Origin of the sequence: Modestobacter excelsi, assembly GCF_005930495.1 — a bacterium.
GTDB lineage: Bacteria > Actinomycetota > Actinomycetes > Mycobacteriales > Geodermatophilaceae > Modestobacter > Modestobacter excelsi.
This window is the reverse complement of sequence record NZ_SJEX01000011.1, coordinates 1-56284: the sequence shown is the minus strand read 5'-3', so window position 1 is coordinate 56284 and position 56284 is coordinate 1. Positions and strand designations below refer to the sequence as shown.

Annotated in this window: 59 protein-coding genes and 1 pseudogene (1 of these 60 cut by a window edge); 35 read left to right on the top strand and 25 right to left on the bottom strand. The window is 72.2% G+C overall.

What is annotated here, in order from left to right:
• The 4 genes from FHL80_RS06300 to FHL80_RS06285 form a co-directional block, all read left to right on the top strand.
• Positions 1–683, top strand: the end of a protein-coding gene (locus tag FHL80_RS06300) for a C40 family peptidase (protein WP_246078497.1). It extends 790 nt beyond the left edge of the window; only the last 683 of its 1473 coding nucleotides appear in the window; the start codon falls outside the window, past its left edge; the stop codon is at positions 681–683.
• A 201-nt stretch (positions 684–884) separates the two neighbouring features.
• Entirely contained in the window at positions 885–2156 is a 1272-nt protein-coding gene (locus FHL80_RS06295; RefSeq protein WP_138732599.1) for an AAA family ATPase, read from the top strand.
• Entirely contained in the window at positions 2153–3130 is a 978-nt protein-coding gene (locus FHL80_RS06290; RefSeq protein WP_138732598.1) for a DUF58 domain-containing protein, read from the top strand. Before FHL80_RS06295 ends, FHL80_RS06290 begins: the two co-directional genes overlap by 4 nt.
• Positions 3127–4083 carry a VWA domain-containing protein gene (locus tag FHL80_RS06285; RefSeq protein ID WP_138732597.1) on the top strand — a complete coding sequence of 319 codons (957 nt, stop codon included), beginning with the start codon at positions 3127–3129 and terminating at the stop codon, positions 4081–4083. Before FHL80_RS06290 ends, FHL80_RS06285 begins: the two co-directional genes overlap by 4 nt.
• 49 nt (positions 4084–4132) lie before the next feature.
• Here the strand turns inward: FHL80_RS06285 and FHL80_RS06280 are convergent, their stop codons facing one another.
• The 4 genes from FHL80_RS06280 to FHL80_RS06265 all read right to left on the bottom strand — a co-directional run bounded on the left by FHL80_RS06280 (position 4133) and on the right by FHL80_RS06265 (position 8123).
• Positions 4133–4876, bottom strand: a complete 744-nt coding sequence (locus FHL80_RS06280) for an SDR family oxidoreductase (protein WP_138732596.1) — start codon at positions 4874–4876, stop codon at positions 4133–4135.
• 30 nt (positions 4877–4906) lie between these two features.
• Complete coding sequence (locus FHL80_RS06275) at positions 4907–5674, bottom strand: SDR family NAD(P)-dependent oxidoreductase (protein ID WP_216870484.1); 768 nt, start codon at positions 5672–5674, stop codon at positions 4907–4909.
• Positions 5675–5769: 95 nt separating this feature from the next.
• A complete protein-coding gene (locus tag FHL80_RS06270; RefSeq protein WP_138732595.1) occupies positions 5770–7158 on the bottom strand; it encodes an FGGY-family carbohydrate kinase in 1389 nt (462 codons plus the stop codon).
• The gene (locus tag FHL80_RS06265) at positions 7155–8123 is read right to left on the bottom strand and encodes a 1-phosphofructokinase family hexose kinase (RefSeq protein ID WP_138732594.1); all 969 of its coding nucleotides are present in this window, start codon (positions 8121–8123) and stop codon (positions 7155–7157) included. Before FHL80_RS06265 ends, FHL80_RS06270 begins: the two co-directional genes overlap by 4 nt.
• A gap of 130 nt (positions 8124–8253) precedes the next feature.
• Between FHL80_RS06265 and FHL80_RS06260 the strand changes: the two genes are divergently transcribed.
• Entirely contained in the window at positions 8254–9087 is an 834-nt protein-coding gene (locus FHL80_RS06260; RefSeq protein WP_138732593.1) for a class II fructose-bisphosphate aldolase, read from the top strand.
• A gap of 4 nt (positions 9088–9091) precedes the next feature.
• Here FHL80_RS06260 and FHL80_RS06255 read toward each other — a convergent pair whose 3' ends face one another.
• Positions 9092–10348, bottom strand: a complete 1257-nt coding sequence (locus FHL80_RS06255; protein ID WP_138732592.1) for an AGE family epimerase/isomerase — start codon at positions 10346–10348, stop codon at positions 9092–9094.
• 275 nt (positions 10349–10623) lie between these two features.
• On the opposite strand from FHL80_RS06255, the gene FHL80_RS06250 reads away from it, so the two are divergent.
• The 7 genes from FHL80_RS06250 (at position 10624) to FHL80_RS06220 (ending at position 18095) form a co-directional block, all read left to right on the top strand.
• Entirely contained in the window at positions 10624–11703 is a 1080-nt protein-coding gene (locus FHL80_RS06250) for a LacI family DNA-binding transcriptional regulator (RefSeq protein ID WP_216870483.1), read from the top strand.
• 28 nt (positions 11704–11731) lie between these two features.
• Positions 11732–12490, top strand: coding sequence for an ATP-binding cassette domain-containing protein (locus tag FHL80_RS06245; RefSeq protein ID WP_138732590.1), 759 nt, complete (start codon positions 11732–11734; stop codon positions 12488–12490).
• Positions 12487–13593: an ABC transporter permease gene (locus tag FHL80_RS06240; protein WP_138732589.1), complete on the top strand. Its 1107-nt coding sequence runs from the start codon at positions 12487–12489 to the stop codon at positions 13591–13593. Before FHL80_RS06245 ends, FHL80_RS06240 begins: the two co-directional genes overlap by 4 nt.
• A gap of 20 nt (positions 13594–13613) precedes the next feature.
• Positions 13614–14573, top strand: coding sequence for an ABC transporter substrate-binding protein (locus FHL80_RS06235; protein WP_246078496.1), 960 nt, complete (start codon positions 13614–13616; stop codon positions 14571–14573).
• Positions 14574–14746: 173 nt separating this feature from the next.
• Entirely contained in the window at positions 14747–15475 is a 729-nt protein-coding gene (locus FHL80_RS06230) for an SDR family oxidoreductase (RefSeq protein WP_138732587.1), read from the top strand.
• A gap of 20 nt (positions 15476–15495) precedes the next feature.
• Entirely contained in the window at positions 15496–16593 is a 1098-nt protein-coding gene (locus tag FHL80_RS06225) for a LacI family DNA-binding transcriptional regulator (protein ID WP_138732619.1), read from the top strand.
• Positions 16590–18095, top strand: a complete 1506-nt coding sequence (locus FHL80_RS06220) for a mannitol dehydrogenase family protein (RefSeq protein ID WP_138732586.1) — start codon at positions 16590–16592, stop codon at positions 18093–18095. Before FHL80_RS06225 ends, FHL80_RS06220 begins: the two co-directional genes overlap by 4 nt.
• Here the strand turns inward: FHL80_RS06220 and FHL80_RS06215 are convergent.
• On the bottom strand, positions 18073–19047 hold the full coding sequence (locus FHL80_RS06215; protein WP_138732585.1) for a quinone oxidoreductase family protein: 975 nt from the start codon (positions 19045–19047) through the stop codon (positions 18073–18075). The genes FHL80_RS06220 and FHL80_RS06215 overlap by 23 nt on opposite strands.
• Positions 19048–19339: 292 nt before the next feature.
• Positions 19340–20101, bottom strand: a complete 762-nt coding sequence (locus FHL80_RS06210) for a TetR/AcrR family transcriptional regulator (RefSeq protein WP_138732584.1) — start codon at positions 20099–20101, stop codon at positions 19340–19342.
• Positions 20102–20386: 285 nt separating this feature from the next.
• Here FHL80_RS06210 and FHL80_RS06205 point away from each other — a divergent pair.
• The 8 genes and pseudogenes from FHL80_RS06205 to FHL80_RS06170 form a co-directional block, all read left to right on the top strand.
• Positions 20387–20821 (top strand): annotated as a pseudogene (locus FHL80_RS06205) (nuclear transport factor 2 family protein); the annotation flags it as partial.
• A 132-nt stretch (positions 20822–20953) separates the two neighbouring features.
• A complete protein-coding gene (locus FHL80_RS06200; RefSeq protein WP_138732582.1) occupies positions 20954–21826 on the top strand; it encodes an aldo/keto reductase in 873 nt (290 codons plus the stop codon).
• A gap of 240 nt (positions 21827–22066) precedes the next feature.
• The gene (locus FHL80_RS06195; protein ID WP_138732581.1) at positions 22067–23233 is read left to right on the top strand and encodes an MFS transporter; all 1167 of its coding nucleotides are present in this window, start codon (positions 22067–22069) and stop codon (positions 23231–23233) included.
• Between the two features lie 29 nt (positions 23234–23262).
• On the top strand, positions 23263–24003 hold the full coding sequence (locus tag FHL80_RS06190) for an SDR family NAD(P)-dependent oxidoreductase (RefSeq protein ID WP_138732580.1): 741 nt from the start codon (positions 23263–23265) through the stop codon (positions 24001–24003).
• Positions 24004–24152: 149 nt separating this feature from the next.
• Entirely contained in the window at positions 24153–24995 is an 843-nt protein-coding gene (locus FHL80_RS06185; protein WP_138732579.1) for an SDR family oxidoreductase, read from the top strand.
• Positions 24996–25118: 123 nt separating this feature from the next.
• Positions 25119–25445 (top strand): carboxymuconolactone decarboxylase family protein, encoded by a 327-nt coding sequence (locus tag FHL80_RS06180; RefSeq protein ID WP_138732578.1) that lies wholly within the window; start codon positions 25119–25121, stop codon positions 25443–25445.
• A 452-nt stretch (positions 25446–25897) separates the two neighbouring features.
• A complete protein-coding gene (locus FHL80_RS06175; RefSeq protein WP_216870481.1) occupies positions 25898–26827 on the top strand; it encodes an FAD-dependent monooxygenase in 930 nt (309 codons plus the stop codon).
• 49 nt (positions 26828–26876) lie between these two features.
• The gene (locus FHL80_RS06170; protein ID WP_138732576.1) at positions 26877–27893 is read left to right on the top strand and encodes an aldo/keto reductase; all 1017 of its coding nucleotides are present in this window, start codon (positions 26877–26879) and stop codon (positions 27891–27893) included.
• 101 nt (positions 27894–27994) lie between these two features.
• Here FHL80_RS06170 and FHL80_RS06165 read toward each other — a convergent pair whose 3' ends face one another.
• The 6 genes from FHL80_RS06165 to FHL80_RS06140 all read right to left on the bottom strand — a co-directional run bounded on the left by FHL80_RS06165 (position 27995) and on the right by FHL80_RS06140 (position 33081).
• On the bottom strand, positions 27995–28141 hold the full coding sequence (locus tag FHL80_RS06165) for a Zn-dependent oxidoreductase (RefSeq protein ID WP_138732575.1): 147 nt from the start codon (positions 28139–28141) through the stop codon (positions 27995–27997).
• Positions 28142–28305: 164 nt separating this feature from the next.
• Entirely contained in the window at positions 28306–28572 is a 267-nt protein-coding gene (locus FHL80_RS06160; protein WP_138732574.1) for a twin-arginine translocase TatA/TatE family subunit, read from the bottom strand.
• Positions 28573–28636: 64 nt separating this feature from the next.
• The gene (locus FHL80_RS06155; RefSeq protein WP_246078495.1) at positions 28637–29689 is read right to left on the bottom strand and encodes an intradiol ring-cleavage dioxygenase; all 1053 of its coding nucleotides are present in this window, start codon (positions 29687–29689) and stop codon (positions 28637–28639) included.
• A 204-nt stretch (positions 29690–29893) separates the two neighbouring features.
• On the bottom strand, positions 29894–31024 hold the full coding sequence (locus FHL80_RS06150; protein WP_138732572.1) for a glycerate kinase: 1131 nt from the start codon (positions 31022–31024) through the stop codon (positions 29894–29896).
• 15 nt (positions 31025–31039) lie between these two features.
• Positions 31040–32116: a tartrate dehydrogenase gene (locus FHL80_RS06145; RefSeq protein WP_138732571.1), complete on the bottom strand. Its 1077-nt coding sequence runs from the start codon at positions 32114–32116 to the stop codon at positions 31040–31042.
• Between the two features lie 71 nt (positions 32117–32187).
• Entirely contained in the window at positions 32188–33081 is an 894-nt protein-coding gene (locus FHL80_RS06140) for a LysR family transcriptional regulator (RefSeq protein WP_138732570.1), read from the bottom strand.
• Between the two features lie 146 nt (positions 33082–33227).
• On the opposite strand from FHL80_RS06140, the gene FHL80_RS06135 reads away from it, so the two are divergent.
• Positions 33228–34685 (top strand): GntP family permease, encoded by a 1458-nt coding sequence (locus tag FHL80_RS06135; protein ID WP_138732569.1) that lies wholly within the window; start codon positions 33228–33230, stop codon positions 34683–34685.
• Positions 34686–34829: 144 nt separating this feature from the next.
• Here FHL80_RS06135 and FHL80_RS06130 read toward each other — a convergent pair whose 3' ends face one another.
• Positions 34830–34985 (bottom strand): Zn-dependent oxidoreductase, encoded by a 156-nt coding sequence (locus FHL80_RS06130; protein WP_138732568.1) that lies wholly within the window; start codon positions 34983–34985, stop codon positions 34830–34832.
• Between the two features lie 195 nt (positions 34986–35180).
• Here FHL80_RS06130 and FHL80_RS06125 point away from each other — a divergent pair, with 195 nt between their 5' ends.
• From FHL80_RS06125 to FHL80_RS06105, 5 genes are all read left to right on the top strand, one after another.
• A complete protein-coding gene (locus tag FHL80_RS06125; protein WP_138732618.1) occupies positions 35181–35564 on the top strand; it encodes an ArsR/SmtB family transcription factor in 384 nt (127 codons plus the stop codon).
• On the top strand, positions 35561–36334 hold the full coding sequence (locus tag FHL80_RS06120; RefSeq protein ID WP_138732567.1) for a cation efflux transmembrane domain-containing protein: 774 nt from the start codon (positions 35561–35563) through the stop codon (positions 36332–36334). The genes FHL80_RS06125 and FHL80_RS06120 overlap by 4 nt, the downstream gene beginning before the upstream one ends.
• 217 nt (positions 36335–36551) lie before the next feature.
• Positions 36552–37166, top strand: a complete 615-nt coding sequence (locus tag FHL80_RS06115) for a TetR/AcrR family transcriptional regulator (RefSeq protein WP_138732566.1) — start codon at positions 36552–36554, stop codon at positions 37164–37166.
• A gap of 396 nt (positions 37167–37562) precedes the next feature.
• Positions 37563–39131 carry a DHA2 family efflux MFS transporter permease subunit gene (locus FHL80_RS06110; RefSeq protein ID WP_216870480.1) on the top strand — a complete coding sequence of 523 codons (1569 nt, stop codon included), beginning with the start codon at positions 37563–37565 and terminating at the stop codon, positions 39129–39131.
• A gap of 2 nt (positions 39132–39133) precedes the next feature.
• Complete coding sequence (locus FHL80_RS06105) at positions 39134–40471, top strand: NtaA/DmoA family FMN-dependent monooxygenase (RefSeq protein ID WP_138732564.1); 1338 nt, start codon at positions 39134–39136, stop codon at positions 40469–40471.
• Positions 40472–40723: 252 nt separating this feature from the next.
• On the opposite strand, the gene FHL80_RS06100 is transcribed toward FHL80_RS06105, so the two are convergent.
• Positions 40724–40879, bottom strand: coding sequence for a Zn-dependent oxidoreductase (locus FHL80_RS06100; protein ID WP_138732563.1), 156 nt, complete (start codon positions 40877–40879; stop codon positions 40724–40726).
• A gap of 460 nt (positions 40880–41339) precedes the next feature.
• Between FHL80_RS06100 and FHL80_RS06095 the strand changes: the two genes are divergently transcribed.
• From FHL80_RS06095 to FHL80_RS06075, 5 genes are all read left to right on the top strand, one after another.
• On the top strand, positions 41340–41681 hold the full coding sequence (locus FHL80_RS06095; RefSeq protein ID WP_138732562.1) for an ArsR/SmtB family transcription factor: 342 nt from the start codon (positions 41340–41342) through the stop codon (positions 41679–41681).
• A gap of 3 nt (positions 41682–41684) precedes the next feature.
• Positions 41685–42191: an SRPBCC family protein gene (locus FHL80_RS06090; protein WP_138732561.1), complete on the top strand. Its 507-nt coding sequence runs from the start codon at positions 41685–41687 to the stop codon at positions 42189–42191.
• On the top strand, positions 42191–42811 hold the full coding sequence (locus FHL80_RS06085; protein ID WP_138732560.1) for a dihydrofolate reductase family protein: 621 nt from the start codon (positions 42191–42193) through the stop codon (positions 42809–42811). Before FHL80_RS06090 ends, FHL80_RS06085 begins: the two co-directional genes overlap by 1 nt.
• A 625-nt stretch (positions 42812–43436) precedes the next feature.
• Positions 43437–44165, top strand: coding sequence for a hypothetical protein (locus tag FHL80_RS06080; RefSeq protein WP_138732559.1), 729 nt, complete (start codon positions 43437–43439; stop codon positions 44163–44165).
• Positions 44162–45304, top strand: a complete 1143-nt coding sequence (locus FHL80_RS06075) for a helix-turn-helix domain-containing protein (protein WP_138732558.1) — start codon at positions 44162–44164, stop codon at positions 45302–45304. The genes FHL80_RS06080 and FHL80_RS06075 overlap by 4 nt, the downstream gene beginning before the upstream one ends.
• A 166-nt stretch (positions 45305–45470) precedes the next feature.
• On the opposite strand, the gene FHL80_RS06065 is transcribed toward FHL80_RS06075, so the two are convergent.
• The 6 genes from FHL80_RS06065 to FHL80_RS06040 form a co-directional block, all read right to left on the bottom strand.
• Positions 45471–46448 (bottom strand): helix-turn-helix domain-containing protein, encoded by a 978-nt coding sequence (locus FHL80_RS06065; protein WP_138732557.1) that lies wholly within the window; start codon positions 46446–46448, stop codon positions 45471–45473.
• Between the two features lie 40 nt (positions 46449–46488).
• On the bottom strand, positions 46489–47493 hold the full coding sequence (locus FHL80_RS06060; protein ID WP_246078494.1) for an alpha/beta hydrolase: 1005 nt from the start codon (positions 47491–47493) through the stop codon (positions 46489–46491).
• Positions 47494–48047: 554 nt separating this feature from the next.
• On the bottom strand, positions 48048–48401 hold the full coding sequence (locus tag FHL80_RS06055) for an SDR family NAD(P)-dependent oxidoreductase (RefSeq protein ID WP_216870479.1): 354 nt from the start codon (positions 48399–48401) through the stop codon (positions 48048–48050).
• Between the two features lie 79 nt (positions 48402–48480).
• Complete coding sequence (locus tag FHL80_RS06050; protein ID WP_216870478.1) at positions 48481–48987, bottom strand: GNAT family N-acetyltransferase; 507 nt, start codon at positions 48985–48987, stop codon at positions 48481–48483.
• A gap of 58 nt (positions 48988–49045) precedes the next feature.
• Entirely contained in the window at positions 49046–50167 is a 1122-nt protein-coding gene (locus tag FHL80_RS06045; RefSeq protein WP_138732553.1) for a serine hydrolase domain-containing protein, read from the bottom strand.
• 83 nt (positions 50168–50250) lie between these two features.
• Positions 50251–50508 carry a hypothetical protein gene (locus FHL80_RS06040; RefSeq protein WP_216870477.1) on the bottom strand — a complete coding sequence of 86 codons (258 nt, stop codon included), beginning with the start codon at positions 50506–50508 and terminating at the stop codon, positions 50251–50253.
• Between the two features lie 51 nt (positions 50509–50559).
• Between FHL80_RS06040 and FHL80_RS26145 the strand changes: the two genes are divergently transcribed.
• The 4 genes from FHL80_RS26145 to FHL80_RS06030 all read left to right on the top strand — a co-directional run bounded on the left by FHL80_RS26145 (position 50560) and on the right by FHL80_RS06030 (position 52098).
• Positions 50560–50799 (top strand): DeoR family transcriptional regulator, encoded by a 240-nt coding sequence (locus FHL80_RS26145; protein ID WP_246078493.1) that lies wholly within the window; start codon positions 50560–50562, stop codon positions 50797–50799.
• The gene (locus FHL80_RS26910; protein WP_342777322.1) at positions 50723–50968 is read left to right on the top strand and encodes a sugar phosphate isomerase family; all 246 of its coding nucleotides are present in this window, start codon (positions 50723–50725) and stop codon (positions 50966–50968) included. The genes FHL80_RS26145 and FHL80_RS26910 overlap by 77 nt, the downstream gene beginning before the upstream one ends.
• A gap of 35 nt (positions 50969–51003) precedes the next feature.
• Positions 51004–51168 (top strand): hypothetical protein, encoded by a 165-nt coding sequence (locus tag FHL80_RS25255; protein ID WP_216870475.1) that lies wholly within the window; start codon positions 51004–51006, stop codon positions 51166–51168.
• Between the two features lie 162 nt (positions 51169–51330).
• Positions 51331–52098 carry an aspartate/glutamate racemase family protein gene (locus FHL80_RS06030; RefSeq protein ID WP_138732552.1) on the top strand — a complete coding sequence of 256 codons (768 nt, stop codon included), beginning with the start codon at positions 51331–51333 and terminating at the stop codon, positions 52096–52098.
• A gap of 4 nt (positions 52099–52102) precedes the next feature.
• Here the strand turns inward: FHL80_RS06030 and FHL80_RS06025 are convergent, their stop codons facing one another.
• From FHL80_RS06025 to FHL80_RS06010, 4 genes are all read right to left on the bottom strand, one after another.
• On the bottom strand, positions 52103–53317 hold the full coding sequence (locus FHL80_RS06025) for an allantoate amidohydrolase (RefSeq protein ID WP_216870474.1): 1215 nt from the start codon (positions 53315–53317) through the stop codon (positions 52103–52105).
• Positions 53310–54449: an FAD-dependent oxidoreductase gene (locus FHL80_RS06020; protein ID WP_138732550.1), complete on the bottom strand. Its 1140-nt coding sequence runs from the start codon at positions 54447–54449 to the stop codon at positions 53310–53312. Before FHL80_RS06020 ends, FHL80_RS06025 begins: the two co-directional genes overlap by 8 nt.
• Positions 54446–54976 (bottom strand): HutD/Ves family protein, encoded by a 531-nt coding sequence (locus FHL80_RS06015; protein WP_216870473.1) that lies wholly within the window; start codon positions 54974–54976, stop codon positions 54446–54448. Before FHL80_RS06015 ends, FHL80_RS06020 begins: the two co-directional genes overlap by 4 nt.
• On the bottom strand, positions 54952–56284 hold a 1333-nt coding region (locus FHL80_RS06010), incomplete at its 5' end, for an FMN-binding glutamate synthase family protein (RefSeq protein WP_216870472.1). The genes FHL80_RS06015 and FHL80_RS06010, both read right to left, overlap by 25 nt.

Sequence of the window (56284 nt, the reverse complement as noted above, 5' to 3'; positions counted from 1 at the left end):
CCTACGCCCAGCAGCAGGCGGCCGCAGCCGCGGCAGCGGCGGCGGCCACGGCGAGCCGCCCGAGCGCGTCGGCGAGCGCCTCTACCCCGGCGTCCCGCCCGTCCAGCGCGTCGGCGGCTTCGTCGTCCGCGGGTTCGTCGTCCGGCTCGTCCGCGGGTTCGTCCTCGGGTTCGTCCGCGGGCTCGTCCTCGGGCTCCGGGTCGTCCGGCTCCAGCAGCTCGTCGAAGCCGACGCCGGTGCAGGACACGACGGCCGGCGCCCCCTCGGGCTCGGTGGTGCAGACCGCGATCGCAGCGGCCAAGACCCAGCTGGGCCTGCCCTACTCGTGGGGTGGCGGCGGCAGCAGCGGTCCCAGCTACGGCATCCCGCCGGACACCGCGATCTGGGGCTTCGACTGCTCGGGCCTGACCCAGTACGCCTATGCCCGGGCCGGCGTCCAGATCGGCGGCACCAGCCGGGACCAGTGGTACCGCTTCCGCAGCAACACGGTCGCCCGGGCCGACCTGCAGGCCGGTGACCTGGTGTTCTGGGGGACCGGCAGCTCCTACACCTCGATCTACCACGTGGCCCTCTACCTGGGCGGCGGCAAGGTCGTGCAGGCTCCGCAGAGCGGCGACGTCGTCAAGATCAGCAACATGTGGTACGGCAACGACTACTTCGGTGCCGTGCGCCCCACCGGCTGACAGTGGGCTGGGATCCCGGTGAGCGTCACCGGGAGGAGTAGGCGTCGGGCAGCCACGGGGGGAGCTGCCCGACGCGGGATGAGGCTAGCAGCCACGGGATGCCGTGGGCAGGTTCCCACGCACCGCTGGGGACGGAGGTCGACATTTCTCCTTCGCCGCACGTCGGCCGCCGGCACAGCCGGGTGTAGGACACTGGTCGGTGTGACCGCTGCCAGCAGCCCGCCCGTCCCCGATCAGCCCACCCCGCCGTCGGTCGACGCCGCCCGCCTGGAGCGCGCGTTGTTCGAGATCAAGCGGGTGATCGTCGGTCAGGACCGGCTCGTGGAGCGGATGCTGGTCGGCCTGCTCGCCCGCGGGCACGTGCTCCTGGAGGGTGTGCCCGGCGTCGCGAAGACCCTCGCGGTCGGGACGCTGGCCAAGGTCGTCGGCGGTGACTTCGCCCGGCTGCAGTTCACCCCGGACCTGGTGCCCGCCGACATCATCGGCACCCGGATCTACAAGGCCGGGCAGGACGCCTTCGACACCGAGCTCGGCCCGGTGTTCGCCAACTTCGTGCTCGCCGACGAGATCAACCGGGCCCCGGCGAAGGTGCAGTCCGCCCTGCTGGAGGTCATGGCCGAGCGCCAGGTCTCCATCGGCGGGGTCACCCACCCGCTGCCCGACCCGTTCCTCGTGCTGGCCACCCAGAACCCGATCGAGAACGAGGGCGTCTACCCGCTGCCCGAGGCCCAGCGCGACCGCTTCCTGCTCAAGATCCTGGTGGACTACCCCTCACCCGAGGAGGAGCGGGAGATCATCTACCGGATGGGCTCCACGCCCCCGGAGGCGCAGACGGTGCTCGGCCCGGACGACGTCCGCCGGTTGCAGCGCACGGCCTCGGAGGTCTTCGTCCACCACGCGCTCGTCGACTACGTCGTCCGGTTGGTGGTGGCCACCCGGACCCCGCGCGAGCACGGCATGACCGACGTCGCCGGCTGGGTCGCCTACGGCGCGAGCCCGCGTGCCTCGCTCGGCCTGATCGCGGCCGGCCGCGCGCTGGCCCTCATCCGCGGCCGTGACTACGTGCTGCCGCAGGACGTCCTGGACATCACCGCCGACGTGCTGCGGCACCGGCTGGTGCTCAGCTACGACGCGCTGGCCGACGGGGTGCCGGCCGACCACATCGTGCGCCGGGTCGTGGAGAGCGTCCCGCTGCCGCAGGTCACCCCGCGCCAGCGGTCCGGTGGCTTCGGCCCCGGCAGCCCGGGCGGTCCGGTGGTCCCCGGCTTCGGCGGCGGGCCGTTCGGCGCACCCACCGGTCAGCCGCAGGGTCACTACGGGCCCTTCGGTCCGCAGCCCGGCCAGCCGCAGGGCCAGCCCCCGTTCGGCCAGCCGAACCCGTACGGTCCGCCCGCCGGGCAGCCGGGCACCGGGTCGACCGTGGCCTCGCACGCGGAGCGCCCGGACGGCGGCTCCGGGCCGCACCCGGTGTGACCGGACCCGAGGAGCAGCCGGACGGGTGGACGCCGGACCGCCCGGCCGAGGACGGCGCGCCCCCGCACTTCGGCGCGGGCAGCTCGGCGGAGGTGCTGCTGCGCCGGCTGGAGCTCACCGTCCGTCGGCGGCTGGACGGGCTGCTGCAGGGCGACCACCTGGGGCTGGTGCCGGGCTCGGGCAGCGAGGCCGGCGACGCCCGCAGCTACCACCCGGGCGACGACGTCCGGCGGATGGACTGGCCGGTGACCGCACGCACCCAGGTGCCGCACGTGCGGGAGACCATCGCCGACCGGGAGCTGGAGACCTGGGCGGTGCTGGACCTGTCGGCGAGCCTGGACTTCGGCACCGCGAACTGCGAGAAGCGTGACCTGGCGATCGCCGGGCTCGCCGCCGTCAGCCACCTCACCGTGCGGGGCGGCAACCGGCTGGGCGCCGTCGTCACCACCGGCGAGCGGGTGGACCGCTACCCGGCGACGGCGGGGCGGCTGGCCGCCGACCGGTTGCTGCGCGAGGTCGTCGCCACCCCCCGGGCCGCGGGCGGCCGCCGCGGCGACCTGGCCGCCGCCCTGGAGTCGTTGCGCCGGCCGCCGCGGCGCCGCGGACTGGTCGTGGTGATCTCCGACTTCCTCGGCGACGCGGACTGGGAGCGCCCGCTGCGCGGCCTGTCCACCCGGCAGGACCTGCTGGCGATCGAGGTGGTCGACCCGCGGGAGCTGGAGCTGGCCGACGTCGGGCTGCTGACCGTCGTGGACCCGGAGTCCGGGCAGACGCTGGAGGTGCCCACCGGGAACGCCGACGTCCGTCGCCGGTTCGCCGAGGGCGCGGCCGCACAGCGTCAGGAGATCGCCGCGTCGCTGCGCCGGGCCGGCGCCGGGCACCTGCGGCTGCAGACCGACCGTGACTGGCTGGCCGACGTGGTCCGTTTCGTCGCCGACCGCCGGCGTGCCGGCAGCGGGGGAGCGTCCCGATGACCTTCCAGTCGCCCTGGTGGCTGCTGGCCCTGATCGCCGTCGTCGCGCTCGCCGGGTTGTACGTCCTGCTGCAGCTGCGCCGGGCCCGGTACGCGGCGCGGTTCACCAACGTGGCGCTGCTCGGCTCGCTGGTGCCGAAGCGGGCCGGCTGGCGGCGGCACGTGGCGTTCGGGCTGGTCTGCCTCGGGCTGGGCGTGCTGGTGGTGTCGCTGGCCGCCCCGAGCACCGAGATCCGGGTGCCCCGGGAGCGGGCGACGGTGATCATGGCCGTCGACGTCTCGCTGTCCATGCAGGCCACCGACATCGAGCCGGACCGGTTCTCGGCGATGCAGGTCGCGGCCAAGGAGTTCGTCGAGGTGCTGCCCGCCCGGATCAACCTCGGGCTGGTGTCCTTCGCCGGGACGGCGAGCACGCTGGTCACCCCGACCACCGACCGGGACGAGGTGCGCACCGCCATCGACAACCTGCAGCTGGCCGAGGCGACCGCCATCGGGGACGCCGTCTTCACCTCGCTGACCGCGATCACGAACTTCCAGTCGACGCTGGACTCGGCGGGGGAGGAGCTGCCCCCGGCCCGGATCGTGCTGCTGTCCGACGGGTACAGCACCGTCGGCCGGGAGGCGACCCAGGCGGTCGACGCGGCCAACGCCGCGCAGGTGCCGGTGTCGACCATCGCGTTCGGCACCGACTACGGCACCCTCGACCTCAACGGCGAGACCGTCCCGGTGCCGGTGGACCGTTCCACGCTCGAGCAGATCGCCGACGACACCGGCGGCAGCTACAGCGAGGCGGCCACCGCCAAGGAGCTGGAGCAGGTGTACGAGGACCTGGGCAGCCAGATCGGGTACACCAGCGAGCCGCACGACATCAGCCCGTGGTTCGTCCGCGGCGGGCTGCTGTTCGCCTTCCTCGGCATCGTGGCCTCGCTGCTCTGGACCAACCGGCTGCTCTGAGGTTGCGCCGTCCCGCCGAAGGCGTGCCTTCGGCGGAACGGCGGTGCGGTCAGATCGGCTGGTTGGTCGGCAGGAGCACCAGGTCGCGCACCGTGACGTGCCGGGGCCGGCTGAGCATGAACTCGACGGCGTCCGCGACGTCCTCGGAGCGCATGCCGGTGCCGGCGGTGACACCGTCGGCGACCTGGTCCTCGTCGGCCACCGCCCACAGGTCGTTGAGCACGACCCCGGGGGCGACCGACATGATCCGCACGCCGGTGCCGACCAGCTGCTGCCGGACGCCGTGCACGAACGCCTGCAGCGCGTGCTTCGACGCCGAGTAGACCGGCTCCCACGGGATCGCCTGGTGGCCGGAGACCGAACTGGTCACCACGACGTCACCGGCCCCCTGCGCGATCATCCCCGGCAGCGCCGCGTGCACCGCGCCCAGCACCCCGGTGACGTTCGTGCTGATCAACCGCTCGAGCTGGCCGGCCTCGTTCTCCCAGACGTCACCCTGCAGGTAGACCCCGGCGTTCGCGACGAGGACGTCGAGCCGGCCGTGCCGGGCCAGGGTGGCCTCGACGATCCGAGCACCCGCACCGGGCTCGCTCACGTCGGCCGGGAGGACGGCGCTCGGGCCCGGCAGTCCGGCAGCGGCCGCCTCCAGGCGGTCCGCCGACCGGGCGGTCAGGACGACGTGCGCGCCCGCCTGCGAGAGCGAGCGGGCGATGGCCAGGCCGATGCCGGAGCTGGCCCCGGTCACCAGGGCCACGCGCGGACCGGTCGGCTCCTCGGCTGGTGCGGTGGTCATGACGCTCCTCGGGGGTCAGCAGGGCGCGGGTCAGACCGCCGTGTAGGCGCCGTCGATGACGATGCTCTGGCCCACCAGGTACGACGACCGGTCGGAGCACAGCAGGACGACGAGCGCCTCGAGGTCGGCGGGCTCGCCCATCCGCCCGGCGGGGATCATGTCGGTCCACCGGCGGGCCAGGTCGGGGTTGGCGTCGGTGAACTGCCGGGTCATGTCCGAGAGCATGTAACCGGGGGCGATCGCGTTGACCCGGATGCCCAGCGGGGCCCACTCCACGGCCAGCGTCCTCGTCAGCATGTCGACCCCGGCCTTGGACGTGTTGTACGACGCCTGGTGCTGGGGGACGTTGACGACGGAGCCGGACATCGACGAGACGTTCACGATCGCGGCTCGCTGACCGGCGTTGCGGGCGGCCCGGGCGAGCGCCTGGCAGCACAGGAACGTGCCGGTGAGGTTGATGTCGATGACCCGCCGCCAGGACGCCAGCGGCGCGTCGATGCTGTCCTCCCAGACGGTGACGCCGGCTGCGTTGACCCCGATGGTCGGGCTGCCGAGCGCCCGCTCCACCTCGGCGAAGGCGTCGGCGACGCTCCGCTCGTCGGTGACGTCGGCGGTGATGCCGACCGACGGGCTGCCGGTCTCCGCCTGCAGAGCCGCCGCGCTCTCCCCGACCTCCGGCAGGACGTCGAGCAACGCCGGGCGCACCCCGCAACGGGCCAGCGCGCGGGCCATGGTGAGACCGAGGCCCCGAGCACCCCCGGTGACCACCGCGACCCGGCCGTCGAGGTCCTCGAACACGGCTGCTCCCTCCTCGGCGGCACCCCGGCGTGCCGCCCGTCCCGGCGAACCTAACGACGGAGCCCGACGTGCGCAGCCCCGGTCGGGCGCGGGCGTCAGCCGAACACCCGCCGGTACTCGTCCCGGCGGTCCGGCGGCAGCTCGGGGTCGGGACGGCGGCGGGGGACCGGTGGCGGCAGGGTGCCGGTCACCGCGCGCACGGCCAGGTGGGCCGCCCCGAGCGCGGTGGCCTCCTCCGCGTCGACGAACGCCGCGGCACCGTCGCCGACCGCCGTCCGGATCTCCCGCCAGGTGACCGACTCGGTGGGCCGGCCGGCCACGAGGCGCTGGGTGACCTCCCGGCCGGCGGTGCTGCTCAGCGCGCGGGTGAGGTCCCGGGACGCCACGGCGGTGGCCTCCATGAGCGCGCGCAGCAGGGTGGCCGGGGCGACGTCGAGGGGCAGGCCGGCGAGGTCGAGCCGGCGGTCGTCCCTGATCGTCCCGCGGACGCCGCGGCTGCCCACCGGCTCCCCGTCGAGCAGGGTGTCCAGCGGCGCGGCGGGGTCCAGCCCCAGCAGCCGCGTCCAGGTCAGGTAGAGCCCGCCGGAGGGCACCGCGGCGTGCAGGTAGAACAGCCCGTCGGTGACGAAGCAGCCGACCTCGCTGTCCGCCGTCGCCACGGGGTCCAGGGAGTCGGTCACCAGCAGGTGCGCCTCGGAGGTGCCCGCCGAGATGAACAGGTCGCCGGGGGAGCGGGCGCCGGCGGCGAGCGCACCGCAGAAGTGGTCGTGACCGCCGCTGACCAGCGGGACCCCGGCCGCGACGCCCAGTTGCGCGGCCGCCTCCGCCCCCAGCTGCCCGATCACGGTCCCCGAGGGCACCAGCCGGGGCAGGGCCAGGTGGCCGGTGCCGACGACGGCCAGCCCCTCGGCCCGCCAGGACCGGGTCGGCGCGTCGAACAGGCCGGTCCGGGACGCGTGCGAGTGGTCCATCACGAGGTCGCCGGGGCCGAGGGACGACAGCAACCAGCTGCCGAGGTCGGTGAGCGTGACGGCGGCCCGCGCCTGGGCGGGGCGGTGGTGCGCCCACCAGGCGAGCGTGTGGACCGTGTACTCGGGGTGCCGGAGGCCGGTGACCGGTGCCCGGCGGTCCAGCTCGGCGGCGTGCTCCCGGGCCGGGGCGTGCCCGACGCCGGAGAACCAGGTGGGCACGTCGCCGACCGGCCGGCCCGCGGCGTCGAGCAGCACGGCCTCCTCGCCCACTGACGTCACGCCGATGCCGCCGAGCGCGGCCCGCGCCTCCGGGTCGGCGTCGGCCAGGGCGCGGCGGGCGGCGTAGACGGCCACGTCGCGGACCGCCCCGGGGGAGTGGACCGCAATCCCGCCGGCGTCGCCCTGGGGTGTCGGCGCGGCGGCCGCGGCGAGGACGGTGCCGCCGTCGGCCTCGAGCAGCACCGCCTTGATGCGGGTCGTGCCCACGTCGATGCCGAGGAAGGTGGCGGTCACGCGCGCACCTCCGGGACGGCGGTGGCCACAGCGCCGGCCACGAGCTCGTCCACCGCGGTGCCGCTGATGTCCGGCTCCAGCCGGGCGGCGTTCGCGGCGCCGGCCGCTGCGCCGGTGCGCAACGCCGTCGCGCGGTCGTCCCCGCGCGCCAGGGCCGTGGCGAACCCGGCCAGCATCATGTCCCCGGAGCCCGTCGCGTTGACCACCGGCACCGACGGGCTGGCCACGTCCCACGCCTCGGTGGCCGACCGGTAGGACAGCCCCGCCGCCCCGCGGGTGATGACCACCGCCGCGGCGCCGGCGTGCAGCGCCCGCTCCATCAGGGTCGGGAGGTCGACGTCCTCCGCCGGGTCGGCGAGACCGCCGTCGGCGCGGAGCTCATCCTCGTTCACCTTCAGCACGTCGGGACCGGCCCGGACCGCGGGCGCCAGGCCCGGCCCGGAGGTGTCGACGAGGGTCACCACCTCGCGTCCGCGGAGCGCCCGCATGCACCGGGCGTACAGGTCCGCCGGGACCCCGCGCGGCAGGCTGCCGGTGCACACGACCAGGTCACCGGGCTGCACGGCGGCCAGCAGCCCGTCGACGAGGGCGTCCACGTCGGCTGCGGTCACCTCCGGACCGGGTTCGTTGACGACCGTCGACCCACCCGAGGCCTGGTCGACGATCACCGTGGTCACCCGGGTCTCCCCGGCGATCGGGACGTGCCGGTCGACGATGCCGAGCTCGCGGCACCCGGCCGAGATCTGCGCGCCGACGGACCCGCCGACGAAGCCGTGCAGCGCCGCGCGGCCGCCGAGCCGCACCACCCCGCGGGCGACGATCATGCCCTTGCCGCCGGGCCGGCTGACGACCTCGGTGGCGCGGTGGACGCCGCCGACCACCAGCCGCGGCACGACCTGGAGGCGGTCCTGCGCGGGGTTCGGGCTGACGACGTGGACGGTCGGCTCAGCGGGGGGTGCGGGCACGGGTCCTCCTGGTACGGCGGGCGCTGCGGTGTGCGGGCCGGCGCTGTGCTGCTGCTACCTTCGCCGCCGGTCCGGGGCCGCCCACGACTCGCGACGGTGTCCGGAGGACCGCCGACCCGAGGAGCACGCCGTGGCACGCGCAGCACTGACCGACGTCCTGACCGCGGCGCAGCAGGCGGGCAGCGGGCTCGGGGCGTTCAACGTCATCCAGCTCGAGCACGCCGAGGCCATCGTCGCCGGGGCCGAGGCCGCCGGCCGGGCCACGGTGCTCCAGGTGAGCGAGAACGCCGTGCGCTACCACGGCTCGCTGGCGCCGATCGGCCGAGCGATGCTGGAGATCGCCGACGCGGCCGCGGTGCCGGTGGTGGTGCACCTGGACCACGCCACCGACCTCGAGCTCGTGGCGCAGGCCCTGGCGCTGGGCTTCACCTCGGTGATGTACGACGGCTCGACGCTGGCCGTCGAGGAGAACCTCGCGGCCACTCGCGGCGTGGTCGAGCGGGCGCACGCCCTCGGCGTCTCGGTCGAGGCCGAGATCGGCGAGATCGGGGGCAAGGACGGGGTCCACGCCCCGGGCGTCCGGACCCGGCCGGAGGACGCCGCCGAGTTCGTGGCAGCCACCGGCATCGACGCGGTCGCGGTGGCGGTCGGCAGCTCGCACGCCATGACCACGCGGACCGCGCAGCTCGACCTCGCGCTGGTCAGCGCCATCCGGGACGCCGTACCCGTGCCGCTGGTGCTGCACGGCTCCTCGGGCGTGCCGGACGACCACCTCCGCGAGGCCGTCGCGGCCGGCATGACGAAGATCAACATCTCGACCCACCTGAACGGCACGTTCACCGCCCAGGTCCGGGAGGCCCTCGCCGGCGACCCCGCGCTGGTCGACCCTCGGAAGTACCTCGGCGCGGCCCGGACGGCGACCGCGCGCGAGGTCGAGCGGCTGGTCCGGCTGCTCGCCGGCTGACCGGTCAGCCATCGCCGAGGGACTGCCGCAGTGCGGCGGCGAGCACCGGCGACAGCGGCAGCTGCGGCAGGAGCGTGGCCTGGTAGGCGTGGTAGACGTCCGGCTTGCCCGACCAGACCGGGTCCGCGTCCCCGACCGGCAGCTCGTGCACCCAGCTGCCCCGGTCCCGGTCGAGGAAGCGGACGGCGGCCTCGTCCCAGAAGGTCCGGTACCAGTGCTCGTACTCGGGCTCACCGGTGCGCCGGACCAGCACCGCCGCCGCGCCGATGGCCTCGGTGAGCACCCAGTGCAGCCGGGAGGCCACGACCGGCCGGTCCGACCAGTCCAGGGTGTAGACGAACCCGGACTCGCCGTCGGGAGCCCAGCCGACCTCCACCGCGGCGCCGAACAGGCTGCGGGCGTCGTCCAGCAGCCACTCCGGGGCGTCGGCACCCAGGGCCGCCTCCAGGTGGAGCAGCAGGCGTGACCACTCCAGCCAGTGCCCGGGGGTGGACCCGTAGGGGCGGAACTTGTCGTTCTTGCGATCGGCGTTGTAGTCCGGCAGGGACCGCCACTCCGGGTCGAAGTGCTCGGGGAGGCGCCAGCCGTTGTCCCTGGCGGCCGTGTGCACGAGCAGCTCGACGATGCTGGTGGCCCGGGTCAGCCACCGGTCGTCGCCGGTCACCGCGGCGGCGGTGAGGAAGGCCTCGACGGTGTGCATGTTGCTGTTCGCGCCCCGGTAGGGCTCCAGCTCCGCCCAGGTGCGGTCCCAGCTCTCCACGCTCCGGCCCTCGGCGTCCCGCCAGAAGTGCTGCTCCACCACGTCGAGCGCCTGCTGCAGCAGCTCAGCGGCGCCCGGCCGCCCCGCTGCGGTGGCGCTGGCCGCGGCGAGGACGACGAAGGCGTGGTCGTAGGCGGACTTGTCCGTGGCCGCCGGCGCTCCGTCGCCGGTCAGCGAGGAGAACCAGCCGCCGTGCTCGGTGTCCTGGAACGGCCCGGTCAGCGCGGCCAGCCCACGGTCGACCAGCGGCCCGGCACCCGGCCGCCCGCGCAGGCAGGCGAGGGCGAAGACGTGCGTCATCCGGGCGGTGATCCACAGCTGCGGGGCCTGGGTCGGGTCGGGCCGGCCGTCGTCGTCGAGCCAGGCGAACCCGGGCGCGGGACCGGTGCCGGCGCCCTCGGCGAAGGACAGCAGCCGGTCGGCCTCGCCGTCCAGCCAGGCGCGGTGGCTCGCGACCGAGGTCCAGTGGCCGGACTGCGGGGAGTCACCGGTCGACGTCATGGGTCCTCCTTCGGGAAGCGGTCGGGAGACCCGCCGCAGCGCTGAGGGATGGGACGTTAGCCGTTCACAACGACTGTGTCTCGGCTGTGGCCCAGTGGCTTGACATCGATGACAACGTCGCTGTTCCATGACCCACGTCACTCTGGTGGCGCTCAGCCGACTCGCAAAGGTGCGTGCCGTGTCCGGTCCCCGCAGGTCTCCTCGCCTCCCCGGCGACGGTCCTGCGACGGTGTCCGTCCGGGGCTCCGGTGCCTGAGCGCGTCACGCTGCGTGACGTGGCGGTCCTCGCCGACGTGAGCGCGAAGACCGTCTCCCGGGTGGTGAACGGCGCCGACCACGTCACCCCGACCACGCGAGCCCGGGTGCAGCAGGCCATCACCGAGCTCGGCTTCCAGCCGAACCTGGTGGCCCGGTCGCTCCGGGTCGGCCGCGCCGACGTGATCGGCCTCGTGGTGGAGAGCCTGGCCGACCCGTTCTTCGCCCGGCTCACCAGTTCCGTCGAGCAGGCGGCGCACGAGCGGGGCCTGGCGGTGATGGTCTCCAGCGTCGGCAACCAGGTGCCCGAGCGGGAGTCGCTCGTCGTGGAGAGCCTGCTCGTCCGCCAGGTCGCCGGGCTCATCGTGGCCCCGATGGCGCAGGACCACGGCTACCTGGCCGGCGCACGGCAGCGCACCCCGGTCGTGTTCGTCGACCGGCTCCCCGAGGGGATCGTCAGCGACGCCGTCCTGGTCGACGACCTCGCCGCCGGGGAGATGGCGACGGGCCACCTGATCGACCACGGCCACCGCCGGATCGCCTTCCTCGGCTCCGAGCTGCGCAACCCCACGACGCGACTGCGGCTGGCCGGCTACCGCCGGGCGCTGGCACGGCACGGCCTGGACGCCGACGAGTCGCTGGTGGCCGTGGGCGCCGGCTCCGCCGGGGAGGCGCGCTCGGCCGCCGAGCAGCTCCTCGGCGGTGAGCGGCCGCCCACGGCTGTCTTCTCCTCGAACATGCGCTGCTCGCTGGGCCTGGTGCCGCTGCTGCACAGCAGCGGCCGCACCGACGTGGCGGTGGTGAGCTTCGACGACTTCCCGATGGCCGACTCGCTGGTGCCGGCGGTGACGGTCATCGACCACGACCCGGAGGTCATCGGCCGGGCCGCCGCGGAGCGCCTGTTCCGCCGGCTGGAGGACCTCGACGCCGCCGCCGAGACCGTGATCGTGCCCTTTCGGCTGGTGCCGCGGGGGTCCGGCGAGCTGTCCCCGCCCGGCGGGACGGGTCGGGACCGAGAGCTCGGCCAGGACGAGGTCCTGGCCACCGACAGGGAGCAGGACATGGCACACCACGGAGTGGAAGGAGGGCGTCGACCATGACGTCGTCACAGGGACAGGAGCAGGTGCGGTGACCCCCGCCCTCGAGGCCCGGGGTCTCCGACGCGAGTTCGGGCACGTACGTGCCCTCGACGGCGCCGACTTCGACGTGGACCCCGGTGAGGTCGTCGCGCTCATCGGCGACAACGGCGCCGGCAAGAGCACCCTGGTCAAGGCGCTGTCGGGCTCGCTGGCGGTCGACTCGGGCGAGCTGCTCAGCGACGGCAAGCCGGTCACCATCGACACCCCGACCGCGGCCCGGGCGCTCGGCATCGAGACCGTCTACCAGGACCTGGCGCTCGCGCCGCACCTGGACCCGGTGCAGAACATGTACCTGGGCCGGGAGGTCATGAAGGCCGGCCTGATGGGTCGGCTGGGGTTCATGGACCACGCCGAGATGAAGGAGCACACCCGCACGGCGTTCACCGACCTCGGCGCCACGGTGCGCGACTTCGCCGCGCCGGTCGGGTCGATGTCCGGCGGTCAGCGCCAGCAGATCGCCGTCGCCCGCGCCGCCGCATGGGCCAGTCGGGTGATCTTCCTGGACGAGCCCACCGCGGCACTCGGCGTCGTGCAGACCCGCAACGTGCTGGACCTGATCCGGCGGGTGCGGGACCGCGGCATCGCCGTCGTCTTCATCAGCCACTCGATGCCGCACGTGATCGAGGTGGCCGACCGCATCCAGGTGCTGCGGCTGGGCCGGCGGGTGGCGACCTACGACGCGAAGAAGACCTCGATGGAGGAACTGGTGGGGGCCATGACCGGCGCGATCAGCCAGGAGGCGGCGTGACCACCGTGACCGGCCGGCAGCAGGCTGCCGGGCCCGCGCCGGCCGACGAGGAGCGTCCGAAGACCCCGCTGCAGCGGTTGCTGGGTGCCCAGGCCGTCCAGATCCTCGGCGTGCTGCTCATCCTGGTGATCCTGTTCAGCATCGCCGAGCCCGACGCGTTCCTGTCGGTGAACAACATCCGCAACATCGTCGTCAACGTCTCGATCCTGGCGATCATCGGCGTGGCCATGACGTTCGTGATCGTCACCGGCGGCATCGACCTGTCCGTCGGCAGCGTGCTCGTGTTCAGCGGCGTCGTGGCGGCCAAGACGATGGAGAAGCTCGGCGGCGAGGGCGTCGGGGTTGCGGTGATCGGTGCCCTGGTCGCGTGCGGAGCCGGCATCCTCTGGGGCCTGTTCAACGGCGTGCTCATCGCGAAGGCGAAGGTGCCGCCGTTGATCGTCACGCTGGGCGCGCTCGGCATGGCGCTGGGCGGGGCCCAGATCATCACCGGTGGCATCGACGTCCGCGGCGCCCCCACGGTGCTGACCGACAACATCGGCTTCGGGCGGCTGTTCGGGCAGATCCCGTACCTGTCGCTCATCGCGCTGGTGGTCGTCGTGCTCGGTGCCGTGCTGCTGCACCGCACGCGGTTCGGCCGCTACACCTACGCCGTCGGCTCCAACGACGAGGCGGCCCGGCGCGCCGGGGTCCGCGTCGACCGGCACCTGATCCTCATCTACACGCTGGCCGGCTTCTGCGCCGGGCTGGCCGGGATCCTGAACCTCGCGTTCTTCGCGTCGACCACGATCGCGGGCCAGTCGAACACCGCACTCAACGTCATCGCCGGCGTCGTGATCGGTGGCACCAGCCTCTTCGGCGGGATCGGCACGATCGCCGGCACCGTCGTCGGCCTCTTCATCCCGGCCGTCCTGCAGAACGGCTTCGTGATCATGGGCGTCCAGCCGTTCTGGCAGCAGGTCGTCGTCGGGGCGTTCCTCATCGCCGCCGTCTACGTCGACCAGGTCCGCCGCGCCTCGGCCGCGCGTGGCGCGAGCAGTCGACGTCCTCTCTCCTCCCGGTTCTCCCGCCCTGCTGGGGCACGTCGAAAGGAAACACAGTGAACCGAACGAGCTCTGCGAAGGTGGCCGCCGTCTCGGCCCTGGCTCTCGCGCTCGCCGCGTGCGGCGGCAGCGACGACGACAGCGGTGGCGGCGGAGGTGGCGGCTCGGACAACTACGAGGTCGCCTTCATCCAGGGCGTGGCCGGCGACGAGTTCTACATCACCATGCAGTGCGGGATCGAGGCCGCGGCCGAGGACCTGGGCGTCACGGTCGAGACCCAGGGCGCCCAGCAGTTCGACCCGGCCCTGCAGACCCCGATCGTGGACAGCGTCGTGGCCAGCGCACCCGACGGGCTGCTCATCGCCCCGACCGACGTCACCGCCATGAACCGGCCGCTCAAGGCCGCCGCCGACGCCGGGATCACCGTCGGACTGGTGGACACCACGCTGGAGGACCCGTCCATGGCGGTCACCCAGGTCGCCTCGGACAACGAGGGCGGCGGCGCCGCGGCGTTCCAGGCCATCCAGGAGGCCAACCCCGACGGCGGCACGGTGCTCGTGGTCGGGCACGAGCCGGGGATCAGCACCAACGAGGCGCGCATCAAGGGCTTCCTCGACGCCCTGGAGGCAGACCCGAAGTTCACCGCCCTGCCCACCCAGTACGCGCAGAACGACCCGGCCGAGGGTGCCCGCATCGTCACCTCGACGCTGCAGTCCACCCCGGACCTGATCGGCATCTTCGGCACCAACCTGTTCGCCGCCGAGGGCGCCGCGACCGGCCTGCGCCAGGCCGGTGCCCAGGAACAGGTGACCGTCGTCGGCTTCGACGCCGGCCCGGCCCAGGTCGAGGCGCTGGAGAACGGCACCGTCCAGGCCCTGATCGCCCAGCAGCCGGCGGAGATCGGGAAGCAGGGCCTCGAGCAGGTCGTCGCCTCGCTCAACGGCGAGGAGCCCGAGGCCGAGATCCAGACCGGCTTCACGATCATCACGAAGGACAACCTGGCCGACAACCAGGACGCGCTCTACAAGTCCGACTGCTGATCCGCCGCACGACCACCGGCGCCCCGTTCCCCTCCGGGAGCGGGGCGTCGGTCGTGTCCGGAGAGCGTGCCATGTCACCGGTGACATGGTGGCCGCCATGTGGTTGCATCGGTGTGTCACCGGCCACTCCCGGCGGCGCCGACACCACCGGTCCACCGAGGAGATGCGCTGACATGACGGACTTCGACGGCCGAACGGTCCTGGTCACCGGTGCCTCCGGGGGCATCGGTGGGGCCACCGTCCGCCAGCTCGCCGCGGCCGGCGCCGACGTCATCGCCAGTGGCCGTGATGTCGAGAAGCTGGAGCAGCTCGCTGCCGAGACCGGTGCCCGCACCCTGGCCTTCGACCTGACGTCGGAGGACAGCGTCCGCTCCGCGCTCGAGGGCCTGGACCTGTGGGGCGTCGTCAACTGCGGCGGGTACGGCGGCGAGATCGCCACCCCGATGGAGACCGACATCGACGTCTTCGACAAGGTCATCACCATCAACGCCCGCGGCGCGCTGCTCGTGACGAAGTACGCCGCCGCCTCGATGATCCGGTTGGGCCGCGGCGGCGCCATCGTCAACGTCTCCAGCCAGGCCAGCCTGGTGGCGCTGTCCGGCCACATCTCCTACGGCTCCTCCAAGGCCGCGCTGGACAACATCACCCGCGTCTCGGCCCTCGAGCTGGGCAAGCACGGGATCCGCGTCAACGGCGTCAACCCGACCGTCGTGATGACCCCGATGTCCGCCTGGTACTGGGGCCGCCCGGACATCGAGGGGCCGTTCCTGGAGCAGATGCCGCTGGGCCGGTGGGCGACCGAGGAGGACATCGCCGCGCCGATCGTCTTCCTCCTCAGCGACGGCGCCGCGATGATCTCCGGGGTGTCGCTGCCGATCGACGGCGGCTACACCGCCCGCTGAGCCGGCTGCCCGTGACGACGATGCGGGACGTCGCGGCCCGTGCCCAGGTCAGCGCCAAGACCGTGTCCCGGGTCCACAACGACGACCCGCACGTGTCGCCGGAGACCCGGGCGCGGGTGACCGCTGCCCTGCGCGAGCTGGGGTACGTGCCCAACACGTTGGCCTCGGACTTCCGCACCGGGCGGGCGCCGGTGCTCGGCGTGGCCGTGCCCGATCTGGCCGATCCCTTCTTCGCCGTCATCGCCAAGGCCGTGGAGGAGATCGCGGCCGGTGCGGGCATGGCCGTCGTGGTGACCAGCCTCGGCTACGACGCGCAGCGCGAGGCCGGCGCGCTGGAGTCGCTCCTGGCCCGGTCGCTGAGCGGGCTGGTCGTCGCGCCCACGGGGCAGGACCACCGGTACCTCGCCCCGTGGGCCGCGCGGTTCCCGGTGGTGTTCGTCGACCGTCCACCGAGGGGCCTGCGGGCTGACGCCTTCACCGGGGACGACCGCGCGGGGGGCCAACTGGCCACCGGACACCTGATCGCCCACGGTCACCGGGTGATCGCCTTCGTGGGCGACAGCCCGGCGATGTCCACCACCGCCGACCGGCTGGCCGGGCACCGCTCAGCGGTGGCGGACGCCGGGCTGGCACCGTGCGAAGACCTCGTCGCCTTCGGTGCCACGGATCCCCGGAACGCGGCCGAGGTCGTGCACCGGCTCAGCCGCGCCGAACCCCGGCCCACGGCACTGGTCAGCGCGGACGCGCGTACCACGATGACCCTCGTCCCGGCGTTGGCCGGCCGCACCTGGGCGGTGGTCGGCTTCGGCGACTTCCCGATGGCGCACATGCTGTCGCCGGCGATCACCGTCGTCGACCAGGACCCCGCCGCGCTCGGGACGATGGCCGCCGAGCGGGCGGTGGCGCGGTTGGCGAACCCCGGGCGTCGCTTCCGCCGGCACACCGTCGCACCGGTACGGCTGGTGGAGCGCCGGTCGTGCTGGTCGCCGGCGGGGTCCGCCGAGCTCTTCCCGACCTCCTGCCCCGGGTCGGAGACCGCCGCCTCGCAGCTCGAGGCGGGCTCCGACCCGGACCCGCCCCGCTCGTCCCCCCTGCTCGCCGAGGAGCCCCTGTCGTGACCGTCGCACTGAGCCAGTCGACCCTGGCGAGCCTGCCCGAGGCGGTGGCCCGGCCCACCTACGACCGCGCCCGGGTCCGGACCGGCGTCGTGCACCTCGGCGTCGGCGGGTTCCACCGCTCCCACCAGGCCGTGTACCTCGACCGGGTCCTGGCCCAGGGGCACGCCGACTGGGGGATCACCGGCGTCGGGGTGCTGCCGGTCGACCGGGCGCTCACCGACGCGCTGCGGGCGCAGGACGGCCTCTACACGCTCGTGGTGAAGCACCCGACCGGGACGGTGGAGCGGACGGTCATCGGTTCGCTGCTAGAGCACCGGTTGCTGTCCGACGACCGGGAGGCGGTCCTCGCGACCATGGCGGCCCCGACGACGCGCCTTGTGACGCTGACCATCACCGAGGGCGGCTACAGCACCGACAAGGCCACCGGCCGCTTCGAGCTGGACGACGCGCTGCGCGCCGACCTGGCGAACCCGGAGGTGGGCACCGCCTTCGGTCTGCTGACCGCCGCGCTGCGCCGCCGCCGCGACGCCGGCACGCCACCGTTCACCGTGGTCTCCTGCGACAACATCGAGAGCAACGGCCACCTGGCGCGGCAGACGCTGGTGGCCTTCGCCCGCCTCCAGGACGAGCACACCGGGGACCGGCTCGGCGACTGGGTCGCCGAGCACGTCGCCTTCCCCAACTCCATGGTGGACCGGATCACCCCGGCCACCACGGACGACGACCGTGCGCAGCTGACCGCCGGGACCGGCGTCGTCGACCGGTGGCCGGTCGTCGCTGAGCCGTACCTGCAGTGGGTGCTGGAGGACGAGTTCTGCGACGGGCGGCCGCCGCTGGAGGAGGTGGGTGTGCAGCTCGTCCCGGACGTGCGCCCGTACGAGCTGATGAAGCTGCGGCTGCTCAACGCCAGCCACCAGGTGATGTCCTACCTCGGGTACCTGGCCGGGCACCGGCGGGTGGACGAGGTCATGGTCGATCCGCTGTTCATCGAGCTGGTCGACCGGTACATGCGCGACGAGGCCACGCCCACGCTCCCGCCGGTGCCGGACACCGACCTGGCCGCCTACCGGCGCACCCTGCTGGAGCGCTTCGCCAACCCGGCGGTGAGCGACACGCTGGCCCGCAACTGCGCGGAGGGATCCGAGCGGATCGCCACCTTCGTGTTGCCGGTGATCCGCGACCAGCTCCGGGACGGCGGCCCGTTCGACCTCGCGGTCCTCGCCGTCGCCGCCTGGGCGCGGTATGCCGCAGGAGTCGACGAGGACGGTGAGCCGATCGCCGTCGTGGATGCGCGGCTGGACCGGCTCACCCCGCTGCTCGGTGGCCGGGGCGAGGCCGCTGCGGCGGTCCTGGGCGCGAGCGAGGTGTTCGGCGACCTCGCGGCCGACGAGCGCTTCGGCGCCTCCTTCGTCCGGGCAGCCGAGTTGCTGGACCGGCTCGGTGCCCGCGCGGCCGTGGCCGCCGTCCTCGGCTCCCCCCTCAGCGGGAGGGATCGAGGGTGAGCTTGCCGCTGGTCCGGCGGGCGCGGAGGTCCTGGTGGGCCTCGCGGACGGCGGTCAGCGGGTAGCGGCCACCGGACACGGGCGTCAGCGCGCCGTCGGCGACCAGCGGCAGCAGCTCGCCCATCGCCTGGTCGAGCATCTCCGGGCGGCTGAAGCAGTGCGCCAGCCAGAACCCGATGACCGCGCGGCTGGTGCCCATCAGCGAGAGGACGTTGACCGGCCTGGGGGCCTCGCGGCCGGCCATGCCGTAGGCGACGAGCCGGCCGAAGGGCGCTAGCGCGGACAGCGACCCGTCGAGCACGTGACCGCCGGTCATCTCCAGGACGACGTCGACCCGCTCGCCGCCGTTGGCCTCGCGCAGGGCGGCGGTGAACGCCTTCGGGTCGTCGTCGTCGGCGAGCGCCGGGTCGACGGTGGCGTCGGCGCCCAGGGACTCGGCGAGCTGGCGCTTCTCCGGGCTGGAGGCGGTGGCGATGACCCGGCCGGCGCCCCAGCGCTTGGCCAGCTGGACGGCGAGCGAGCCGACCCCGCCGGCGCCGGCGATGACCACCACGGACTCGCCCTCGGCGAGGTGCGCGGAGGTGCGCAGCAGGTGCCAGGCGGTGGTGCCCTGCAGGACGACGGCGAGCGCCTGCTCGTCGGTCACCGCGTCGGGCACCGCCCAGGTCAGCCGCGGGCTGGTCGCCACCTTCTGCGCGTAGCCGCCGCCGGCGAGCAGCCCGACCACCCGCGGGCCGCCCTCGCCGGCGGTGCCGACGAACTCCGCGCCCGGGATGAGCGGGAGCGTCTGCGGGGCGAGGTAGCTGTCCTCGGTCTGGTGGGTGTCGGCAAAATTGACGCCCGAGCTGGAAATGTCGAAGAGCTGCTCGCCGTCCCCGGCGACCGGGTCGGGCAGGTCGACGACGTCCATGACCTCGGGTCCGCCGAAGCGGGTGATCTGCACAGCACGCATGACGGTGAGGTTATGGCCTCGGTCACGCGCAGCTGGGCGGTGCCGTGCGTCAGTGGTGACCACGATCCGCTTAGGGCCGTGGATCGAAGGCCCACCCTTCCGCGACGGGGGACCGGGGCGGGGAGGCCCGCCGTCGTTGCCCGGGTGGTCGTCGGCAGTCGGCGACGGCAGCCAGCCCCTGGCCGTTGTTCTCAGGCACTCGCCTCCGTCGGCGGCAGCTCGTCGGCGAGGCTCGACGCCGGGGGACTGGAGCTCCCGCTGCTCGTGGGCCGGAGCCCTCGCCCTCACTGGTTCAGGCTTGGGACGGCTCGCTCGGAGTTGCGGGTGCCGAAGCCGCCTCGCTGGGGCCCGCTCCTGGTGCTGGCCGTAATGTCGTCGAGGGCACTGTTGGACTCGACGGGTCGCTGAGGAGTACGTGGAGTTCCGCCGTCGTCAGTGCTTGCACGGGCAGTGGTGCGGTGTCGCTGCGTTGCGGTATCAGGCCATCGAGCATGACCCACAGGTAGCGACGGTAGAGGTCCCGGGAATCGCTGCGTGCTTCGATCTCAGGTCCGTCCTGCACGACAGTGCTGATGGAGATGCAGGCCATCTGGAGGAAGATCAGATCGGTGCCCGTGGCGTCTGACCGGATGACTCCAGCGTCCCGTGCACGCTCGGCGACTCTGTTCACGAGAGGCGACAGTCGGTTGCGGCTCCGCTCGTGCGCTTCCGGCCTGACGCGGCGTCCGGTGAGGAGCTCAGCCATCGCACGATCCCTCACATGCAGAGCGAGCGACTTCTCCAGGTAAAGGACGAGTGCGTCCCAGGGGTCATCCATCGCGAGGGACTCGTTCAGTATCTCCTCGAGCTCGTTGTCCTGCTGGCACCGGATCGCGTCGAGCAGGTCTTCCTTGTTCGCGAATCGTCGGTACGCGGTCCCCACACCCACGCCGGCATGGTGGGCGACATCGTTCAGGGTCGCATCCAGGCCCCGCTGGGCGAAGACCTCGCGCCCTGCCTCCAAGATCCGTGCGCGGTTGCGGGCGGCATCCTTCCGCATCTTGGGCTCGGTCACGTGCCCCAGCGTACCAAAGCGGTTGCGACGTATCCGTTTCAGTGTTACGTTGGATTCGGATACGGGGCATCCGCTTCCTGGACTCCGGAGCGTCGGGTCGAGCAACGTGCTCGCACGCTCGGGGACCCGGCATCAAGGCGAACACCGCCAGGAGTTCTCTGCATTCGTCCTCGACTGCGTAGGCCCCGACATGCAGCGAGCTCAGCGCGTTCGAATCAATCGCGCTGGCCCCCAGGCTGAACGAGAACCATGCTGACATCTGAGTAGCGGCGCGATGCCGAATCGGCGATCACACGCTTGATCTACACCTACTGCCATCGCCTCTACGGCGCAGACCTGGCCGGCGCCGCCACCCTGTTCGAGCAGGCGCGGTGGCAGTTGTCGCCCGACGTCGTCTGCCAAGGCGCGGCCGAGCATCTCGCTGCCCTCGATGTCATCCGGGTCTACGGTGACCGGCTTGGCACTCGGCACGTGGTGAGCAACCTGATCATCGACATCGCCGAGGACGGCGCCACCGCGCAGAGCGTCTCGTACGTCGACTCCATTCAGGTGACCGAGGACTTCCCGCTGCAGCTGATCTTCCAGGGGCGGTACCTCGACACGTTCGTACTCGACGAGGGCTCGTGGCGCTTCCACAAGCGGATCGTCGACGCCGACGGTGTCGGTGACATGCGAGCCCACCACACGACCGCCCCGGCTGGACCGGCAGCGGCCACCTGAGCGAGAGCGCCGCGACGGCACCGAGATCGTGGTGACCGGACACCTCCCGTCGGAGAGAGCGCGACCCCGCCCGCAGCGACCAACCGCTGCCGCAGCCACTCGTCGACGACAACCAGAACAGAGAGAAGAGAGATGACTTCGACAGTCACGTTCAGCAACGGTGTCACCATGCCCGCGATCGGTTTGGGCGTGTTCCAGACCCCGCCGGAGGAGACGATCGCGGCCGTACAGACCGCCCTGGAGCTCGGCTACCGGCACATCGACACCGCCGCGGCGTACTTCAACGAGCGGGAGGTCGGCGAGGGCCTGCGCCGCTCCGGGGTGCCGCGGGACGAGGTGTTCGTCGAGACCAAGGTGTGGGTCAGCGACTACGGCTACGACGAGACGCTGCACGCGTTCGAGAAGAGCCGCAAGAAGCTCGGCGTCGAGCAGCTGGACCTGCTGCTCCTGCACCAGCCGTTGACCGCCAAGTTCGAGCGCACGATCCAGGCGTACAAGGCGCTGGAGAAGCTCCTGGCCGACGGGGCCGTCCGCGCCATCGGCGTCAGCAACATGGTGCCGGCCCGCCTGGATGCGCTGTTCGCGGAGACCGAGGTCGTACCGGCGGTCAACCAGATCGAACTGCACCCGTACAACGTCAAGGCCGAACTGCAGGCGAAGAACACCGAGCACGGCATCCTCACCCAGGCGTGGTCCCCGATCGGTGGGATCCGCAGCTACAACGGTGCGACCTCCAACCCGCTGAACGACACCACGATCGGTGCCATCGGCGAGCGATACGGCAAGACGAACACCCAGGTCATGCTGCGCTGGCACATCCAGCAGGGCCGCTCGGCGATCCCCAAGTCCACCAACGCCGCGCGCATCGCCGCGAACTTCGACGTCTTCGACTTCGACCTCACCAACGACGAGTTGGCGCGGATCGACGCCTTGGACACCGGCGACACCATCGACCTGGACACCCTCGACGTCGAGGCCTTCGGCTTCGTCATCGACGAGGCCTAGGCATCCGTCACACCCTGAGCGGGCCGGATTCCTTCCGCGGTCCGCTCCCGCCACTCCCATGATCCGGCGCTCAACGGCGGCGTGGTGCTGTTCCTGGCCGGCGCCGAAGCCAGCTTCGTCACCGGCGGCGCCTACGCCGCTGACGGCGGCTGGCTCGGCTGACCACGTCTGACTGAAAGGACCGCTGTGAGTACCACCCAGTCCGAAGCGGGGACCATCACGACTTCCGCCATCAGTGGCATGACCCGCACGCGGACCATCGTGTTCGCGATCGCCGGCGGCCTTGCCGTCGGCAACCTCTACTGGGCGCAACCACTCATCGAGACCATCGCCGGCGAGCTGGACGTCTCATCGGCCAACGCCGCGTCACTGGTCACCATCACCCAGATCGGCTACGCGCTCGGCATCTTCCTCATCGTGCCGCTCGGCGACGTCCTCAACCGCAAGCGCCTCATCCCGATCATCCTGAGCGTCTCCGCCCTCGCCCTGCTCGGTGCAGCCGCCGCGCCGAACTTCTCGCTACTCCTGGCCGCACTGGGCGGCGTCGGACTGACCACCGTGTCTGCGCAGATCCTCACACCGTTGGCCAGCGAGCTCGCCGATCCCGGGCAGCGCGGCAAGGTGCTGGGCATGATCGTCTCCGGCACCCTGCTCGGCGCCCTGCTGGCACGCACCCTCAGCGGTGCGGTGGCCCAGTTCATCAGTTGGCGCGCGGTCTACGTGCTCGCCGCGATCCTCGCCATCGTCCTGGTGTTCGTGCTCTCCGCACTCATCCCCAAGCTCCCCGAGCGCGAACCGATCAGGTACACGCGGTTGCTCGGCTCCGTGTTCACCACCGTCGCCCGGCACCGTGCCGCCGCGCCGACCATCTTCCTCGGGGCCGCCGGGTTCGCTGTGTTCTCGCTGTTCTGGACGTCGCTGACCTACCTGCTCACCGCAGCGCCGTTCTCCTTCTCGGTCGGACAGATCGGGTTGTTCGGTCTCGCAGGCGTCGCAGGTGCGCTCGGTGCCCGACGCGTCGGGACGTTCCACGACCGCGGTTGGTCGGTCCCCGCCACCGGCATCGCCTTCGGGGTCCTCCTCCTCTCCTTCGCGGCGTCGTGGCTGTTCCGGACGTCCACGATTGCGCTGCTCGTCGTCGTGGTCGTCCTGGACCTCGCCTCGCAGTCCAACCTCGTGCTGAACCAGACGCGGCTGCTGTCCCTGCCCGGCCAGGACCGCAGCCGTCTCAACACCGCGATCGTCGTCAGCAACTTCCTCGCCGGTGCCATCGGCTCCGCCATCGCTGGACCGGTGTGGGCCGCCGGCGGATGGACCGCCATCACCATCACCGCCGTGGCGATCATCGTCGCCGCGCTCATCGTCTGGGTCTGCACCCGCCGCGGCGCTCTGACCGACCAGAACTAACCCCGCCCGGCATCGGAAAGGACCATCACATGGCTCGCATCTTCATCACCGGCTCCACCGAAGGGCTCGGCCGCAACACCGCCCACGACCTGCTCGACGACGGGCACGAGCTCCTCCTGCACGCCCGCAACCCCCACCGGGCCGAGGCGTTGAGCGACCTGACCGCGCGCGGTGTCCGCGTCGTCGTCGGGGATCTCGCACAGACCGACGACGTTCGCGGCGTCGCCGAGCAGGTGAACGCCATCGGCCGGATGGACGCGATCATCCACAACGCCGGCGTTGCCAACGGAGCCGCGATCCTGCCGGTGAACGTCGTCGCTCCCTACCTGCTCACCGCGCTCATCGAGCGCCCGGACCGGCTGGTGTACCTCAGCAGCGGCATGCACAGCGGCGGGCGGGCCGATCTGACCGGCGCGGACTGGTCGGGAACCCGTGCCACCAAGTCGTACTCGGACTCGAAGCTGTTCGTCACCGCGTTCGCGATGTTCATCGCCCGTACCTGGCCCGACGTCTACAGCAACGCGGTGGATCCCGGCTGGGTGCCCACCCGCATGGGCGGATCCGGTGCGTCGGACGACCTTCGAGAAGGCCACCTCACCCAGGCCTGGCTCGCGGGGGGCGACGACCCCGACACCAAGGTCACCGGCGGGTACTGGCACCACATGCGCCAGCAGTCACCCCACCCGGCGACCCGGGACGAGGGCTTCCAGGACGAGCTGATCTCCCAGCTCGCCGACCTCACCGGCGTCGCCCTGCCGACCACCCGCTGACAGGTCAGCTCGGTCGCAGCAGCTGGACACCGACCACACAACGAGGCCTACGAGCGCGTGCCGTCCTCCGACGTGCGCCATCGCTTCGTGATTCGACGCCACGAGCTCCGCGTGACGCCCCATCCCCGAACTCAGGAAGAAGATCGTTTATGACCACGAATTCCACTACCGCGCAGCGCACCTGGCTCATCACCGGGGTGTCCAGCGGCTTCGGAAGGGAGCTCGCGGAGCAGCTGCTCGGACGCGGTGACCGCGTCGTCGGCACCGTTCGCAAGCCGGAAGCCGTCGCGGACCTGCAGAAGCAGTACGGCGACGCTTTCCGCGTCGAGCTGCTCGACGTCACCGACGGCGACGCCGTGCGCGCGACCGTCGACCGCGCCTTCGAGGGCACCGACCGCATCGACGTCCTCGTCAGCAACGCCGGCTGCGGGCTGTTCGGCGCCGCGGAAGAGCTCTCGGACGACCAGATCAAGCACATCATCGACACCAACCTGTTCGGTTCGATCCAGACGATCCGCGCTGCGCTGCCCCATCTCCGTGCACAGGGCGGGGGACGGATCATCCAGATCTCCACCTATGGCGGGCAGGTCACCTTCCCCGGCTCGTCGATGTACCACGCCACGAAGTGGGGCATCGAAGGGTTCGCGGAGTCGGTGTCGCAGGAGGTCGCGCCGTTCGGCATCGGTGTGACGATCGTCGAGCCCGGTGGAGCGCGCACGGAGTTCCTCGGCGGCAGCATGCAGATCGCCGATGAGCTCCCCGCCTACGAGGGCAACCCTGCTCACGCGTTCCGTGGACTGATCGGCGTCGAGGCGCTCGGCGACACGAGCAAGATGGTCGCCGCGATGATCGACTCCGTCGAGGCCGAGCCCGCGCCGTTGCGACTGCTGCTCGGTTCGGACGCCTACGGGGCTACCCACCAGGCCCTGCAGGATCGCCTCGCCGCGCTCGAGGCGCAGGAGCAGCTCGCCTCGTCCACAGACGCCGACTGACCTCCGGCTGGAGCAGCGCTGTGAACAGCTGCTCCGGCGATCAGCGGGGTCCGCCCTCCCGGACGGCCTCGCATCTCCCAGACCGACCCACGACTCAACCCCACCTGATGAAAGAGGATTCTCATGACTGACCAGCCCAAGCAGGTCGGCGGCGGACGCAACCTGTTCGAGGACTTCGCCCCGAAGCTCGCCGAGCTCACTGACGACGTGCTGTTCGACGACGTCTGGAACCGCCCCGAGCTCTCGGCCCGCGACCGCAGCCTCATCACCGTCGTGCTGCTCGCCGCCGGGGGACACCTTCCCCAGCTCGAGTTCCACCTCGGTCGTGCGGTCGAGAACGGCGTGACCCAGAAAGCGCTCATCGAAGCACTGACCCACACCACCTTCTACGCCGGCTGGCCCTACGGGATGGCCGCGATGGGGATCGCGAAGAAGGTCTTCACGGAGTAGCGGCGGCTGCGAAGCAGGACGGCGCAGAGTCGCCAGGCCCGCCGGACCGGCAGGGAGATGGTGACGGGTCTGCGCCGTCCGCTGAGGGGCCGCACGGGTCTCGTGCCCGTGCGGCCCTCTTCGTGAGCCTGCCCGAACGCCCTCGGAACCCCTGGCCAGAAGAGGAAGCACAGCATGCACACCTCCGAGTTCAACGAGCCGGCCCCCGTCCGGCCGGAGCTCGAGACAGGCCGACGCGGCCGCCCGGCTTCGCGCGCGCACGCCGTCACGTCCCCGGGAGCGTGAGCACTGTGTCGGACACGACAGTGGTCCGCCACGGTCACCTGCGTGCAGTGATCGTCGGTGGCTCCCTCGCAGGCCTCGTCAGCGCTCTCGCGCTGGCCCGAGCGGACGTCGGGGTCACGGTGCTCGAGCGTTCGAACCCTGCCCCGCGTCTCGGTGGCGGGCTCGGCGTGGACGGATCGCTGCTCGCCCGGGTCACCGGGGTCACCCGGTTCGTCGGCAACTCGCCGCTGTCCGCCATGGCGGCGCCCTGGACCGCCGTGCGCGAAGCGCTGCGCGAAGCCGCGGAATCGGACTCCCGGATCGAACTGCACCACGACCTCCACGTGAGTGACGTGGGCCAGGACGCGACGCACGCCTGGGCGGTGTCCGAGGACGGCCGGCGCTTCGACGGCGACCTGCTGCTCGGCGCCGACGGGCATCGAAGCCTGCTTCGTCGGCACGTGGCCCCGGAACGGCCCGACGCGGACTATGCCGGCTACGTCCTCTGGCTCGGGATGGTGGACGAGGCTGCGCTGTCCTACCCCGGCCGACGCCCTACCTCCTGGGACATGCTGGACGCCGACGGGGACATCCTCTTCGGCATCCCCGTGGCCGGGCCGGACGGCTCGACCGACGCTGGCCGTGGGCGCATCGGCTGGGCCTGGTACGACGCGAGGCGCAACGACCTGCTGCAGCGGACCGGTGCCGTGGCCGACGGGGTGGTGCAGAACTCGGTCCGGGCCCGGGACCTGCCCGACGAGACGTTGGCGGAGCTGACCAAGGAGGCCCGGCGGTGGCCGCGGCCCTGGCGCGACGCCATCCAGCACAGCATCGCGGAACGCGAGGTGATCGGTACCCCGATCGCCGAGTACGTGCCGCTGCGGCTCGCCTCCGGTCGCCTCGCGCTGGTCGGCAATGCCGCGCTCGTACCGACGCCGATGACGGGGCAGGGGTTCGACGCCTCCGTCCTCGACGCGGAGGCCCTCGCTCAAGAGCTGTGGGATGCGGCCCCGGACGGCGTCCCGGCGCGGCTGGAGAGGTACGAGCGCGTCCGCCTCGACGACGTGCAACAGCTGGTTCGCGGAGGACAGCGCTTCAGCCGGTCGTTCGCCGGCTGAGCTCACCGACGGCCGTCGGGGGAGCAGGACTCACCAAGAGGAGAAGACCGTGGAACGACGACTGCTGGGCCGTACCGGGGTGTCCGTCAGCCCGCTCGCACTGGGCGCGATGATGTTCGGCGCCTGGGGCAACAACGACAAAGAGGCCTCGGTCGCGATCATCCACCGGGCGCTGGACGCAGGTATCAACTTCATCGACACGGCCGACCTCTACGCCGGCGGGGAGACAGAGGAGATCGTCGGGGAGGCGCTGCAGGGCCGGCGCGACGACGTGGTGCTCGCCACCAAGTTCTCCATGCCGATGGCTGACGACCCGAACAGCCGTGGCGGGTCGCGCCGCTGGATCGTCCGCGCGGTCGAGGGCTCCCTCCGCCGGCTGAGGACCGACTACATCGACCTCTACCAGATGCACCGGGCCGACCCGGACGTCGACATCGAGGCCACGCTCGACGCCCTCAGCGACCTCGTCCATCAGGGCAAGGTGCGGTACATCGGGTCCTCGACCTACTCCGCGAGCCAGATCGTGGAGGCGCAGGAGGCTGCCCGCCAGGGCGGCTTCCAGCGGTTCGTCACCGAGCAGCCGCCCTACTCGATCCTCACGCGGGAGATCGAGCAGGACGTGCTGCCGACCACGCTGCGGCACGGCATGGGAACGCTGACCTACAGCCCGCTCGCCGCGGGCTGGCTCTCCGGGTCGTGGACCAAGGACTCGTCGCCCACCTCGCCGGCGCGCAAGCGCATGGCCGGCCGGTTCGACATGAGCCTGCCCGCCAACCAGCGCAAGCTCGAGGTCGTCGAGCAGCTCGCGGCCGTCGCCGACGAAGCGGGCATCAGCATGATCGAGCTGGCGATCGGCTTCGTGCTCCGCCACCCCGGCGTGACCTCCGCGATCGTCGGGCCGCGGACCATGGAGCAGCTCGAGTCGCAGCTCCCAGCTGCCGACGTCGTGCTCAGCGATGAGGTGCTCGACCGGATCGACGAGATCGCGACGCCTGGAGTCACGATCAACCCGGAGGACACCAGCTACGGCGAGCGCGAACTCGCAACGCAGGCACGGCGGCGCTGAACACCTTCGGTGCGCACACCACGCGCACCGAGACCGGCCGCGCGGCCGCCGCGCTCAGGGTCCGGAGGTCCCGGCCGCTCCTGATCCTGATGTACCTCTCACTACAGCCGGTGGTGGGTGCCGGCGAAGTTGACGCCGGAGGAGGAGATGTCGAACAGCTGCTCGCCGTCCCCGGGGACCGGGTCGGGCAGGTCGACGACGTCCATGACCTCGGGGCCGCCGAAGCGGGTGATCTGCACAGCACGCATGGTCGGAGGCTAGGGGCTACCGCCGTCGATCTCGACGCGGGTCCCGCCCAGGTCCAGGCCGGTTGAACGTTCCGCAAGAGAATGGCTGACACAGACAGCACCTGATCTCCCGAGCCGACTCCAAGGGGGCGTACGTACGCGCGGTCGTCTGACTGGGTCTCGGCTCAGGTCTCCTGTGTGCCGACCGCTGGAAGGGCTGGCTCCGAGCCGGCCGATGCAGTGCGCGGTACCGATGTGCCGGCGGGGTCGTGGGTGTCCGGCGTCCCGCCCACTGCGGCGACCGGCTGATCGTCGCGCAGTTCGTTCACCTCGGTCTTGAAGATGCGCAGCGACCGGCCCAGCGAGCGGGATGCGTCGGGCAGCTTCCTGTACCCGAACAGCAGCATGATGGCGAGCACGATGAGGCCGATCTCGGCCGGTCCGAGGTTCATCTGATGTCCTTTCGCCGGGCGCACGCAAGGCGCCCGGCCACGCCGATGAGTTGACTTGGGACGGTCAGGACGACGGGCTGGCCGAAGTGCCGCCAGCGGACCCAGACGGAGGCGTGCCGGGAGCGCCGGAGGGAGGCGTACCTCCGGGGCCCCCACCCGATGGTGCGGCGCCGCTGGGCGCGCCGGACGGAGCTCCGTCGGCGCCGGGAGCGGTGCCGCCTCCGGTCGGCGTGGTGGTGGTGTCCACCCGCACGGTCAGGGCGACGGTGTAGCCGCTGTCGACGTCGCCGGACACGGTGGGGAGCTGGGTGGCGCCGGAGTCGTCCCCGAAGACGTTGTCGCTGTCCAGGCTGACCTGTGACAGGTTGCTGACCGAGTTCTCGTAGCCCGTGGCGGCGTAGACGATGTCGTTGGTGGCCTGGGGCATGGCGATCTGCGAGGTGGCGATCGTATTCGTCGAGTCGGTGATGCTGTCCACGTCGGGGTAGACCTCGAAGTGGATGTGCGGCCAACGGCCGGAGTAGCAGGCCGGGTAGATGCTGGTGAAGGTGACCTTGCCGTCGGCGTCGGCCACCTGCACGCCGCGCAGGTAGTTCTCGTTGACGATGTCCTGGGAGTACAGCGAGTACTCACCGTCCCGGTTGCAGTGCCAGACGTACACGGCCACGCCCTCGAAAGGTGCGTCGTCGTTGGCCATGTCGAGGACCGTCAGCTCGATGGTGAGCGGGACGCCCTCGGCCGTGGTGGTCGACGTGCCGAAGCTGGAACGGATGTCGCTGCGGACGACGCCGCTCTGGGTCAGCACGTTGGCGCCGTTGGAGCCGTCCCCGGGGTAGGGGCCGGCGGTCTCATCGGGGATCTCCCCGGACGCCGCGGTCGCCGCGGAGCTCGACGCAGCAGAGCTGGACGCCGTGGCAGAACCGCTGCTCGATCCGCCTCCGCAAGCAGCCAGCCCCGCGGTGGCGGCGCCCAGGCCCAGGACGCCCATCATCTTCCGGCGGCTGAACAGGGTGCCCAGGTCGAAGGCGAGGCCCTGATCGACGACCTCTTCCTCGGGCCGGGGCAGGGGACGGCCCTCATAGGTCGGGGCTGAGCCGGGCTGGGACTTCGAGGGCACAGAGAACTCCAGTGGCTGACGGGGTGTGGTCTGTCCACCAACTATCGGGTGGCTGGGCTGGTGCAGCGGCGCGACTGGGCTGTGCATCTGCTGAGGATCGACGTGGACTTCGCAGTGCACGTGCCCACCGACTTCGTGCTGCTGGCAGACGGCTCCTGAGGACGCAGTGGAGCAACTCCGCAGCTCTGCCGGTGACCCCCCGGCTCACTTCCGGGCGCATAGGCGCTGGCCGAGGAGTGTCCCGACCTCTTCGGCGAGGCGCCGGGACAGCGCAGGGTCCCGGCTGGGGTCGGCGTCGGAGAGGTCTGCGAGTGCGAACACCTGCCGCAGTCCCAGTCGGTGTCGTTCGTCGTCTGTGAGCAGAGACTGGCCGACGACGGCGAACACCGGGCGCGGGGCGGCTCGGGACGCGACGACGGCGGGCAGCTTGCCGGCCAGTGTCTGACCGTCGATGCAGCCTTCGCCGGTGACGATTGCGGCGCAGTCGGCGACGGCTGCGTCGAAGTCCAGGAGGTCGAGGAAGAAGTCGGCTCCGGCCACCCGCCGGGCGCCGAGCCACCGGCAGGCGAACCCGAGGCCGCCGGCCGCCCCGGCGCCGGGCTCGTCGACCCCCGGCAGATCCGCTGCTGACCCTCCGGGTGGCGGACTGCTGCCCAGCAGCTCGGCAAGGTGGCCCAGACCGACCTCCAGGACGTCGACCTGCGCCGGTGTGGCGCCCTTCTGCGGACCGAAGACCGCGGCGGCGCCGAGGGGGCCGAGCAATGGGTTGCTGACGTCGGTCGCCACGACCAGTTCCACGCCGCCGAGGGGCATCAGCCTGGAGGCGTCGAGGTCGGCGATCCGTGTCAGAGGCCCGCAGGCAGGGTCCACGACGTCCCCGTGCACGTCGCGGAAACGGACGCCGAGCGCGGTCAGCATGCCGGCGCCTCCGTCGGTGCTGGCGCTGCCGCCCAGGCACAGCACGATCCGCCGGGCGCCGGCGGTGACCGCGGCCGCGACTGCCTCGCCGAAGCCGTGGGAGGACGCGGACATCGGGACGAGCTCGCCGGCGGGCAGCGTCGCCAGCCCGCAGGTGGTGGCCACCTCGACGACGGCGGTCGTCCCGTCGAATGCGAAGGCGGCCTCCCGGACCAGACCGTCGGCCCCGCGGACGCGCACCGGGTGCGCGGTCGAGCCGGCGCACACAGCGGCGTCCACGCTGCCGTCGCCCCCGTCGGCCAGGGGCAGGAGCCTGGCGGCAACACCTGCCGCCGCCAGGCCCCGGCCGATGGCCTCCGCGACCTCGAGCGCGGTCAGCGAGCCCTTGAACTTGTCCGGGGCGACCAGGACACGCACTCTCAGCTCCTTCGCTCAGGCGCTGACGGTGGCCGGCGCGCTGACCCGGTCCAGCACGGCGCGCGTGAAGGCGGCAGTGTCCGCGGTCCCGCCCAGGTCGGCGGTGCTGATGCCGTCGGCCAGCGCACCGAAGGCAGCGGCGAGGAGATCCCCGCTGGCCTCGGGGTGGCCGAGGTGGTCGAGCATCATGGCCGCCGACCACATGGCGCCCAGTGGGTTGGCCTTGCCCTGACCGGCGATGTCCGGGGCCGAGCCGTGCACCGGCTCGAACATCGACGGGAACTCCCGCTCCGGGTTGAGGTTGGCCGCCGGCGCGACACCGATGCTGCCGGCCACCGCGGCGGCCAGGTCGCTGAGGATGTCGCCGAACAGGTTCGAGCCGACGATGACGTCGAAGCGCTCCGGGGCGAGCACGAGCTTGGCGGCGAGAGCGTCGATGTGCTCCTTGTCGCTGCGCACGCTGGGGTGCTGCTGCGCCACCTCGGCCACCAACTCGTCCCAGAACGGCATGGTGTGCACGATCCCGTTGCTCTTGGTCGCCGAGGTGACGTGGTTGCCGCGGCTCTCGGCCAGGGCGTAGGCGTACTCGACGACGCGCGTGACGCCCTTGCGGGTGAAGACCGCCTCCTGCACGGCCAGTTCGTCCGCAGTGCCTCGGCCCAGTCGCCCCCCGATCTCGGAGTACTCGCCCTCCACGTTCTCCCGGACGACGACCAGGTCGACGTCCCCGGTGCCGGCGTTGCGCAGCGGGCTGGGCACCCCGTCGAGCACCCTGATCGGCCGCAGGTTCACGTACTGCTGGAAGCTGCGGCGAATGGGGATCAGCAGCCCCCACAGCGACACGTGGTCAGGAACTCCGGGCCAGCCGACCGCTCCCAGCAGCACAGAGTCGTGGTGGCGGATCTGCTGCAGGCCGTCGGCCGGCATCATCGCGCCCTCGGCCGCGTACCGCTGGCACGACCAGTCGAAGGAGTCGTAGGTGAACTGGATGCCGTGCCGGCGGCCGACGGCGTCGAGGAGGGCTTGAGCCGGGGGGAGCACCTCGGCGCCGATGCCGTCGCCGGGGATGAGGGCGATGCGGTAGCTGGTCATGGCTCCAGTCGACCGTGCCTCGCGTCACACGTCCAAGACGCACTTGTTGCCGCTCTGAGAGGTTGTGCCTATCAGAGCAGCGTCTCGGTCGTGTCCTGCGCCAGGTGGAGGAACGCGGCCGCGGCCGGGCTCAACCGGCCCGGCCGGTACACCAGCGACACGGAGAGCAGATCGGGGCAGTCCAGTGCCCGGACGGTGGCACCCGCGGACTCGGCCAGTGCCCGCCAGGAGTCGCTGACCACCGCCGTGCCGACGCCCGCGAGGACCAGCGGCAGCACGGCCTCCCGGTGCTCGACCTCGACTGCGAAGCGGCTGCCCCGGGCCTGGCGCCGCACCGCCTCGGCCACGCTGCGCATCCCGGTGCCCTGCTGGCCGACGATGAACGCAGCACCGGCGAGGTCCGCGGGCTGAACGGGATCGCCCGGGGGCAGCATCGACTCGTCCCGGGCCAGCAGGGCGAACCGCTGCGTCTCCAGGTGGAGGACCTCGAGGTCGTGCAGCGCGGGCGCCGACGGTGCGGCGGCGACCACTCCGAGTTCGGCGTTGCCGGTCGTCAGCATGGCCTGCACCGCGATGGGCGTACTCGCCGCCCGGACCGAAATCTGGACGAGCGGGTGGGCAGCGGCGAAGGCGGCGACGAGGCCGGTGAGTGGACTGACCGCCTGCGAGGGCATCGAGGCGATCACGAGCTCTCCGCCGACGAGTCCGTCGACGGCCTCCACCGTCGCCCGGGCGAGCTCCAGTCCACGCAGCACCTCCCGGGCAGGGCCCACGAGCGCGTGGCCGGCTGCGGTCAGCACCAGACGGCGGCCCGTGCGGTGGAACAGCAGGCTGCCCAGATCCCGCTCCAGAGCCCGCAACGCCTGGGAGACCGAGGGCTGGGCGACGTACAGCTGCTCGGCGGCCCGGTGGACGCTGCCGGCGTCCACGACGGCCAGGAAGTACCTGAGCTGACGAGCGTCCACCGCGTCCTGCCTCCCGTTGATAGCCGGTGCCTATCACCCTGCCAGCAACCCGGTCTTGGACCGGCACGCCTGCCGCAGGGCTCACTTGTGCTCGTTGTGATGGGCGGCACAGACGCCGTCCACACCCGAGTTCCGAGGAGGGCACCGTGTCCGATGCCTGGCTCCTGATCCACACCGGCGTCGCCATCCTGGGCATCGTCGCGTTGATCACCTGGCTCAAGACCCCACCGATCTTCGGCCTGCTGATCGGGGCGACATACCTGGGCCTGGCGACCGGGTTGGACATCAGCGGCACGGCGGAGGCCCTGACCGTCGGGTTCGGCGACGTGATGGCCGAGATCGGCTTGCTCATCACCTTCGGCGTCGTCATGGGATCCCTGCTCACCGCCACGAACACCCTTCAGCGCGTCATCGAAGGACTGTTGGGGCTCTTCGGTGAGAAGCGGGTCCCGATGGTGTTCGCCGTCTCCCTCTCCACGCTGTTCACCTCGATCTACTCCGATGTGGTGCTGGTGCTCACCGCGCCGCTGGCCCGGCGACTGGGCCCGCGACTGGGCCCGCGGGGCATCGCGCTCATGGGCGGTGCGCTGACTGCCGGCATCGAGGTCGGGCTCGTCTTCGTGGTCCCAGGTGTCGGCGCTCTCGCCGTGGCCGGCCTGCTGGACGTGCCGCTCGGTGAGATGTTCCTGCTCGGGCTCGTCGTCGGAGTGCCCACCGCGGTGCTCACGATGCTGACCTTCGCGGTGCTGCTGAAGCGGGTGCTGCGCTGGGACCCGGCTGCCGACGAGCTCCAGGCGCCGATTGACGACACCGACGAAGGCACCGACGACGGCGCCGGCAACGGGGGTGGTGCCGGTGGCGGGGGCGGCGCTGCTACTCCTGACGGACATCCCGGGGCCGCGAGCTCGACCGCCATCACGACCACGACGGTCACCCGGCCCTCCGCGCAGGAGCTCCGGCAGCTGCCCCTGCTGGTGTCCATCTCCCCGGTGCTGGTGACGCTGGCGCTGATCGCGCTGGGTGCGCTGGCCAACGCCTTTGACTTCCCGCTGGGTCCCGTTGCCCTGCTGAGTGAGCCGGTGATCGCAATGGCGATCGGCGCCGGTCTGGCTCACCTGCTCGCCCAGCGGGTCCTGCCGCGGGAGGAGGTCAACTCGGCGGTCGGGAAGGCGCTGGCGATGGCCGGCCCCATCCTGATCCTGTCGGGGCTCTCCGGCTCCGTGGCCGAGGTGATCGGTCAGTCCGGGCTGCGGGACGTGCTGGCCGAGTCGTTCAACGCGGGCTTCCTCCCGCCGCTGCTGCTGGTCTGGCTGGTCGCCGCGGTCCTGCACATCGCGATGGGGTCCATCTCCATCGCCGCGATCACCGCAGCCGGCATCCTGGCCCCGATCGCGGGCTCACTGGGCGTTCCGGTCGTGCTCATCGCGCTGGCCGCCTGCTCCGGGGCGCTGTTCCTCCCGCACGTCAGTAGCAACTTCTTCTGGATGTTCCAGTCGCTGCTCAACCTGAGCACCCGGGGGACCTTCAAGACCCACACCGTGGCGATGTCCCTGGCGTCGGTGATCTCGTTGCCGATCGTGTTGCTGCTGGACATCGTGGTCTGACCGAGCCGAGATCCCCGACCGGTGGTGCTGTCGATCCGACCGACAGCACCACCGGTCGGTGTCTCGGTCAGATCAGTCCGCCAAAGCCGGCGGGCGGCGCGGCAGTGTCTCGCCGGCAGCGCCGGAGGTGGCCAGCAGGTCAGGTCAGTTGGCCGACAGCCGGTGGTGGGTGTCGGCGAAGTTGACGCCGGAGGAGGAGATGTCGAACAGCTGCTCGCCGTCCCCGGGGACCGGGTCGGGCAGGTCGACGACGTCCATGACTTCGGGGCCGCCGAACTCGGTGATCTGGACAGCACGCATGGGCCTGAGGCTATGACTTGCTGCGGACGTGAGTGGTCCCACCCTGACGAGCCCGTCACCACTCACGGTCTACGGCCTCTCGGAGGGGCCGGAGCAGCTGGCGAGCGCCAAGCGGCGATGGTCGTGAAGGACGTCGAAGGCGTACGGGACGTCGACACCAGTGCTGGCCGTCACCGCTATCATCGACGGGTGACGATGATTCCGCCATCGCTCGTCGCCGCACTCCCGAAGCCGCCGGTCGGGGAGGTCCGCGCCTCGTCTGCGACGGCCTGCCTGTTCCGCAGCCTCGGCGACCCGAGCCGGCTGGCGATCGTGCACCACCTGGCGGTCGGCGGTGAGCACCGCGTGGTGGACCTGACGGTCCACCTCGGTCTGGCCCAGTCGACCGTGTCGGCTCACCTGGCGTGCCTGCGGGACTGCGGCCTGGCGACCTCGCGACCGCAGGGCCGGTCGTCGCTGTGGTCGTTGACCACCGCACCGGAGCTGCTCGAGGTCCTGGGCGCGGCCGAGCGGCTGCTGGCCGTCACCGGCGATGCGGTCGCGGCGTGCGCCACCTACGGCGAGGCGGCCAACTGGTGAGCCGCACGCACGCGCACGCCGCCCCGGAGCTCAGCACGGCGGACCGCGCCCGGCTCGGCCGTCGCGCGCAGTTGCTCGCCGGCGCGAGCGTCACCTACAACGTCGTCGAGGCGGTCGTCGCCGTCGCCGCAGGGGTGGCCGCCGGCTCGGTCGCCCTCGTGGGCTTCGGGTTGGACTCCGTCGTCGAGGTGTCCAGCGGTCTGATCGTCCTGTGGCAGTTTCGGCACCGGCTGCCGGAGTCCCGCGAGCAGCAGGCGCTGCGTCTCATGGCCCTGTCCTTCTTCGCCTTAGCTGCCTACGTGGGTGTTGAGTCCGCGCGTGCCCTGTTCTCCCAGGGCGATCCGGACAGCTCGCCGGTCGGGATCGGGTTGGCGGTCGCGTCGTTGGTGGTGATGCCACTTCTCTCCTGGGCGCAGCGGCGCACGGGTCGGGCGCTCGGGTCGAACGCGGTCGTGGCCGACTCCACGCAGACGCTGCTGTGCACCTGTCTGTCGGCGGTCCTCCTGGTCGGTCTGCTGCTGAACGCGACTCTGGGCTGGAGCCTGGCCGATCCGGTCGCCGGCCTGGTCATCGCGGTCGTCGCCGTCCGCGAGGGTGTGCAAGCCTGGCGGGGCGAGGGGTGTTGCGCGCCGGCCAGCCCCGGTGGGCACTCTCCTGCCGGCAGCGACGCCGACGGACGCGGAACTCGGTGCGGCTACGGATGCACCAGTGGGTGCTGCGCCCCGGTTGCACCGCAGACCCTGCAGCTGACGGTCCGCCCGCCGGACTGATCGCCGCCACCCCGGCGCAACTGGCGTCGAGACAACCGGCACCCATCGAACGGGACTGACCATACGTCGGGTGAGCCCCTCCGCTGGGTCATCAGCCTGTCCTCCAGCGGAGGACCTCTCGGGGAGTCGAGTGGCGTCCCTGCCCGAGTCGGACGCAGCGTCCGCCGTCCTTCAGAGACGTGGACGTATCCTCCGGTTCTGACGTCGAGGAGGTCGGATGGTGGTCCAGGCGGACCCGAGCACGCGGAAGTCGCGTTCTGACGCGGAGCGCAACCGGCTGCACATCCTCGAGGTCGCGGAGGACTTCTTCGCCGAGCACGGTGTGAGCGGACCCATGCAGGACATCGCCAAGCGGGCCGGTCTCGGACCGGGCACGCTCTACCGGCACTTCCCCACCCGGGAGTCCCTCCTCGCGGCGCTCATCAAGGCGCGGTGGGAGGGGTTGGACGCCCGTCGGTCCGAGATCGAGGCCGAGCACGGCGACCCCCTCGCAGCCCTGGAACTGTGGTTGACCGCGTTGGGCGACTACGTGACCGTCTTCGACGGCCTGCCCGGCCCTCTCCGTGAGGCCCTGAGCGACACCACCTCGCCGCTGGCCATGACGTGCGAGTTGCTGGTCGAGGCGACCGGGCAGTTCCTCGGGGCGGCGCAGGCCGCCGGGAGCGCCCGCCCGTGGGTGCGCGACCGGGACCTCGTCCTCACGGTTCTGGCGACGGCGTGGGTGAGCGGTGCGCTGCTGGCCGACGAACGGTCGGGAGACGCCCTGCGCGCCATCGTGCGAGAGGGATGGCAGATCCCCTCCCCAGCCTCGGAGTCCCCGCCGCAGTCGTGATCTGACGCCCGCGAGCGCTCGGTGGCAACGGGACCGTAGCCGCGTAGCGCAGGTCCGCGGCCAACCCGCCGAGGCTCCGCACCCAGCGGCGGGGCAGCGCTGTCCGTGAGCCGCTTGGGGACGTCCTTGTCTCCTCCGTCACGTCGGTCGGACCCTCGTTGACAAGCCGGAGACAGTCTCCGTATCTTCGAGTTGCAAACGGAGACTGCCTCCGTTCCGGACCGGTCATCGAGACACCGAGTGCTCCTGCCGCATCGCCACCGGCCACCGTCGGTCGGGGGATCGCGCATGCCCGGTGCCGACCCGTCCGGTTCGGACCTGTCTCCCGTGCGCCGACGAGTCGCGCACGTCGCACCGACTCACTTCTCCAGACCTCACGAGACAGCGAGCACGCACATGACCGCCACATCGGCGTCCGACGCCGCAGCTCCGGCACCGGCGACCCACTCCGGAGACCGGCTCCCTCCGGGCGTCGCCCTGGTCATCGGCGTTCTGATCATCTCCACCTTCATCGTCTTCCTCAACGAGATGCTGCTGGGCGTCGCCCTGCCCACGCTGATCGCGGACTTCGGGGTCAGCCCGAGCACCGGGCAGTGGGTCACGACCGGCTTCCTGCTGACCATGGCCGTGCTGATCCCGGCCAGCAGCTTCGTCATGCGGCGGTTCCACCTGCGGACGATCTTCCTGGTCGCGCTGTCGCTGTTCATCGTGGGGACGACGCTCGCTGCGATCGCGCCGACGTTCGGCGTCCTGGTGGCCGGCCGGGTCGTCCAGGCATCCGGAACCGCCGTGTTCCTGCCCCTGCTGATGACCACGACGATGCGCCTGGTCCCGGCCGGTCGCCGCGGCCAGATGATGGCGATCACCACGGCCGTCCCGTCCGTGGCACCGGTTCTCGGCCCGGCCTTGTCCGGTCTCGTGCTGTCCGCACTGAGCTGGCGCTGGCTGTTCATCCTGATGCTGCCGATCGCCGTGATCGCCTTGGCGCTGGGGGCGTGGAAGCTGCGCAACGTCACCACTCCGGAGCCGGTGACCCTGGACCTGCCGTCGCTGCTGCTGTCCGCGGTCGGGTTCGGTGGCCTGGTCTACGGGCTGTCCCTGCTGGGTGAGGCGTCCTCCGGGCACGCCCCGATCTCCCCGTACCTGCCGATCGCGGTGGGGCTGGTGGGCCTGGCGGCCTTCGTCCTCCGGCAGATCCCGCTGCAGCGTCGCGACAGCGCGTTCCTGGACATGCGGATCTTCGCCCGGAAGTCCTACACCCTGCCGATCCTGGTGATGGTCTTCGTCGCGGGCAACGGCATCGGCCTGCTGGTCGTGCTCCCGCTGGTGCTGACCCTCGTCGCCGGGCTGAGCGCCCTCCAGCTCGGTCTCTTCCTGATCCCGGGCGGCGCTGCGATCTCGATCATGGCGACGCTCAGCGGCCGGGCGTACGACCGCGTCGGACCCCGCCCGCTGGTGATCCCGGCCTCCATCGTCTGGCTGGGCGTCCTGTGGTTCCTCAGCCGGGTCGACGAGAACACGAGCGTCGTCTCGCTGCTCATCGCCTGGATGGTGTTCACCAGCGCCATGGCCACCATGTGGGCGCCGCTCACGACGGCTGCGATGGGTGGGCTGCGGGCCGAGCTCTTCCCGCACGGCTCCGCGGCCTTCGCCACCGTCCAGCAGCTCGCCGGTGCCGCCTTCGGTGCGGTGTTCATCTCGGCCTACACCATCGGTTCCGGTGCCCAGGACGCCGGCGTGCTCACCACCGACCAGGCCACGTCCGCCGCGCACGCCGCCTTCCTGACCGCCTTCGTCATCGGCCTGGTCGTCCTGGTGGGCGTCCTCTTCGTCGGTCGGACCGCGAGTCCGGCCGATGACGGGGCGGTCGTCGACGCGCCGGTCGCTCTTGCGCCGGTCACCGTCGAGACGGTGGCCGACGCGACCGCCACCGACGCAGCGGTGGCGGAGAAGGCGGCCCGGTGACCATGAGGGACGACAAGCTCGTCCTCGGGATGGGGATGATCGACGGGTACGGCGGCCTGCACGGCGCCTGGCGCGCCCCGCACGTGGACCCGGGTACCTACGCCGACGTCGACGCCACCGTGCGTCACGCGCAGGCTGCCGAGCGCGGCAAGTTCACCTTCCTCTTCACCCCCGACTTCCCCGCCGTGCGCGGCGACGTCGAGCACTCGACGATCAGCAACCTCATGGACCCGCTGATCCAGCTGGCCGCCGTCGCGCGCGAGACGACGCACATCGGCTTCGTCGCGACCGGGTCGACGACCTTCCAGGAGCCGTTCAACACCGCGCGCCAGTTCAAGGCCCTCGACGTCCTGAGCCACGGCCGCGCGGGCTGGAATGCCGTCACGACCAGCGACCCCGCCGTCGCCGCCAACTACGGACGACCGGTCGCCGACCGCGAGGAGCGGTACCAGCGCGCACACGAGGCGATCCAGATCGTCCAGGCGCTCTGGGGCAGCTGGCAGGAGGACGCCTGGGTCAAGGACCAGGCGGCGGACCGGTTCATCGACCCGTCGAAGCTGCAGCCGGTCAACCTGCAGGGCCGGTACGTCGCCTCGCGCGGCCCGCTGGCGATCCCCCCGTCGGAGCAGGGCCAGCCCGTCGTCTTCACCTCCGGCGGCCCCAGTCCGCACCTGCTGTCGATCGCGGGCCGCTATGCCAGCGGCTTCATCGCCGAGGTGTGGACGATCGAGGAGGCCCGCGCCCAACGCGAGCTCGTGCGCAAAGCGGCACGTGACGCCGGCCGCGACCCCGACGAGGTCAAGTACATCCCCGGCATCATGACCACCGTCGCGCCCACCGTGCGCGAGGGCCTCGACCGTCGCCTGCGGTACGCAGGCGACGTCATCGAGGCCCGCCTGCCCCACCTCGGCGCGATCCTCGGGATCGAGATCCACCCGGATCGGTTCGACGAACCCCTCACGCCGGGACAGCTGGCCTCCGCGCACGCTTCGCCGAGGGACCCGCGCTCGTCGAACGCCCTGGCGGTGGCGCGCGAGGGGTGGTCTCCCCGCGACGTCCTCGCCCATGGCGTGATCGACTTTCATCCCACGGTCGTCGGCCCGGGGGAGCTGCACGCCGACCACCTGCAGGAGTGGTTCGAGGCCGGCGCCGCCGACGGCTTCTGGGTGACGCCGGACATCTACGAGGACGGCATCGACGCCTTCGTCGACGAGGTCGTGCCGATCCTGCAGGCACGCGGCATCTACCCCACCGAGTACCCGGGCACGACCCTGCGCGAGAACCTCGGCGTCCCCCACCAGTACGGACTCGACCCACGCATGGCCGGCACGGAGCAGTGACCGGACCCGGATCGAGAAGGACGATGACGACGGACACGAGCACGACGGCGCCGAACCCGGCTGCCACTTCCGACCGGAAGGAGTCATGGGGAGGTGTCGTCTCCCTGGGCGTCGGCGGGTTTGCCTGATCGCTCGTCACCGCGGCACGACCGCCGCTCGGCGCCCGCACGAGACGGGTGGACGATGCTCGACTCCAGGACAAGCCGTGGCTCCGTGTTCGGGGGACTGTCAAGCAGGGTCCGACCCGTCACCTCAGTTGGACGACAGGACGTGGTGGGTGTCCGCGAAGTTGACGCCGGACGACGAGATGTCGACGACCTGCTCGCCGTCGCCCGGAGTGGGGTCGGGCAGGTCGACGACGTCCATGACCTCGGGGCCGCCGAAGCGGGTGATCTGCACAGCTCGCATGCCCCGAGGCTAGGGCCTGACCAGCGACAGGCTCGCGCCAGTTCGGCATCCAACCGGCCCGTCAAGGCCTCCGGGGCCGCTGGTCCAGCCAGGTCGCGCTGCACTTCCTGCTGCCAGGCACCCGAGGTCGTGCTCTCCTCGGCCCGCGTCGGCATGACTCGTAGTCGTGGCCCGCGGACCGGTGGACGAGTCAGAAGTAGCTGACCGTAGGCCGCTGCCGCTGCCCCTGGTGGGTGTCGGCGACGTTCACGCCGGCGGAGGAGATGTCAAACAGGGTCTCGCCTTCGCGGGGGTGGGGTCGGGCGGGTCGACGACGTCCATGACCTCGGGCCGCCGAAGCGGGTGATCCGCACGGCGCGCATGACGGGGACGCTGGGGGACCACCCGATGACGGCGGCATGCGGTCGCCCGTCGCCTCCTGCAGGCTTGACGCATACCGATATGGGTATATGTTGCTGCCATGGCCCGAGCAGCGACGACGTCGGACGTCTTCAACGCGATCGCCGAGCCGCAGCGCCGGGACATCCTGGCGCTGCTGCGGGCGGGTGACCGGCCGGTGACCGAGCTGGCCCAGGAGCTGGGGCTGACCCAGCCGGGGGCGTCCAAGCACCTGCGGGTGCTCCGGGAGGTCGGGTTGGTCCGGGACCGCAAGGCGGGCAAGCAGCGCGTCTACGGCCTGGACGCCCGCGGGCTGCGGCCGGTGCACGAGTGGACCGGCGGGTTCGAACGGTTCTGGAACGAGAGCTTCGACCGGCTGGACAGCTACGTGCGGGAGCTCGAGCAGACACGACAGGAGGAATGACCGATGGCAGGAACAAGGCAGGAGAACTGGGCGGAGCCGACGACGGCCGACCGGGAGATCGTGATCACCCGGGTCATCAGCGCCCCACCGGAGCTGGTGTTCAAGGCGTTCACCGAGGTGCGGCACCTGTCGCGGTGGTGGGGTCCGGAGGGGTTCACCACCACCACGAGGTCCTTCGAGTTCCGCGTCGGCGGCGAGTGGGACTTCGTGCTGCACGGACCGGACGGGACGGACTACCAGGAGTGGATCTCCTGGACCGAGATCGCCCCGCCGGAGCGGATCGCGCTGCTGCACGGTGAGTTCCGCGGCGACCCGAACGCCTTCGAGTCGGTCTTCGCGTTCGCGCCCGACGGCGCCTCGACCCGAATCGAGATGCGCACGGTGTTCCCCACCAAGGAGTCGCGTGACGAGGCGGTCGAGAAGTACCACGCGATCCAGGGCGGCCAGCAGACCCTGGACCACCTGGCTGCCTACGTCACCGAGACCGTTCGGGAAGGAGCTGAGGGCTGATGGCCGGGAAGGTGTTCTTCAGCGTGACGATGTCGCTGGACGGGTTCATCGCCCCTGGGTCCCTTGGAGAGTTGATGGGGCGGCAGTGGATGGAACTGCAGCGGTGGGTCTTCCCGACGCGGTTCTTCCGGGAGAACCTGAAGCTCGGCGGGGGTGGCGAGGAAGGGCGCGACAACGACGTCGCGCGGGAGACGTTCGAGCGCACCGGGGCGAGCGTGATGGGCAAGCGCATGTTCGACGCCGGCGAGCAGATGTGGCCGGAGGAGGCGCCGTTCCACACGCCGGTCTTCGTCGTCACCCACGAGGAGCGTGACCCCTGGGAGCGACCCGGCGGGACCACCTTCCACTTCGTCGACGACGGCATCCAGACCGCGCTCGACCAGGCCCGCCATGCCGCCGGCGACCGGGACGTCCGCATCGCGGGCGGCGGCGCAACGATCCTGGAGTACGTGAACGCCGGCCTGGTCGACGAGTTCTCGATCGCGCTCTCACCCGTGCTGTTCGGCTCCGGAATCCGCCTGTTCGAGGGCGTGGACGCGGGCCGTGTCGCCCTCGAGCCGGTCCGCGCGGAGCCGACGCAGCGGGTGACGCACCTGACCTACGCAGTCCGGGAGCGGTAGGCGACTCGTGCACCGGGACCTCAGGTGGCCACGGTCAGCCCGCAGTGGCTCTCCCAGTGCGTGAGCGTCGTAGAGGATGTCAGAGTCGACGGGCGTGCCATCGGGCAAAGCCGCGGGCGTCCCCTGCGGATCCTGGTCCTGGAACCGCTGGTCGACCTCGATCACCCAGGCCTCGTAACGGGCTTCCCGCACTCCGCTCGCAGACGCCGGGTCGTCGAGGCCGGCCTGCTGCCGAGAACGAGCAGGTCCTCGACGGTGAAACCGCCACTGTGCTCGGGTGGCTGGGTGGCGAAGAGCTCCCGGCGCAACTGGTCGAACTGGCCGGCCTCCGCGGCGAGGGCCAGTGCGTTGTCGGCGCGCACAGGCTCGGCCCAGGGAGCAGCGCATGCGGTGTTCGACCGCCACCGCGCCGGCCGCGACCTCTCGACGCACTGCGCCGGGGTGGAGCGGCTGAATGAGGCGAACCCGCACCCGACCTGCGGTGAGGGGCGGGTCGCTCCAGGCCGAGGTGTCGTCGGCGGCCTGATCTGCCGAGGAGCCACCCGCGCTTGATCCTCGGGCCGGAATGCGGAATCGCAGCTGCTCATCCCTGTCGCATTCCGCGATTTCTGCTTAATCTTTCATCGTGCCCGATTGGGACGTGACCGCGCTGGCAGCTCTGCACGAGTGCAAGCAGGCCCTGGAGGAACGCGAAGTCCTGGCGTGGCTGCGCGAGGCGACGCGGATGATGTGGCGGCCCAACGCCGAGCGCTACGAGCCGTCCCATCTGTTCGACACGCCACGGGGGGTTGCGGGTCTGGCATGGGAGAACCTGCGCGAGCGCATGTTGGCCGACTACCGCTCGCCTCAGGCCCCGTGGCGGGCGCGAGGCGTACGCCTGACCGTGCCGCGCGGTTCGCTGCTGATCCACGTCGATGACCTGGCGGTGCATGTGATCAAGGCACCGGGTCTGCGGCTCCGCGAGCCGGAGTGGGCCCGCTTCGTCTGGGACACCAGCACCACGCGTCACGCCGCCGCCCGGAACGCTGGCGACGCCGTGCTCCCGCCCCCGCCGATGGACGGGCAACTGGCGTTCGACTTCGACATCCCCTGGTCGGGGCGGTGCCCTGTGTGGCGGGACGTGTTCTTCGTCTGGGCCGGGGACACCATGGGACTCACCGCGGGCTGGCTGGGCCTGCCGCACCTGGGCCCACCACGATGGCTCGCCGTCACCCCGCTGTGGCGCGATGACATGACCGCCGTCGAGGCTCCGGATGACGTCCCACGGGGCCCGGCGACGCCAGCGTTCTCCGAGCGCGACGTCCCCGAGGCGCCCGTGTCCTTGAAGCGGAGGCCGGAGCAGGCCACGCGATGACCGAGCAACCTCCGCGGGTCGCCGCCGCGCGGCGGCGCCGCAGTTCGGGGTCCGTGGCGGCTTTCGACAGCCGCCGCCTGGCGGTCGGCCGTCGACTGGCCTGCATGACGCGGGCGGAACTGGCTCGGCGCATCGAGGTCACCCCCGCCGCGGTGACCCAGTTCGAGCGCGGAGCGGCCCGCCCGACCACGACGGTGCTCACCCGTCTCGGCCTCACGCTCGGTGTGCCGGAGGAGTTCTTCTCCCGCGGCCTCGACATCCCCGAGGTGCCTCCCTCGACCGCGCACTTCCGTTCCCTCCGGAGCACCCCGGCCAGACGGCGCGAGCAGGCCCTTGCCTTCGGGGAACTGGCGCTGGCGGTGCTGGATCTGGTCGAGCGGTACGTTGACCTCCCTCCGATGCGTCTCCGGCCGATCGGCCTGCCTCCGCAGCCGTCCGAAGCGGACATCGCCGATGCCGCGCGCAGAGCGAGGCGCGAGCTGTCGGTCGGCACCGGACCCGTTCCCCACGTGGTCCGCCTGCTGGAAGCCCACGGCGTGCTCGTCGTCCGATTGCCGGCCGAGGGCTTTGATCCTCGGGTCGACGCCTTCTCCTCTTCCGAGACGGCGTCAGGCCGCCCTCTCGTGCTCATGTCCCCGCTGAAGGACGACAAGGCGCGCAGCCGCTTCGACGCCGCCCATGAACTCGGGCACCTGCTGATGCACGCAGGAAGGGAGGCCGGGTCCACGGTCATCGAGTCGCAGGCCATGTCGTTCGCCGCCGAGTTCCTCATGCCGCAGGCCGAGATCGCGGACTGTCTCCCGACGCGTGTGGACTGGGAGACGTTCCATGCACTGAAGCGCCACTGGGGTGTCAGTCTGAAGGCGCTGGTCTACCGGGCGCACAAGCTCGGGCGTCTGCCGGATCTGCCCTACCGCCGCGCCAACCGGCAACTCAAGGCGTGGGGTTACCCCGAACCGGGACCGCTCGGACCACCGGAGAGCCCCAGCGTCCTGGGAGCTGCTGCCGAACTCCTGGAGCAGAGCGGGACCCGACTCGGCGCCTTGGCGGAGGCCGCTCGCATCCCGCTGGAGTGCCTGCACGCGGTCATCGCGGCGGGGCGAAGTGACAGACCCAGGCTCACCATCGGGGCCTGGTGAGTCCCGCGGCGGTCGCCCCTCTACCGGTGGGCGTGGACCTGCCTCTCACGACAGGAGGTGGTGGGTGTCAGCGAGATGGACGCCGGACGACGAGATGTCGAACAGCTGCTCGCCATCAGTGCCGGCTGGGACGGGCGCGTGGGCCAATCGGAGGCCCTGGCAGGACTCAGCGCCGATGGTGCGCTGCCCGCCGTAGCACCAGGGCCAGCTGCAGGCGCAGTCGACCGGCGGGTTCACGGACACCCCAGCCGAGCGCGGTCTCGGCGTGCAGCAGCCGGTCCTGGAGCGTGGAGTGGTGGACGTGCAGCGCCCGGGCGGCGTCGCGCAGGCTCGTCGCGGTGGCGACGGCGTCCAGCGTGGCCAGCGCCCACGGGCCGACGGTCGCGGCGTGCTCGAGCGCCCGGACGTCGGGCACGTCCGAGCCATCGGCGGCCCGCACGAGCAGCGGCAGCGCGCCCAGTTGGTCGGCGTGCACCACCCGCCGGCCCGGATCCTCCTCGGTGCCCTCGGCGGTGAGCCGGAGCGCCAGCCGGGCCTGCTCGCCCGAGGCCGGCAGGTCGACCACCGCGGCGGCCGGTCCGACTCCCACCCGCACGCCCGCGGGAAGGACGCCGTCCAGACCCAGCACGAGGGAGCGGCCGCCTGCGAGGGCGACCGCCCGTCCCGTCGTCGTCACCCCGAGCCGACGGGCGGCGGCCAGCCGGTCTGCCTCGGGGGCGGCGGCGTCGAGCACGAGCTCCACCGAGGCCGGGTCGTCGACCACCCGACGTGACCGGGTCCGCTGGAGCACGGTCCGGACGGCGGCCGCCGCCCGCTCCAGGACGACGGCCTGCACGGTCCCTGGCGGGTTGGTCTCCTCGAGCCAGAGCACGGCATCGGTGCCGGCCACCTGGGTCGACGGCCACCCCGGGTCGACGACCGGGTCCGGGGCGGCGCTGACCGTGCCGTCGGCCAGGACGCGCACGACCAGGCCGCGCGCAGGGTCGACCAGCCGGGCCGGACAGTCGGCCAGGCCAGCCGCGCTGCGCACGATGGACTGCAGGTCCGCCCGGGCCTCGGTCAGTGCGTCGAAGTGCCCGATCACCCGGACCGCCGCGCCCGCCTCGGGATCCAGGGCCGCGAGGCGGAGCGCGAGGTCGTTCACCGGCCCACTGTGGCCCCTGGAACGTCTGCTGACCAGGGCGTCACGGCGCGAGCAGCTGGCGCAGCCACCGCAGTCGAGCGGCCCGGGCCTCGCGGGAGATCCGGGCATCCGGCACGAACTGGTCAAAGCCGTGGCAGCCGCCGGGCCACACGTGCAGCTCGGCGACGCCGCCGGCCTGCCAGATGCGGGTGGCGTAGGCGACGTCCTCGTCCCGGAAGGTCTCCGTCGACGCCACGTCGATGAAGGCCGGCGGCAGGCCCGACAGGTCGGTGGCCCGGGCCGGAGCGGCGTACGGCGAGACGTCGGGACCGCCGCGGTCGTCCCCGAGCAGCGCCGTCCAGCCGGTGTCGTTGGAGACCTGGTCCCAGACGCCGACACCGCGCATCTGGTGCGCGGAGAAGGTGTCGTTGCGGTCGTCGAGCATCGGGTAGATCAGGAGCTGCCCGGCCAGGGCGACGTCCCCGCGGTCGCGGGCCATCAGCGCCAGGGCCGCCGCCAGCCCGCCACCGGCGCTGGCCCCGGCCACCACGATGCGATCGGGGTCGATGCCCAGGTCGGCGGCGTTGCGGACGGTCCACAGGAGCGCGGCGTAGCAGTCCTCGACCGGACCGGGATGCGGCGTCTCCGGAGCCAGCCGGTACTCCACGGAGACCACGGCGAGCTGCAGCTCGGCGGCCCAGTCCATGACCTCGAGCAGGCCGGTGCGGGCGTCGCCGATGATCATGCCGCCGCCGTGGGTGTGCAGGACGGCTGCGGTCGGCGCGTCCGCCCCGGTCGGGAGGCAGACGATGACCTCGACGTCCGGCGCGCCCTCCGGGCCGGGGACCGACCGGGTGGTGACGGTGAAGGCACCATCCCGGCTGAGCTCCTGGTCGGTGGCCGGTGGCATCGCAGGGTTCGGCTGGCGCAGCAGCGGGATCATGTCGGGGGTGAGGGCGGATGGGATGAGCCCGGCCAGCGCACCGAGTGCAGCCGCGACCTGGGGGTCGAAGGGCGGCTGGGGCGCGTCCGTGCCGGTGGCTGCGGGGGGTGACGTCAGTGTCAAGGGTCCTCCTGGGGCGAGACGGCGGATCGTGACCGCCGTCACCATCTTCTCTTCGTTCCCCGGCGGCGACCCAGCGCCAGGTGGCGGGCGTTGTCCGCCACGTGGCGGGCTCGACGGCGGGACGGCGGCGAGCCCGGAGCGCGATGGCACCAGGTCCCACGGGTGCGCTCGAGCACGGCTCCACGATCGGCGCGGAACCACCGATGACCTCGAACTGCGCGTCGGCGCCGGGACGGGTGAGAGCAGCGGCGGTGACGGTGGCGAGGTCGGCGCGGGGGAGGACCGCGCTCGCACGCGCTCTCCGATCTCCACGTGGCCGCTGGGGTTCTCGTCGGACAGCCCATCGGGACGGACGATGGTCCAGCGCATGCGGGTCCGGGCGCGCAGATGGGCGTCGGCGGCTTGCTCGGCAAGCCGGAGCGGCATGACCGCATGCGTGGGGTCCCAGCCGCCGGCGGCCTCCTCGTAGGACTGGCCGACGACGGGCCCCCCGGGTCGAGCCCGAAGTCCACCGACATCCCGTGGGTCGGGCAGACGGCGTTCGTCCGGATGCCCTACTTCCCCAGGTCGAAGGCGGCTGCACGCACGACGCCGTTGAGTCCCGCCTTGCCCGCCGCGTAGATGCCGAACCCAGGGTAGGAGACCAGCGAGGCAGCGGAGGACGTGACGACGACGCTCCCGCCGCCGGTGGTCTTCATCGCGCGCGCGGCGTGCTCGATGGCGAGGAGGACGCCGACGAGGTCGACGCCGTTGACCTCGTTCCAGCTCTCCAGCGTGGTGTCCTCCACCGGCACGGTGCAGGGTGCGCCGGCCGCGGACCGGGCCGGCGTGGGAGTGGTCAGGTGGCTCGTCGGCGTGACCAGCTCCAGGTCGCGGGCGGCCAGGGCGGTCTCGCCGTAGCCCTGCACGCACTCCGGGTCGGGGCCGTCCAGTGGCAGGCCGGTGGAGAACGTGGCCGATCAGGATCCGATCGAGCTGGCAACGCCGCTACAAGCGCTTGCGCATGAGTGCCCGGGTCAGGACCTGGTCGCCGATCTGCACCGACTCCTGCTCGACCTGCCGGAATCCCAGTCGTTCGAACACCGGCGCGGCACGCCAGGAGGAGTGCGTGAGCAGATCAGTGACGCCGGCACCGGTTGCGGCCAGCTCGATCGCGTCCAGCAGCAGGCGGGCCACCCCACGCCCCCCGTGCCCCGGGGCCACGAACAGCTGGTCGACCTCGCCGCGCTCCAGCTGACGCGTGGGTGTCAGGGCGATCGAAGCGAATCCCGTCACCACTTCCGCCGCGTCGACGGCGACGAGCACGGTCGTCTCGCGGATCATCTGTCGATGCCCCGCGAGCGTGCGGGTCGCAGCCCATGCCTCCACCTGGGGTCCGGTGTAGTGCGATGCCGCCACCTGTCGGACCGAGGCCGTGCTGAGCTCCTGGAGGGCGTCGGCGTCGGCGAGATCGGCGGGACGTACGTGCAGACCCGAGGTCGGTGCGCCGTTCACGGGACGGTTGTCGGCGAGCCGCCGCGGTCGACCCAGGACGGTGTTCCCTGCGGGCCGGTCACGAGGCGAACACCGGCAGCAGTGCGGTCATGAGCGCGTGATGGTCGTAGGCCCGGGTGGTGTTGGCCATGACGACGATGCCGATCTTGTGCCCGGGATAGAGGCGCATGGCGTTCCAGAACCCGCCGCCGGTGCCCCAGTGCTCGACGAAAGCCGGTTGCGCGTCGCGGTCGGCGGATCGGCGGAACCAGCCCAGCCCGAGGTCGAACGGTCGCCCCGGCGCGTGGATGGTCCTCATGGAGCGGGCGGTGTCGGGTGCCAGGATGCGTGCGCCGTCGATGGTCCCGTCGGCCAGGTGCAACCGGACCAGGCGCGCGGCGTCGGTGGCGCTGCCGATCAGCCCGCCGTAGCCGGCCCCGGCGACCCGGAAGGGCCGCAGCGCCACGTGCTGGCCGTGCCGGTCGCCGACGAGCCCGGTCGGGAGGGCCGCGCGCAGCGCCGGGGTGAGCGGTCGCGGCAAGCGGACGTAGCCCGTCGCGTGGTCGTCCGCACGATCGCCGCGCGTGTAGTCGGTCTCGGTCATCCCGACCGGCTGCAGCAGGTGCCGGCGCATGTGGTCCTCGAACGGCTCGCCGGCCACTGCCGCGACGATCTGCGCGAGGAGCAGGTAGCCCAGGTTGGAGTAGCGGGCTCGCCCGCCGGCCGGCCGCGTGGGACGCGGGTGTCGGTCGAGCACGCGGCGGGTGAAGGCGGCGACGTCCGCATCGCCGGCGTCGGCAGGGAGCACCCAGCGCAGCGGCAGCGGATTCGCGGTGCCCGCCGTGTGGTCGAGCAGTTGGCGCACCCGGGGCTGCGGACCTGAGCGTGCTGCGAAGGAGGGCACCAGGGTGGCGACCGGTGCGTCGAGGTCGAGGCGGCCCTCGTCGGCCAGCCGCAGGACCGCCGTCGCGGTGGCGATCTTCGACATCGAGAACCACAGGTACCGGGTGTGGGCGGTGGCCGGTCGCCGGGTGGCCAGGTCGGCGTGGCCGAAGCCCTCGGCGAAGAGCAGTCGGTCGGGGTCGGTGACCGCCATCGACAGGCCGGGGACGTGGTGCCGGCCCATGAGGTCGGTGATCGTGGCGCGCGCGCTGTGGAGCCTGCCGGTGTCGGTGGGCTGGCTGGGCTGTGCTGCGGACATGGTGGTCACTCGCTTCCCGTGTGGAGCGGATCACGTCGATGTGCAGGCGGGTGGGCGATCCTCCTGGTGCGCTGCGACCTCGCTCAGGCTAGGGCCGGTGCGGCGATCCGAGGGACGTCCTCGAGGCGGGTGCAGACCGGCAGGCCGCGTTCCCGGGCGATCACGACGTCCCGGTCGGCGCCGGTCGACTCACCCGGCAGCCGGAGCACCCCGGCACGGAACAGCGGCCAGGCCTCCTCCAGTCGGGCCAGGTTGGCGGCCATGAGCGAGGGGTCGTCACCGGTGCCGGAGCGGTAGGAGCCTGCGATGAGGACGAGCATCGGGTGTGGGGTCCTCGCCATGCCGCTAGACTAGGCATAAACGTGCGGAAGTCGGAAGCAACATGAAGATGGGTGGTGGATGTGCTCGTCCCCGAACGGCGGGACCTCCTGCTCGAGCGGCTGCGGCGCGACGGGCGGGTCATCGCCAAGGACATCGCCGCCGAGCTGGGCCTCAGCGAGGACAGCGTCCGGCGCGACCTGCGGGAGATGGCCGCGGCAAACCTCTGCCAGCGCGCTGATCGAGCCGGGGAACACCGTCATCCTGGACGGCGGCACGACCGCGCTCGCCGTCGCTCACGCGCTGCCGCGTGATCTCGACGCGACCATCGTCACGCACAGCCCCACCGTTGCGGCCGCGCTGGTCGACCACCCCACTGTCCAGGTCCACGTGCTGGGAGGCCGCCTCTGCAAGCACTCAGCGGTGGCCTCTGGAGCAGCTGCGGTGAGGCGGCCGAGGCGGTCCACGCCGACCTCTTCCTGAAGCGCGCGCGGTCCCGGCGGGCCGCGGACACCTACGTGTTGGCCAGCACCGAGCAGATCGGCGCCGCGTCCCGTTTCGCCGTCCTGCCGCTGACGGCCGTGGCCGCCGTCGTCACCGACGCACCGGTCGAGGACGAGGTCGTGACGCGGCTGGTGCGGCTGGGCGTGCCGATCGTCTCGGCGACGGCTGGTCCGACGTGATCCTCGTGCCGGTCCTGAAGACTGAGCCGACCGCCGTGGCCGTGCCGTGCGGGTGTCTACCCGGCGGATGCCCGGGCGGCACCAGACGTCGTCGCGCGGCACCTCCAGCCGGGCCCAGCGGCGTGCCGTCAGGATGACCGTTCGACCTCTGGAGGAGTGCCGATGACCACGTCCGCGCCGCTGACCTCTCCGGCCTCGCAGCTGCCCTCCGGCACGACGGGCCGGCCGCGGCTGATCGGGATGCTCGGCGGGATGAGCTGGGAGTCGACCGCCCAGTACTACCGGCTGGCGAACGAACTGGTGCGTGAGCGGCTGGGTGGGCTGCACTCGGCCCGGATCCTGCTCGCGTCGCTCGACTTCGCGGAGATCGAGCGGCTGCAGGCCGCGGGGGAGTGGGGGCGCGCCGGCCAGGTCCTCGCGGAGGAGGCTGCGCGGCTGGAGCTCGCTGGTGCGGAGGTGCTGCTGTTGTGCACCAACACCATGCACAAGGTCGCCGACCAGGTGCAGGCCGCGATCGGGATCCCGTTGCTGCACCTGGCCGACACGACCGCCGCGGCCGTGCAGGCTGCCGGGCTGGGAACGGTCGGGCTCGTGGCCACGGCGTACACGATGGAGCAGGACTTCTACCGTGATCGACTCAGTGGCCACGGGCTGCGGGTCCTCGTTCCGGACGCGCCTGACCGTGCCGAGGTGCACCGGGTGATCTACGAGGAGCTGTGCCTCGGCGTGGTCCGCGATGAGTCCCGGGAGGTCTACCGGCAGGTCATCGAGCGGCTGGTGGCCGGCGGCGCGGAGGGCATTGTCCTCGGTTGCACCGAGATCGAGCTGCTCGTCGGCGCCGAGGACAGCCCTGTCCCGGTCTTCCCGACCACCAGGCTGCACGTCGAAGCCGCCGTCGACGCGTCCCTCACCGCTGCGGGCCCGGTCTGACCGGTCAGGTGAGGAGTGCCCCGAGCACGTCGGCCAACGCCACGGAACCCCGCTCGGCGTCGTCGTCCTCGACGTGCTCCTCGGGTGAGTGCGACACCCCCGTGGGGTTCCTGACGAACAGCATCGCGGTGGGCACGTGCTCGGCGAGGATGCCGGCGTCGTGCCCGGCTCCGGTGGCCAGGACGGGCGCGCCGGGCACCGTTGCGCGCACGCGGTCGCGCAGCGCCGGGTCGAAGTCCACCGTGGGGCTGAGGGACTCCTCGTGGATCTCCACCGTGCAGCCCTCACCGGCCGCGGCCGCTCCCGCTCGGCGGCCGATCTCCTCGACGACCGCCGCTGTCACGGCGTCCTCGGGATGCCGCACGTCGAGCCAGAGGTCGACCCGCGAGGCGATCACGTTGGTGCCACCGGGCACCGGTTGGAACCGGCCGACAGTGGCCCGGGTACCCGGGTGCTCGGCGGCCACCGACCGCACCACGAGCACGACCTGGGCGGCGACGACGACGGGGTCGCGCCGGTCGGCCAGCAGCGTCGTCCCGGCGTGGTCGCCCCGGCCGTGCACGGTCATCCGCCACCGCCCGTGGCCGATGATCGAGGACGCGACGGCCACGGGTGCGGCCAGGTCGACCAAGCCCCGTCCCTGTTCGACGTGCAACTCGACGAAGGCACCGATGCGCGCCAGCGCCGCGTCGTCCCGGCCCATCCGGTGTGGGTCGAGGCCGGCCCGGCGGGCGGCGTCGGCCAGGGTGTTGCCGTCGGGGTCCCGGAGGCCCAGTGCCCGATCGGCCGGCAGCGCCCCGGTGAGCAGACGCGAGCCCAGGCAGGCGATCCCGAACCGGGAGCCCTCCTCCTCCGGGAAGACGGCCACCGCCAGCGGCCGGGTAGGCGCCACCTGCCGCTGGCGCAGCAGGTCCACCGCGCGCAGCGCAGACACCACGCCGAGCGGCCCGTCGAAGGCGCCACCCCCCGGCACCGAGTCGAGGTGGCTGCCGGTGACGACCGCATCGACCAGCGGCAGGCCGGCCGGGTTCCACCACGCCCACAGGACGCCGTTGCCGTCCACGTCCACGTCCAGTTCGCGGCGGGTGCACTGCTCCTGCGACCACTCCAGGAGCTCGCGCTCGGCGGAGGAGAAGACCGGCCGGGACCAGCCCCCCCGGACGGCGTCCCGGCCGGTGTCCGCGATCTGGGCCAGCAGCCCCGCGGTGGTCTCAGGCACCGGCGCCGGTCCTGACCCGGAACTCAGCCGGGGCGGTCGCTGCCCCCATGGCGACGTCCGCGCCGATCTCCCCCAGCAGCGGGGCGAACTTCGCGCCGTGCCCGGAGCAGGGCGAGACGACGGTCACCCCGTCGACGCCGTCGATCACGAAGTCCTCCGTCGGTGTGTTGGTGAACAGGCAGGTGGTCTCGGCGTAGGGCTCGGGCACCAGGCCGGGCAGGAACGTCCGGACGTACTCGACGACCCGCGCCCGGTTGGCCGGGTCCACCGCGCCGGACTGCTCGGCGGCCGACCGGAGCTTCCGGCCGCCGTTGTACTCGGCGACCTTCTGCCCGCGGAAGTCGGCGTCCCGGCCGCCGGGCAGGGCGTACACCTGGATGTCGGCCCGCTTGTGGATCAGCGTGGGCCAGCCGGCACCCGGGGCGACGTCCTCGGCGTAGGGGAAGTGGAAGGCGTTCTCCTCCCGCACCTCGAGTGCAGGGAAGGACTCCAGGAAGCCGGAGGGGAGCGGGAGGGCGCCGAGCAGGTCGGGCAGCCACCCTCCGGCGCTGACCACGACGTGCCCCGCGGACAGCGTGCGCCCGTCGGCGGCGACGGCGGTGAAGCCGGAGCCGGCCCGCTCCAGCCGGGCGAGCGGCCAGTCCGTGAGCACTTGAGCGCCGTGCTGCTGGGCGGCAGCGACCATCGCGTGCACTGCGGTCTCGGCGTCGATGACCCCGGCGCCAGGGTGGTGGAGGACGTCGGTGTCCACGTCGATCTGCGGCCAGCGCTGCCGTGCCTCGGCGCGCGGGATCAGTTCGTGCTCGATCCCCGCCGCAGCCAGCACCGCAGCGAGCCGGCGGGGATCCCGGTCGTCGCCGAGGTCCAGGGCGCCGGTGGGCGTGATGAGCCGGCCGCCGTGCAGGCGTTCCAGTTCCCGCCAGCCGGGCAGTGCCCGCTGCACGAGCTCGGTCCAGCGCAGCTCGGGATAGGCGTAGCGGAAGATGCGCGCGGAGCCGTGCGAGCTGCCGTCCTCCGCGGCGGGGCGGCGGCGGTCCACGAGGGTGACGTCCTGGCCGCGTTCGGCCAGTCGCCAGGCGATCGCCGCCCCGGCGAGTCCGGCGCCGACCACCAGGTGCTGCGAGTCGTTCACGACTGTCCTTCCTCGATCGAGATGAGCACCATCAGCGCGCCGGCTCCGCGTACCGCACCGGCCCCCGCGGACAGCACGGCATCGAAGGTGTCCAGCTCCTCGCTGCCCGCGCTGGCTCCGCCGGACAGCAGGACGAGCGCGGCGGCGGCCGGTGCCGGTCCGGTCACCGGGAGCACCTGGACCGACGCGGTCCGACCCGGTCGCTCCACCATGACGTTCACCGCCTGCACGACCCCGCCGTCCGGTTCGGCGGTCACGTGAGCCTCTCCGGGGAACGCCGCGAGCTGCCCGACGGACAACTGCTGCAGGCTCCGCCCGGCGACCGCCAGACGGAGCCGGCCACGACCCACCACCAGCGTGCGGTCACGGCCGGGGAAGACGGAGAACTCCGCCGCGGCGGGGATGGTCGCCACGCTCAGCCGCCAGCCGGCACCGGCGTGCAGCTCACGGGTGAGTCCCCCGCCGTTCCGCCAGGGGGACTCACCCGCAGCGGCGTACCGGGCTAGAGACCCTGCCCTGGGATCCACGAGGTCCCCGCCAGCGGCACGCGAGCCATCGCGGCGGCCTCGATGGTCAGCGCCACCAGGTCCTCGGGCTCGAGGTGGTGGAGATGGGCCTTGCCGCAGGCCCGGGCGATGATCTGGGCCTCCATCGTCATCACCCGGATGAAGTTGGCCAGCCGGCGGCCGCCCTGCACGGGGTCGAGCCGGGCGGCGAGCTCGTCGTCCTGGGTGGTGATCCCGGCCGGGTCGCGTCCGGCCTGCCAGTCGTCGTAGAAGCCGGCTGCCGACCCCAGCTTGCGGTACTCGTCGTCCAGGGCGGGGGAGTTGTCGCCGAGCGCGATCAGCGCGGCGGTGCCGATGGCGACGGCGTCGGCACCCAGGGCCATGCACTTGGCGACGTCGGCGCCGTTGCGGATCCCCCCGGAGACGACGAGCTGCACCCGCCGGTGCAGGCCCTCCTCCTGCAGCGCCTGCACCGCCTGCGGCAGCGCCGCCAGGGTCGGGATGCCGACGTGCTCGATGAAGACGTCCTGGGTGGCGGCCGTGCCGCCCTGCATGCCGTCGAGGACGATCACGTCGGCACCGGCCTTGGCGGCGAGCTTGACGTCGTAGTACGTGCGGGTGGCGCCGATCTTGACGTAGACCGGCTTCTCCCAGTCGGTGATCTCCCGCAGTTCGCGGATCTTGATCTCCAGGTCGTCCGGGCCGGTCCAGTCCGGGTGCCGGCAGGCGCTGCGCTGGTCCACGCCCATCGGCAGGGTGCGCATGCCGGCTACCCGCTCGGTGATCTTCTGGCCGAGCAGCATGCCGCCGCCGCCGGGCTTGGCGCCCTGGCCGAGCACGACCTCGATGGCGTCGGCCTGCCGCAGGTCGTCGGGGTTCATGCCGTACCGGGACGGCAGGTACTGGTAGACGAGGTGCTTGGACTGGCCGCGCTCCTCCGGGGTCATCCCGCCGTCGCCGGTGGTGGTCGAGGTGTTGACCTCGCTGGCGCCCCGACCGAGCGCCTCCTTGGCCCGGCCGGACAGGGCGCCGAAGCTCATCCCGGCGATGGTCACCGGCGTGGACAGGTGCAGCGGGAAGGTCGCGTTCCGGTCCCCGAGCACGACGTCGGTGTCGCACCGCTCCCGGTACCCCTCCAGCGGGTAGCGGGACATGCTCGCGCCCAGGAACAGCAGGTCGTCGAAGTGCGGCACCTTGCGCTTGGCGCCGCCGCCGCGGATGTCGTAGATGCCGGTCTCGGCGGCCCGCTGGATCTCGGCGATGGTGGCCCGGTCGTAGGTGGCGTTCTCCCGCAGGGTGGGGTGCGGGGGCAGGGCGCTGGTCCGGGCG

Coding starts and splice junctions, on each gene's coding strand:
- FHL80_RS06285 (WP_138732597.1), top strand. CDS start 3,127: ATGACCTTCCAGTCGCCCTGGTGGCTGCTGGCCCTGATCGCCGTCGTC.
- FHL80_RS06280 (WP_138732596.1), bottom strand. CDS start 4,876: ATGACCACCGCACCAGCCGAGGAGCCGACCGGTCCGCGCGTGGCCCTG.
- FHL80_RS06255 (WP_138732592.1), bottom strand. CDS start 10,348: ATGACGTCGACCGGTGACTCCCCGCAGTCCGGCCACTGGACCTCGGTC.
- FHL80_RS06230 (WP_138732587.1), top strand. CDS start 14,747: ATGACGGACTTCGACGGCCGAACGGTCCTGGTCACCGGTGCCTCCGGG.
- FHL80_RS06225 (WP_138732619.1), top strand. CDS start 15,496: ATGCGGGACGTCGCGGCCCGTGCCCAGGTCAGCGCCAAGACCGTGTCC.
- FHL80_RS06215 (WP_138732585.1), bottom strand. CDS start 19,047: ATGCGTGCTGTGCAGATCACCCGCTTCGGCGGACCCGAGGTCATGGAC.
- FHL80_RS06200 (WP_138732582.1), top strand. CDS start 20,954: ATGACTTCGACAGTCACGTTCAGCAACGGTGTCACCATGCCCGCGATC.
- FHL80_RS06195 (WP_138732581.1), top strand. CDS start 22,067: ATGACCCGCACGCGGACCATCGTGTTCGCGATCGCCGGCGGCCTTGCC.
- FHL80_RS06190 (WP_138732580.1), top strand. CDS start 23,263: ATGGCTCGCATCTTCATCACCGGCTCCACCGAAGGGCTCGGCCGCAAC.
- FHL80_RS06185 (WP_138732579.1), top strand. CDS start 24,153: ATGACCACGAATTCCACTACCGCGCAGCGCACCTGGCTCATCACCGGG.
- FHL80_RS06180 (WP_138732578.1), top strand. CDS start 25,119: ATGACTGACCAGCCCAAGCAGGTCGGCGGCGGACGCAACCTGTTCGAG.
- FHL80_RS06165 (WP_138732575.1), bottom strand. CDS start 28,141: ATGCGTGCTGTGCAGATCACCCGCTTCGGCGGCCCCGAGGTCATGGAC.
- FHL80_RS06160 (WP_138732574.1), bottom strand. CDS start 28,572: ATGAACCTCGGACCGGCCGAGATCGGCCTCATCGTGCTCGCCATCATG.
- FHL80_RS06145 (WP_138732571.1), bottom strand. CDS start 32,116: ATGACCAGCTACCGCATCGCCCTCATCCCCGGCGACGGCATCGGCGCC.
- FHL80_RS06130 (WP_138732568.1), bottom strand. CDS start 34,985: ATGCGTGCTGTCCAGATCACCGAGTTCGGCGGCCCCGAAGTCATGGAC.
- FHL80_RS06125 (WP_138732618.1), top strand. CDS start 35,181: ATGATTCCGCCATCGCTCGTCGCCGCACTCCCGAAGCCGCCGGTCGGG.
- FHL80_RS06115 (WP_138732566.1), top strand. CDS start 36,552: ATGGTGGTCCAGGCGGACCCGAGCACGCGGAAGTCGCGTTCTGACGCG.
- FHL80_RS06110 (WP_216870480.1), top strand. CDS start 37,563: ATGACCGCCACATCGGCGTCCGACGCCGCAGCTCCGGCACCGGCGACC.
- FHL80_RS06105 (WP_138732564.1), top strand. CDS start 39,134: ATGAGGGACGACAAGCTCGTCCTCGGGATGGGGATGATCGACGGGTAC.
- FHL80_RS06100 (WP_138732563.1), bottom strand. CDS start 40,879: ATGCGAGCTGTGCAGATCACCCGCTTCGGCGGCCCCGAGGTCATGGAC.
- FHL80_RS06095 (WP_138732562.1), top strand. CDS start 41,340: ATGGCCCGAGCAGCGACGACGTCGGACGTCTTCAACGCGATCGCCGAG.
- FHL80_RS06090 (WP_138732561.1), top strand. CDS start 41,685: ATGGCAGGAACAAGGCAGGAGAACTGGGCGGAGCCGACGACGGCCGAC.
- FHL80_RS06085 (WP_138732560.1), top strand. CDS start 42,191: ATGGCCGGGAAGGTGTTCTTCAGCGTGACGATGTCGCTGGACGGGTTC.
- FHL80_RS06075 (WP_138732558.1), top strand. CDS start 44,162: ATGACCGAGCAACCTCCGCGGGTCGCCGCCGCGCGGCGGCGCCGCAGT.
- FHL80_RS06045 (WP_138732553.1), bottom strand. CDS start 50,167: ATGTCCGCAGCACAGCCCAGCCAGCCCACCGACACCGGCAGGCTCCAC.
- FHL80_RS06040 (WP_216870477.1), bottom strand. CDS start 50,508: ATGGCGAGGACCCCACACCCGATGCTCGTCCTCATCGCAGGCTCCTAC.
- FHL80_RS06030 (WP_138732552.1), top strand. CDS start 51,331: ATGACCACGTCCGCGCCGCTGACCTCTCCGGCCTCGCAGCTGCCCTCC.